The 57671-nt window shown below is 42.9% G+C and carries 46 protein-coding genes and 4 pseudogenes (2 of these 50 cut by a window edge); 29 read left to right on the forward strand and 21 right to left on the reverse strand.

All coding sequences use genetic code 11. The features are described 5' to 3' along the window. The 5 genes from JMW39_RS00230 to JMW39_RS00250 all read right to left on the reverse strand — a co-directional run. On the reverse strand, positions 1-43 hold the 5' end (the start) of the coding sequence (locus JMW39_RS00230) for a PIG-L deacetylase family protein (RefSeq protein ID WP_201542938.1). 818 nt of this gene lie to the left of the window's left edge; the window shows 43 of its 861 coding nt (coding positions 1-43); it begins with the start codon at positions 41-43; its stop codon lies beyond the left edge, outside the window. Next, on the reverse strand, positions 31-1113 hold the full coding sequence (locus JMW39_RS00235; RefSeq protein ID WP_201542939.1) for an acyl-CoA dehydrogenase: 1083 nt from the start codon (positions 1111-1113) through the stop codon (positions 31-33). Before JMW39_RS00235 ends, JMW39_RS00230 begins: the two co-directional genes overlap by 13 nt. An 18-nt stretch (positions 1114-1131) precedes the next feature. Next, positions 1132-2709 (reverse strand): alpha,alpha-trehalose-phosphate synthase (UDP-forming), encoded by a 1578-nt coding sequence (locus JMW39_RS00240; RefSeq protein WP_201542940.1) that lies wholly within the window; start codon positions 2707-2709, stop codon positions 1132-1134. Beyond that, on the reverse strand, positions 2706-3593 hold the full coding sequence (otsB, locus tag JMW39_RS00245) for a trehalose-phosphatase (protein ID WP_201542941.1): 888 nt from the start codon (positions 3591-3593) through the stop codon (positions 2706-2708). Before otsB ends, JMW39_RS00240 begins: the two co-directional genes overlap by 4 nt. Positions 3594-3813: 220 nt before the next feature. Continuing rightward, the gene (locus JMW39_RS00250; protein ID WP_201542942.1) at positions 3814-4203 is read right to left on the reverse strand and encodes a hypothetical protein; all 390 of its coding nucleotides are present in this window, start codon (positions 4201-4203) and stop codon (positions 3814-3816) included. Positions 4204-4958: 755 nt separating this feature from the next. On the opposite strand from JMW39_RS00250, the pseudogene JMW39_RS13175 reads away from it, so the two are divergent. Together JMW39_RS13175 and JMW39_RS00265 are read left to right on the forward strand one after the other, a co-directional pair. Next, positions 4959-5573 (forward strand): annotated as a pseudogene (locus JMW39_RS13175) (M48 family metallopeptidase). A 202-nt stretch (positions 5574-5775) separates the two neighbouring features. After that, entirely contained in the window at positions 5776-6069 is a 294-nt protein-coding gene (locus JMW39_RS00265) for a helix-turn-helix domain-containing protein (protein ID WP_227679086.1), read from the forward strand. Between the two features lie 14 nt (positions 6070-6083). Here the strand turns inward: JMW39_RS00265 and JMW39_RS13180 are convergent. From JMW39_RS13180 to JMW39_RS00275, 3 genes and pseudogenes are all read right to left on the reverse strand, one after another. Beyond that, positions 6084-6359 (reverse strand): annotated as a pseudogene (locus JMW39_RS13180) (transposase); the annotation flags it as partial. Between the two features lie 75 nt (positions 6360-6434). Continuing rightward, a pseudogene (locus JMW39_RS13185) lies at positions 6435-6617 on the reverse strand (integrase core domain-containing protein); the annotation flags it as partial. 109 nt (positions 6618-6726) lie between these two features. Further along, positions 6727-7320 (reverse strand): DDE-type integrase/transposase/recombinase, encoded by a 594-nt coding sequence (locus JMW39_RS00275; RefSeq protein WP_201542946.1) that lies wholly within the window; start codon positions 7318-7320, stop codon positions 6727-6729. Positions 7321-7493: 173 nt separating this feature from the next. Between JMW39_RS00275 and JMW39_RS00280 the strand changes: the two genes are divergently transcribed. Beyond that, positions 7494-8195, forward strand: coding sequence for a DUF1003 domain-containing protein (locus JMW39_RS00280; protein WP_201542947.1), 702 nt, complete (start codon positions 7494-7496; stop codon positions 8193-8195). A gap of 92 nt (positions 8196-8287) precedes the next feature. Here JMW39_RS00280 and JMW39_RS00285 read toward each other — a convergent pair whose 3' ends face one another. Next, positions 8288-9040 carry a UTRA domain-containing protein gene (locus JMW39_RS00285; protein WP_227679087.1) on the reverse strand — a complete coding sequence of 251 codons (753 nt, stop codon included), beginning with the start codon at positions 9038-9040 and terminating at the stop codon, positions 8288-8290. A gap of 315 nt (positions 9041-9355) precedes the next feature. Here JMW39_RS00285 and hutU point away from each other — a divergent pair, with 315 nt between their 5' ends. The 5 genes from hutU (at position 9356) to hutI (ending at position 16686) form a co-directional block, all read left to right on the forward strand. Further along, a complete protein-coding gene (gene hutU, locus JMW39_RS00290) occupies positions 9356-11074 on the forward strand; it encodes a urocanate hydratase (RefSeq protein WP_227679089.1) in 1719 nt (572 codons plus the stop codon). Between the two features lie 69 nt (positions 11075-11143). Then, positions 11144-12535: a YjiH family protein gene (locus tag JMW39_RS00295; RefSeq protein ID WP_265088422.1), complete on the forward strand. Its 1392-nt coding sequence runs from the start codon at positions 11144-11146 to the stop codon at positions 12533-12535. Positions 12536-12619: 84 nt separating this feature from the next. Continuing rightward, complete coding sequence (gene hutH, locus JMW39_RS00300) at positions 12620-14182, forward strand: histidine ammonia-lyase (protein ID WP_201542949.1); 1563 nt, start codon at positions 12620-12622, stop codon at positions 14180-14182. A gap of 56 nt (positions 14183-14238) precedes the next feature. Further along, the gene (gene hutG / locus JMW39_RS00305; protein WP_201542950.1) at positions 14239-15315 is read left to right on the forward strand and encodes a formimidoylglutamase; all 1077 of its coding nucleotides are present in this window, start codon (positions 14239-14241) and stop codon (positions 15313-15315) included. A gap of 24 nt (positions 15316-15339) precedes the next feature. Then, positions 15340-16686, forward strand: coding sequence for an imidazolonepropionase (gene hutI, locus JMW39_RS00310; RefSeq protein WP_201542951.1), 1347 nt, complete (start codon positions 15340-15342; stop codon positions 16684-16686). A 104-nt stretch (positions 16687-16790) separates the two neighbouring features. On the opposite strand, the gene JMW39_RS00315 is transcribed toward hutI, so the two are convergent. From JMW39_RS00315 to JMW39_RS00335, 5 genes are all read right to left on the reverse strand, one after another. Next, complete coding sequence (locus JMW39_RS00315) at positions 16791-19016, reverse strand: PhoX family protein (protein WP_201542952.1); 2226 nt, start codon at positions 19014-19016, stop codon at positions 16791-16793. Between the two features lie 201 nt (positions 19017-19217). After that, positions 19218-20084: a hypothetical protein gene (locus JMW39_RS00320; RefSeq protein WP_201542953.1), complete on the reverse strand. Its 867-nt coding sequence runs from the start codon at positions 20082-20084 to the stop codon at positions 19218-19220. A gap of 54 nt (positions 20085-20138) precedes the next feature. Continuing rightward, positions 20139-20681, reverse strand: coding sequence for a DUF3124 domain-containing protein (locus JMW39_RS00325; RefSeq protein ID WP_201542954.1), 543 nt, complete (start codon positions 20679-20681; stop codon positions 20139-20141). 17 nt (positions 20682-20698) lie between these two features. After that, positions 20699-21400: a potassium channel family protein gene (locus tag JMW39_RS00330; protein WP_201542955.1), complete on the reverse strand. Its 702-nt coding sequence runs from the start codon at positions 21398-21400 to the stop codon at positions 20699-20701. Positions 21401-21498: 98 nt separating this feature from the next. After that, complete coding sequence (locus JMW39_RS00335; protein WP_201542956.1) at positions 21499-23259, reverse strand: TrkH family potassium uptake protein; 1761 nt, start codon at positions 23257-23259, stop codon at positions 21499-21501. 539 nt (positions 23260-23798) lie between these two features. Between JMW39_RS00335 and JMW39_RS00340 the strand changes: the two genes are divergently transcribed. From JMW39_RS00340 to JMW39_RS00370, 7 genes are all read left to right on the forward strand, one after another. Beyond that, positions 23799-25352, forward strand: a complete 1554-nt coding sequence (locus JMW39_RS00340) for a TerC family protein (protein ID WP_320157906.1) — start codon at positions 23799-23801, stop codon at positions 25350-25352. 423 nt (positions 25353-25775) lie between these two features. Beyond that, a complete protein-coding gene (gene kdpF / locus JMW39_RS13375) occupies positions 25776-25856 on the forward strand; it encodes a K(+)-transporting ATPase subunit F (RefSeq protein WP_227500959.1) in 81 nt (26 codons plus the stop codon). Next, positions 25856-27568 (forward strand): potassium-transporting ATPase subunit KdpA, encoded by a 1713-nt coding sequence (gene kdpA, locus JMW39_RS00350; protein ID WP_201542957.1) that lies wholly within the window; start codon positions 25856-25858, stop codon positions 27566-27568. The genes kdpF and kdpA overlap by 1 nt, the downstream gene beginning before the upstream one ends. Before the next feature lie 122 nt (positions 27569-27690). Further along, positions 27691-29829 (forward strand): potassium-transporting ATPase subunit KdpB, encoded by a 2139-nt coding sequence (gene kdpB, locus JMW39_RS00355; RefSeq protein WP_227679091.1) that lies wholly within the window; start codon positions 27691-27693, stop codon positions 29827-29829. 21 nt (positions 29830-29850) lie between these two features. Further along, positions 29851-30579, forward strand: coding sequence for a potassium-transporting ATPase subunit KdpC (gene kdpC / locus JMW39_RS00360; RefSeq protein WP_201542958.1), 729 nt, complete (start codon positions 29851-29853; stop codon positions 30577-30579). 31 nt (positions 30580-30610) lie between these two features. After that, positions 30611-33475: a DUF4118 domain-containing protein gene (locus JMW39_RS00365; RefSeq protein ID WP_201542959.1), complete on the forward strand. Its 2865-nt coding sequence runs from the start codon at positions 30611-30613 to the stop codon at positions 33473-33475. 99 nt (positions 33476-33574) lie between these two features. Then, a complete protein-coding gene (locus JMW39_RS00370) occupies positions 33575-34261 on the forward strand; it encodes a response regulator (protein ID WP_201542960.1) in 687 nt (228 codons plus the stop codon). 155 nt (positions 34262-34416) lie between these two features. Here JMW39_RS00370 and JMW39_RS00375 read toward each other — a convergent pair whose 3' ends face one another. Further along, the gene (locus JMW39_RS00375; protein ID WP_201542961.1) at positions 34417-34863 is read right to left on the reverse strand and encodes a PACE efflux transporter; all 447 of its coding nucleotides are present in this window, start codon (positions 34861-34863) and stop codon (positions 34417-34419) included. A gap of 100 nt (positions 34864-34963) precedes the next feature. Here JMW39_RS00375 and JMW39_RS00380 point away from each other — a divergent pair, with 100 nt between their 5' ends. Further along, positions 34964-35848 carry a LysR family transcriptional regulator gene (locus JMW39_RS00380; protein WP_201542962.1) on the forward strand — a complete coding sequence of 295 codons (885 nt, stop codon included), beginning with the start codon at positions 34964-34966 and terminating at the stop codon, positions 35846-35848. A gap of 261 nt (positions 35849-36109) precedes the next feature. Here the strand turns inward: JMW39_RS00380 and JMW39_RS00385 are convergent, their stop codons facing one another. Both JMW39_RS00385 and JMW39_RS00390 read right to left on the reverse strand, forming a co-directional pair. After that, positions 36110-37792: an NAD-dependent malic enzyme gene (locus JMW39_RS00385; protein WP_201542963.1), complete on the reverse strand. Its 1683-nt coding sequence runs from the start codon at positions 37790-37792 to the stop codon at positions 36110-36112. Between the two features lie 478 nt (positions 37793-38270). Next, entirely contained in the window at positions 38271-39203 is a 933-nt protein-coding gene (locus JMW39_RS00390; RefSeq protein WP_201542964.1) for a pirin family protein, read from the reverse strand. Between the two features lie 271 nt (positions 39204-39474). Between JMW39_RS00390 and JMW39_RS00395 the strand changes: the two genes are divergently transcribed. Continuing rightward, on the forward strand, positions 39475-40509 hold the full coding sequence (locus JMW39_RS00395; RefSeq protein WP_201542965.1) for an alpha-hydroxy-acid oxidizing protein: 1035 nt from the start codon (positions 39475-39477) through the stop codon (positions 40507-40509). 406 nt (positions 40510-40915) lie between these two features. Beyond that, a complete protein-coding gene (locus JMW39_RS00400) occupies positions 40916-41848 on the forward strand; it encodes a hypothetical protein (RefSeq protein ID WP_201542966.1) in 933 nt (310 codons plus the stop codon). A gap of 184 nt (positions 41849-42032) precedes the next feature. Here JMW39_RS00400 and JMW39_RS00405 read toward each other — a convergent pair whose 3' ends face one another. Further along, positions 42033-43172: a M14-type cytosolic carboxypeptidase gene (locus JMW39_RS00405; RefSeq protein WP_201542967.1), complete on the reverse strand. Its 1140-nt coding sequence runs from the start codon at positions 43170-43172 to the stop codon at positions 42033-42035. 407 nt (positions 43173-43579) lie between these two features. Between JMW39_RS00405 and JMW39_RS00410 the strand changes: the two are divergent. Further along, positions 43580-43672: pseudogene (locus tag JMW39_RS00410) on the forward strand (IS5/IS1182 family transposase); the annotation flags it as partial. Between the two features lie 64 nt (positions 43673-43736). Here JMW39_RS00410 and phoR read toward each other — a convergent pair. Both phoR and phoB read right to left on the reverse strand, forming a co-directional pair. After that, on the reverse strand, positions 43737-44807 hold the full coding sequence (phoR, locus tag JMW39_RS00415; protein WP_201542968.1) for a phosphate regulon sensor histidine kinase PhoR: 1071 nt from the start codon (positions 44805-44807) through the stop codon (positions 43737-43739). Positions 44808-44974: 167 nt separating this feature from the next. Then, positions 44975-45673, reverse strand: a complete 699-nt coding sequence (phoB, locus tag JMW39_RS00420; RefSeq protein ID WP_201542969.1) for a phosphate regulon transcriptional regulator PhoB — start codon at positions 45671-45673, stop codon at positions 44975-44977. Positions 45674-46214: 541 nt separating this feature from the next. On the opposite strand from phoB, the gene pstS reads away from it, so the two are divergent. The 10 genes from pstS to JMW39_RS00470 all read left to right on the forward strand — a co-directional run bounded on the left by pstS (position 46215) and on the right by JMW39_RS00470 (position 57172). After that, on the forward strand, positions 46215-47375 hold the full coding sequence (pstS, locus tag JMW39_RS00425) for a phosphate ABC transporter substrate-binding protein PstS (protein ID WP_201542970.1): 1161 nt from the start codon (positions 46215-46217) through the stop codon (positions 47373-47375). 280 nt (positions 47376-47655) lie between these two features. Then, the gene (gene pstC / locus JMW39_RS00430; protein ID WP_201542971.1) at positions 47656-48606 is read left to right on the forward strand and encodes a phosphate ABC transporter permease subunit PstC; all 951 of its coding nucleotides are present in this window, start codon (positions 47656-47658) and stop codon (positions 48604-48606) included. 96 nt (positions 48607-48702) lie between these two features. After that, complete coding sequence (pstA, locus tag JMW39_RS00435) at positions 48703-49617, forward strand: phosphate ABC transporter permease PstA (RefSeq protein WP_201542972.1); 915 nt, start codon at positions 48703-48705, stop codon at positions 49615-49617. Between the two features lie 213 nt (positions 49618-49830). Then, complete coding sequence (gene pstB / locus JMW39_RS00440) at positions 49831-50610, forward strand: phosphate ABC transporter ATP-binding protein PstB (protein ID WP_201543480.1); 780 nt, start codon at positions 49831-49833, stop codon at positions 50608-50610. Between the two features lie 128 nt (positions 50611-50738). Then, positions 50739-51479: a phosphate signaling complex protein PhoU gene (gene phoU, locus JMW39_RS00445; RefSeq protein WP_201543481.1), complete on the forward strand. Its 741-nt coding sequence runs from the start codon at positions 50739-50741 to the stop codon at positions 51477-51479. 209 nt (positions 51480-51688) lie between these two features. Next, positions 51689-52390, forward strand: coding sequence for a hypothetical protein (locus tag JMW39_RS00450; RefSeq protein ID WP_201542973.1), 702 nt, complete (start codon positions 51689-51691; stop codon positions 52388-52390). Positions 52391-52907: 517 nt separating this feature from the next. Then, complete coding sequence (locus JMW39_RS00455; protein ID WP_201543482.1) at positions 52908-53624, forward strand: YoaK family protein; 717 nt, start codon at positions 52908-52910, stop codon at positions 53622-53624. 344 nt (positions 53625-53968) lie between these two features. Continuing rightward, on the forward strand, positions 53969-54670 hold the full coding sequence (locus tag JMW39_RS00460; RefSeq protein ID WP_201542974.1) for a hydrolase: 702 nt from the start codon (positions 53969-53971) through the stop codon (positions 54668-54670). Positions 54671-54846: 176 nt separating this feature from the next. Continuing rightward, positions 54847-55125, forward strand: coding sequence for a DUF1427 family protein (locus tag JMW39_RS00465; protein WP_201542975.1), 279 nt, complete (start codon positions 54847-54849; stop codon positions 55123-55125). Positions 55126-55285: 160 nt separating this feature from the next. Beyond that, positions 55286-57172 carry an amidohydrolase gene (locus JMW39_RS00470; RefSeq protein ID WP_201542976.1) on the forward strand — a complete coding sequence of 629 codons (1887 nt, stop codon included), beginning with the start codon at positions 55286-55288 and terminating at the stop codon, positions 57170-57172. Between the two features lie 197 nt (positions 57173-57369). On the opposite strand, the gene JMW39_RS00475 is transcribed toward JMW39_RS00470, so the two are convergent. Then, a protein-coding gene (locus JMW39_RS00475) for a hypothetical protein (RefSeq protein WP_201542977.1) crosses the window boundary here: on the reverse strand, positions 57370-57671 show its 3' portion. 31 nt of this gene lie beyond the right edge of the window; the window shows 302 of its 333 coding nt (coding positions 32-333); its start codon lies off the right edge, out of view; the stop codon is at positions 57370-57372.

Genomic DNA, 57671 nt, shown 5'->3' on the forward strand with positions numbered 1-57671 from the left:
TTTTTATACGTTTTATAGCCTCTTTAGATATTATAGGTGCCATATATTGTTCTGCCCATTGGATAAGTCATTGGATAAAGCGCCAGCTAACTCGCCGATTTTTTGCATATCAAAAGCGCCATGGCTTTGGCGGATAAACACGGGCAGATCCGCTGACAATCTTGCAAAATGGGCATGGCGGCAAAATGGCGCTGCTCCCAATGCCTGTCCGATAACCTCCATTACTTGGCGAGCGACTTTTTCAACCTGTAATCTTAACTGACGAATAGCAAGCTCATGGCTGAGCTGTGGCTGACTATCTATTAAATCAGCCACATAATGAAAATACTGCTGAGTGACTGCCAATGCCGTACTAATTTGACCCAAATACATGGCTTTATAATCGTTTGGTTTCTGCTGATAGGCGCTGATTAAATAGTCTGCTAGATAAGCGGTTGCCCCATACCAACAAGCAGCAACCCCTGCTGCCCCATGCCAAAATCCTACCCGTTCTAGATAGGCATTGGCTGTCCCAACTTGAGCGGCTGCTACTTCATGAAACTGTAATATCGCTGTATCAGTGGCTTGCATCCCTACCGCTTGCCATTGTTCGTTATCAATCTCAATACCTGATTGGCTCATATCTACGACAAGCAATTGCGCGTGGCCATTAGCATTACGATACGTTATGAGTCCATGATCTACCATATTGGCCCCTGAGCACCACGCTTTGATACCGCTGACTTTTCCTTGCTCATAACGTATAGGATTACCTTCTGCTCCCCAAACAGCCCATAACCCTTGATTCGCTTTAGTATAGCCTATCTCATGTAAAATGCTTAGAGCGTCTAAATGCGACTCAAACCATTTTGCAATCGTTAAATCAATCCCTGCTACATAAGCCAAAATTTGCCAACGGCTCAACGTACCTGAGACTTCTCCATTTACAGGGCTAGCACCACTTGCAGGATGCGGGATTTTATCGCTATAGGTGATTAAGGTTTTTAAAATATCATGACGTAAGGTATCAGTTAAGCTAAGCGTACTAGTAGCTTGATTATCAACCCGTAAGATATTTTCTATACTGGCTTTCATCTCTGATAATAAAGAATTTTTTGCATTTAGCAGTAACATGAGGCCTCCTAATTATTCTTATGAGTCAGACATTTGGGCTGTAACAGATTGCGAAATATCTGTTTGATGCCCTTTTACATCATACAAATCATTTAAAAAATTCTGCTGCCAAACCTGTAAGTCATTTTGTTGTAGTCCTTGCAGTAATGACTGATAGCGCGACTGCCGCTCATCTAACGGCATTCTCAAAGCAATCCCTAAACCCTCTGTCATACTTTTTGGCTGGTATGGATCTATAATGACCGCGGCTTGCATTTGCTCAGCTGCCCCAGCATAACGTGAGAGCAATAACACGCCAGGATCGTCAGGATTTTGAGCCGCAATATACTCTTTGGCAACTAAGTTCATACCATCTTTAAGCGAATTAACCCAACCGATATCACTCTGCCAAAACATTGTCATTAGTGTCTCGTGGCTTATGACGCTTTCGCAGTAGTTGATAGCTTGCCAACTACTCATAATATTCTCATTTTCAGAAATATCATTTCTACACTTACTGAATAAGAACTGCTGATTAACATCATTAATAGCAGTTTTCACATCATTATAGAGGTGTTGATAAGCAGTCAAATCTAAGCGACTAGGACAGGCAATTTGTAATAACGTCAGCTGATTCTGGTATAGAGGATTTTGCTGTAAAAAATCGCGGTATGCTGAAAAACGCTTTAACAACCCCTTTGAGTAATCGATTCTGTCCACCGCAATAATTTTTTGGGCAGCAGGTTTTATGGTCTTTTTATTCTGATTGGCTTTGTCATATTGCGAGGATAAGTGGCTAATTTTCTGCTGTATTCTTGTCACATTTATGCCGATTGGATAAGCATCAATCCGCAAATAGTGAGGATGATTTAGACCTAAGTTAAGCATAATTTGCGTATTTTTTGACTGAGTAAAGGTGCTAAAACCTTGCGTGGTATATAAGACGTTTACTAGCGAATCTTTTAAATAATAATGACATACAGCAAAGCAATTGGCTCTACCTTGCTGAGTTTGTGTACCAAGCACGTCGTAATGAGCAAGATGCCTAATGAGCTCACCGCTTTTATCAAGTGATTGCCAGAAAGGTAATGAGACAAAGGGGATGTGGAAAAAAAAGCCGATACGATTGCAAATACCCAGCTGCCTACAATGATATGCCACACTTAAAAAATGATAATCATGCACCCAAATCACATCATCAGGCTCAATAACCTTCTTTAATTGCTTAGCAAAGAGGTGGTTTACCGTTTGATAGCCTGCGTAATCCTCTGGCGCTTGACTAATTAAATCAACTCGCTCGTGCAATAATGGCCACAGTACATTGTTGGCAAAGCCGCAGTAAAACTGCTGATACTGCTCAGTGGTAAGTGCAGTGGTCATATAAGTGATGAATGTATTGGCACACGGCGCGTCAGCGTCTGCTAAAGCAGTTTGTTTGATACTACTAAATTCATTAGTATAATCATCGTTATAGCGCTCGATAATTCTACCATTCCAGCCCATCCAAACGACTGATTTTCCGTTTAATACGTCTTGCAGTGCTATTGCAAGTCCACCTGCCATTGGGTTGTTATCAGGCATTTTAACCCGATTAGACAAGACGATTAAGCGGCTCATACCACGTGTCTCACTTTCACCGTTTCTTTTACTAACGCATTATGTTGTTGGCAGAAGCTTAAAAAGCTATCTAGTAAAACAGTCACCTCATGAGTGTCATGGACGTAGTAATTGGCATGAGTAGGCTCACAACCGACCTTAATTCCCATCCCTTTTATTAACTGTGGTTCGTCTTCTAGCGATTTACTTTCACCTTGTACAGCCATAAATCCTGCTTCATCCGTAATATCATCACCGATGAAAATAGGAAAAACACTCTTATTACTCTGCACTTTTTTTAGTAAAGCTAGAATGGCGCTACCTTTATTTGCTCCTTTTGGCACCACCTCCCAAACATATTTACCGGATTTTAATGTCCAGTTATCATGACTTTTTAAGGTTTGTACCATGATGGTATAAGCCGCATCAGCTAAAGCAGGGTTTTTCCGGAAATGGAGGGCGACAGAATAGGGTTTGTTTTCTACGATGAAGTCATCAAAGGGAATGCAAGATTGGATAATAGATTCTGTTATTACAGCAAGTTCTATAATATTAACAGATACAACGTTTGTCTCATTATGGTCACTGCTGTCATCAAACGCTATTTCTAGTCCATGCGTTGCTGCGATCGGTAATGTTAAAGGAGACAGCATTTGTCTTGCTTCAGCCAAACTGCGTCCTGTCACAGCAGCAATTTTTACACCATAGGTTTGTATTTTTTGTAGAAGAGTTAAGGTTGACGTTGGGATAACGCTATCCTTAGGATTCAATGTGAAATCGGCTAATGTGCCATCTATATCTAGAAACAAACAATAGCCTTGCTGATGGGATAAATAGTCAGCAAAGTTTTTTGGTGGAATATAGATAGGTCGCCTATTTATGCTGGGGCTTTTTGCTGAAGTCACGTTTCTTCCTTGTTAGTAAGAGACCATCTTGCGCTGAGACCACCTAAATATGAAACATTCTACCTGTTAAGAGTTGCTGTATTTCTAATATATGCCTATAGGGATGATATTCTTAAATAGTTGAATCTAATAAGAAGTTTGCCATAGCCCAAGTGGAAATTTAGTCATTAGAGTGTGCTGTTTGATATAAGTTCTGTAACTTACTAAATATGGATGGTATTTATAGCAGGCCGCTATACATGGTATGTGATTCAATGGCACTTAGCTTTTTGCGTAGTGCGCTCATTTGTAATTCGAAGTTCTTGTAATACTCTACTTTGTCTTTCTCTTTTTCCTCTAAGCTTTTTTGATAAGTAAAATCATCCAATAGCATTAAACAATTTGTAATTAACTTGAGATTATTTAATGATAGATCCTCATATCTACCCAAATCATGTGATTTGATTTTTGAGCGTAATTCAAATAATCCTAAGTTACTGTCTTGATGATATTTTTTAATGAGCTCGTCCCTGGACTCTACACTACTCTTATCATTTTCTTTCATGGCAATCCTCAAGCTATTGTCAATCAAACTCCGTTCTTGCACTGTCAAATCAAGATGATCATTCATTCACTATCCTCGCTTTTGGACTTAAGGTTTTTTTATTACGAAACGAGAAAACTGGACATACTGAAAAATGGGTAACTATTAGCACAACTTTTGTAAATTCAGTCTTAGTTAGAGTAAGCCACATCAAATATATTAGATGCCGATTCACTTAAGTCAGGCAGTGATCTATGCAGTCAATGCTATATATATTAACGTAGGTTATTGTAATTACACAGACTGAAAATAGTCATCAAATTATATCTGTCTTAGCAATCTAAAACTCAAACGCTTTTTAGTCATAGCCTAACTACATACCTCAACAGAATCAATCTAAACCAAATTTTGAGGAACTTGAATTCGTCATATAAGCCCCTTGTTAATAACTTAATTTTTTCGATATTTTCGTTCATCAGAGTATGTTTTTTAATGCACATGCTGTCATTGCTGATATTTGCTTTACTAAACTATTATTTGGTATTTTGATTGATTGAGCTAATAGTAAAGGTGAGACTATTGTAGATTTAGCGACCCTCTTGGATGATGCTGAATATCTGATATAGCTACTGAAACAGAATAAGGTTGATCCTTACTTAGCTCAAGCATGCCAGCAAGTGTTAAAGTCAGTAGAAATACACTGATGCTATGAGTTTTATAGTTAGATTACATATATTTGCTGAATAGCTAGATGAACATTGGCATTTGAATAACTGCTGATAGTTCTGCTTTGCAAAGCTTATTACTATGGTTTATTGAGCATAGGTCATCTTCATATCATCGTGATACCAACTGATGATCGAATTAGAGTGGCCGCACCTGAATCAATGACGGAAACTGCTATTCGAATAGCGGTTATTCATCGCATACCTTGGACTCATCAGCAGCAGGCAAACTTTGCCAACCAAATCCGTCGATCTACTCGAGAAATTATCAGTGAAGAGACACATTACTTATGGGGCAGACTTTACCGGCCTAAGGTTATTGAGGTAGATACAACTCAAAGCCTATTACGTAACTTTAAACTAAAAGGCAGCAAATTTATCTTAACAGTCAGTACCGGAACATCAACTGCTGATAGATTAAAAACATCCAATGAGTACTATTGCGCGCGCTTAAAGGCTCGTGCTCACGATCTAATTAATAAATGTTTCAAGAAGATTGATGTGACTGCTTAAAGCTGACAAGTACAAAAAATGAAGACTAAGTGGGGTAGCTATAATATTGACCAAGGTCGCTTTTTACTTAATTTAGAGTTAGTAAAAAAGCTCCTACCCTGCTTAAAGTATATTATTGTTCATGAGCTACTGCATTTTAAAGAGCGTCAGCATAACGATAGATTCAAGGCTCTGCTAGATACTCAGATAGTATACTATATAGCGGTTATTTCGATTTAATTTATACTTATAACATGAGCGTTATTAGGTGCCATTACCTCTAATATTGCGGGTTCATGAAAGTCATTTATAAACATACTGGTATCAACCAAAACATGAGAAGAATGTGTTTATAAACGCTTTAAGCTAGTATTCTTAGTACGTACACAGTAAAGCATTAAAAAATATTTGTCAGGTGGCTTTATGAATATCGGGGTTTGATGTGAGCGACCTGCTACTACCTAGTATTAAAAAAGATAATAGCCAAAGTGAACAAAAACTTAAGATATCTGCAACCAGTGGTAGCTTACAACTCGTTGATGACAAAATTATTAATTGTGCGCTTGAAAATTTATTTTATGAAGGTTTTGATCTAGAACACTTCAATGACAAAATTATTCAGGCAGCTTTAAGTAAATGTGATGGTAACGTCTCTAAAGCCGCTCGTCTTCTAAATATAAGTCGAGCTAAGCTTGACTATCGACTGAGTAAAGCTAATAGAGAAATTGCGGATTAGGACGTGTTGAACATTCATAATTTCAACCAGAAATAAGCACAAGCAAGAGCCACCGTATTCTCATAACTTTGCTTGAGCTTATCAAATCTTGTGGCAACTGCTCTATAGTTTTTTAGTTTAGCGAAAGCATTTTCTACTAAGTGGCGGACTTTGTACAAGTCCCAATCCATATGGTCGTTAGAGGACTTTGTGTTTCGTTTTCGAGAGATGTTATCACGCGTCCCTGCTTGTTTAATATGCGCTCGTAGTGCATCAGAAACATATCCCTTATCGGCACATACTCTAGTGGTAAAATAATTTAGGACAACTGATAAGAGGTTTTTATTAAAGTAGCGTTTCTCTTTTTCTAGCGATGTTAAATAATTGTTAAAAGTATGAGGTCTCACGGTTTGATAATAGCCCCAGATATAGTCAGTGATGGCGCTTTTAGCCTCAAAGATATCCTCGTAGCCGACCTTTGGCATCCATTCTGCTTTCAAGCTTCTGAAGAAGCGCTCAGTTGGCGCGTTGTCCCAACAGTTACCTTTTCGGCTCATACTTTGCGTCATGCCCTCACAACTTGCCACGGATTCAGCGAATGTCTTACTGGTGTAATGGCTTCCCTGATCAGAATGAAACAGTACGCCACTGGCGTTTAAGTCTGTTGTGATATGCCATCTACAACTCTTTAGCAGTCAGCACGCTGTCAGGGGAATCTGATATGGCAAAGCCAATAATACGACGGGCATATAAATCTAAAACAACAGCTAGGTAGCACCAGCCGCCTTTGATACGAATATATGTGACATCACCCGTCCAGACTTGATTGGGCGCTGATGGGCTAAAATTACGGTTCAGTATGTTGTCATGAGCTTTGTGTTCTTCATTAGCATGCTTATATTTATGCGTCTTTAATTGACAGCTTTTAAACCCCATGCTGCTCATAAGTTTACCTACCATATAACGGGTCAGCTTGATGTTATGCTCATTCATTAATATGGCGGCAATGCTGCGAGCGCCTGCTGAGCGCTTTGAGTCGTTAAATATTTGGCGTATTAAGGCTTTGGTTTTGACGGTTTCAAGGCTGATGAGCTTGGGCTGCATGCCATAGTAGTAACTGCTTTTCATTACGCTAAATAGCTTGCACAGAAGACTTTTACTGACATGCTTGTCTTGCTCTGCAAGCTGGCTGATCAGCGCTATCCGTTCAGGCTGTCCCATGCTAGCAGAGCAGAAGCCTTTTTTAAGATGTCGCGCTCCATCCTTAAACACTTATTCTCTTTACACAACTCTTGGAGCTCGCACTGTTCATACGTTAAGGCATTGCCAACCTTAGCTGCTTGGCCAGTCATTTCTTGACGGTATTGGCTCAGCCATTTTTGCAGGGTGGATTTGCCTATCCCTGTAGTGGTCGTTAATTTGAATGACTATAAAGGAATATAGCGATGAATAAGAAAAATGAATTTTATAAATGTATTGTCTGTGGTCAAAACTATCCAGTAAAAAGCCTCACACCCATAGGAACAGTAAGGAAAACCATTACCGAAGAAATTTTACATGATTTTCCCGAATGCTTGCCTAAAGATTATATTTGCCAAACCGATTTAAGCAAATATCGAACGAAGTATGTCAAATCATCGCTAAGTTCTGAAAAAGGCGAGGTGACAGATCTTGAATCTGAATTGATTAAAAGTATGCAACAGCATGAACTTATCACCAAAAATATTGATACGACCCTAGAGCAAGAATGGACATTTGGTGAACGATTGGCAGATAAAATTGCCACGTTTGGGGGTAGTTGGACATTTCTCATTTGTTTTGCCATTTTTCTAGCCATTTGGATTATCGTCAATACCGTGGTGATGGTTGCTCGTCCTGCTGATCCCTACCCGTTTATTCTATTAAATTTAATACTGTCCTGTATCGCTGCTATTCAAGCACCTGTGATTATGATGAGCCAAAATAGACAGGAAACCAAAGACCGATTGCGCTCAGAAAATGATTATCAAATTAATTTAAAAGCCGAGCTTGAGATTCAACACTTGCATGAAAAACTGGACCACCTTTTAATGCATCAATGGGATAGGTTAGCTGAAATACAAGAAATCCAACTCGATTTATTATCTGAGATGAGCAAAAAGCAATAGGATAGACGCTATCTTGTCCGTAAATATAGTCGTCAAATATAAACTTAATGTTACACTCAAGAGATTGGCAGCTATAGCAATGAAAATTAAGGCTATAACTCCCCTGTAAACTGATAACGATCCCCTGCATGCCACATCTTCACAAAGGTCAGTACCCGTCCTGCTGAATACGTCTGACGGCGCAGTACTAGCGTTGGTGACTGCGGTGCAACCTGCAACGCATTTGCAATTTCATCAGGTGCTGCCACTGCTCGAATGGTATAGCTACCGCGCTCTAGTGGGCTTTTAGCAATGAGGTAATCGCTAGTATTGACCACGCTAAAATCTTGCTCGAGAAATTGTGGTACTTTTTTCGCATCTACCCAGCGCTCTTCAAACTGTATCGGCTGACCATCAGCAAAATGAACGATTTTTACTTCGTATAACACAGCTATTTCACTGCTACAAGTATCCTCTGAATCAGAGGATACTACTGCTGTATCAAGATCAAACTTACCACGCATTTCATCATCTAACATGCTCGCAGTAATAGCACGTTTGCTCACAACGTGTGCCTGATAATCACGATTGGCCGATTTTAAATCTTGAGCGATATTACGCACTTCCACAAAAGTATGATTAAACTGCTGCTGGGCAACAAACGTCCCCGACCCTTGCCGGCGTTCTAATACCCGCTCTTCACTCAATTCCTTTAAAGCCCGGTTGACCGTCATACGAGAGACGCCAAACTCTTCTGCCAACGCCATTTCTGTAGAAATCGCATTACCCGCCTGCCATTTACCCGAATGAATATTGTCCAGTATTGCGTTTTTAATCCGCTGATATGCTGGAATTGCTTTTGTCATGTCACACTTCACCTTTGTCATGCTTGTCTTCAACTGTCTATTTCAACTATGCAACTATGCAACTATGCAACTATGCAACTATGCAACTATGCAACTATAAAAGTGCTGACATAATATCACGACCATTATCACATTCACCATGAGATAGCCTTTTCAACCCATCAACCGCATAAATAATTTGACGACTTATAAAAAAATGCTTGCATGAAAAAATAATCTTTGATAATTTGTATATACAACTTATTGTTTACACCAAATAATACTACCAACAACATAACATTAGCAAGCTGTACAGATAATCAAAAGGATATGAGCATGACTACTGATAATGGATTGAACAAAACCCCTGCATATACTCGCCGTGATGAGAGTCGTAATATCGCTGCGCCGACTGGCAGCACACTACATTGTAAAAGCTGGCTGACCGAAGCCCCTTATCGCATGCTGCAGAACAACTTGCATCCTGATGTGGCTGAAAACCCAAAAAGCTTGGTCGTCTATGGCGGTATCGGACGCGCAGCCCGTAATTGGGAAAGCTATGATCAAATCTTAGCGTCGCTGAAAGAGCTAGAAGACGATGAGACCTTATTAGTACAATCTGGCAAACCAGTCGGTGTCTTTCAAACCCATGAGAATGCGCCGCGCGTATTGATTGCTAACTCTAACCTTGTACCGCGCTGGGCAACGTGGGAGCATTTCAATGAGCTAGATCGTAAAGACTTATTTATGTACGGTCAGATGACTGCGGGTAGTTGGATCTATATCGGTACCCAGGGCATCGTTCAAGGGACTTATGAAACCTTCGTTGAAGCCGGTCGTCAGCATTATGATGGCAGCTGGGCTGGACGTTGGATTTTGACTGCTGGTCTTGGTGGTATGGGTGGCGCGCAGCCACTAGCGGCTACCTTTGCCGGCGCGACCTCTTTAAATATAGAATGTCAGCAATCTAGTATTGATTTCCGCTTGCGTACCGGCTACGTCGATAAACAAGCTGATGATTTAGACCATGCTTATGAACTCATCAAGCAACATACCGCAGCTGGTGAAGCGGTTTCTATCGCCCTACTTGGCAATGCCGCAGACATCTTGCCTGATATGGTCAAGCGCGCCAATGCAGGTGAAATCAAACCCGATTTGGTCACTGACCAAACCTCAGCACATGATTTGATTAACGGTTACCTACCAAGTGGCTGGACGGTTGAAGAATGGAAAGCCGCTCAAGAAGACCCACAGCAACATGCTGCCTTAACCAAAGCCGCGGCTCAATCTTGTGCCGTACACGTACAGGCGATGCTCGATCTACAAGCCATGGGTATCCCAACAACCGATTATGGCAATAACATCCGTCAAGTTGCCTTCGATGAAGGCGTAAAAAATGCCTTTAATTTCCCAGGTTTTGTCCCTGCATATATTCGTCCGCTGTTTTGCCAAGGTAAAGGGCCATTTCGCTGGGTCGCATTATCAGGGGATCCAGAAGATATCTACAAAACCGATCAAAAGATTAAAGAGCTTTTCCCTGAAAACCAGCACATTCATCGCTGGCTTGATATGGCAAAAGAGCGCATTCAGTTCCAAGGTCTACCGGCACGTATCTGCTGGTTAGGTCTTGGTGAGCGTGATAAAGCAGGTCTTGCTTTTAATGAGATGGTCAAAAATGGCGAGCTTAAAGGTCCTATTGTCATCGGTCGTGACCACTTGGATACCGGTTCTGTTGCCAGCCCAAACCGCGAAACAGAAAGCATGAAAGATGGCTCAGATGCGGTGTCAGATTGGGCATTATTGAACGGTATGCTAAATGTCGCAGGCGGTGCCACTTGGGTATCATTGCATCATGGCGGTGGCGTAGGTATGGGGTACTCACAGCACTCAGGCATGGTCATCGTCGCTGATGGTACTGATGCGGCAGCCAAACGCTTGGCCCGAGTATTAGTCAATGATTGTGGTTCTGGCGTTATGCGTCATGCAGATGCAGGCTACGAGCTGGCGATTAAAACTGCCAAAGATTATGGCTTAAAGCTACCGATGATTAAATAACTTGCCCTTGTCCTTATACGATATCAGTCGACATAAGGACATCATCAATACTTTATCAAGGATGATAATATGTCTAAACAAGATCTTATGCCACCAGCTAGTCCAGTACCTGACATACTACTAGGCATTCCAACACCTAACATGACACCGCCTGAAAATTTGCTATCAAAGCCTATAGCGCTGATACAGCTTATAGTATTTAGTGCCATTGGTCTGGTGATGTTTTTTGTTCCTTTCACCATTGGTGAAAAAAGCACGATTTTGTTCGATCACGGCGCAACTTATCTAGTCAATCAGCAACATACTTTATCTGTTATTTTACTGTTTATGCTGATGATATTTGGCGTAAGTAAGCCATTTATCGATGGCTCATGGCGTAAAAATATCACCCACAAAATCCTAACCGTTTTTAAAGTGCTGGGACTGGTATTGGCAGTGATGTATATCAGTGGTAACGCGCCCGCCTTTATGATGGAAAAGGATATGCTGCCGTTTCTATTTGAAAAACTGGCGCTACCGGTTGGCATGATTGTCCCGCTTGGGGCGTTGATTCTGGCATTTTTAGTCGGTTTTGGCTTGCTTGAGATGGTTGGTGTGCTGATGCAACCGATTATGAAGCCTATCTGGAGAACACCTGGCGCATCAGCCATTGATGCGGTTGCTTCTTTCGTTGGTAGTTATTCGATTGGACTGCTAATTACCAATCGCGTTTATCTACAAAAGCAGTATTCTGCGCGTGAAGCTATCATTATCGCTACTGGCTTCTCTACAGTATCGGCAGCATTTATGGTGATTGTTGCTAAAACACTGGGGCTGATGGAATTTTGGAATCTGTTTTTTTGGTCAACGTTGGTGATTACTTTTATTGTCACCGCTATTACTGCCCGTATTCCACCGATTAGCCGGTTTGATAATGAGCTGGACCGTCCAAATTTAGACTACAAAAGAGGCACGCGTATAAAAGCGGCGTATGAGCTGGGTTTATCCACCTCACGCCGTGCATCGGATTTTAAACAAATTCTATGGTCTAATTTTCGTGATGGTTTGACCATGGCAGCGGCTATTGTGCCTTCTATCATAGCCGTTGGACTCACTGGACTATTATTAGCCAAGTACACGCCGGTATTTGACGCTCTAGGGTTGCTACTATACCCATTTACATGGTTAGGCGGTTTGCCAGAGCCACTCGTCGCTGCCAAAGGTATGTCAGCAGGACTGGCTGAGATGTTCTTGCCCGCCTTATTGCTCAGTGAAGCGGATATGTTAACCCGTTATGTCGCCGGCGTCATCTCTATTAGTAGCGTGCTGTTCTTTTCTGCCATGATTCCTTGTGTACTGGCGACCGAAATTCCCATCTCTGTTGGCAAAATGGTCATCGTTTGGTTCCAGCGTGTGGCACTTAGTATCTTGTTAGCAGCAGCTTTTGGACATTTGGCGATGTCTCTTGGCTGGATAAGTTAAGAAAACTCAAATAACATCACTATATATAGTGTATAGACAACCAATAATATAATTAATATAGCACCTAAAGTTAGGATTACCCTTATGACTGTTATCAAAAAAATAATACTACAGCCACGTCAATTAAGCTTTGAAATGCTGCGCGATATTTACGAGCGACCTGTTGTATTGACGCTACCTGACAGCGCTTATGAAGCGATAGATGCCTCACACGAAGATGTACGCACCATCATTGCGCGTGATAAGAGCGCTTATGGTATCAATACCGGTTTTGGTCTATTGGCAAAAACTCGTATCAGCGATGATCAATTAGAATTACTACAGCGTAACCTTATCGTCTCTCATTCGGTTGGTACTGGTGAAGCATTACCCGCCAACGTGGTTCGATTGATTATGGTCATGAAAGTTGCCAGTTTGGCTCAAGGCTTCTCTGGCGTACGTCGCGAGGTCGTTGATAGCTTGCTTGGGCTAATTAATAATCAAATTACCCCAAATATTCCTGCCAAAGGCTCAGTAGGTGCCTCTGGTGACCTCGCACCTTTATCGCATATGACACTGGCTATGATGGGCGAAGGTCATGTTTATGTTGAGGGTAAAAAAGTACTGGCCGCTGATGCGCTAGCGCAGCATGGTCTTGAGCCTATTACTCTAGCGGCAAAAGAAGGTCTTGCTCTTATTAATGGTACCCAAGTATCAACCGCGCTAGCATTGCGTGGTTATTTCTTAGCACGTGATTTGCTTGAAACGGCAACCATCGTCGGTTCACTGTCTATCGATGCTGCGAAAGGCTCAGATGCGCCATTTGATGCGCGTATTCACGAAGTACGTGGTCATCATGGTCAAATCGAAATCGCCAAAGCACATCGTCAACTAATCAAAGGCAGTGCCATTCGCGCCTCCCATGATGGCGAGCAAGATGATAGAGTACAAGATCCTTACTGCCTGCGTTGTCAGCCACAAGTGATGGGTGCTTGCCTTGATATTATTAATCAAGCAGGAAAGACGTTATTGATTGAATCTAATGCCGTCACGGACAACCCTCTTATCTTTAACAATGAAGACGGTCCTGTTGCTATCTCAGGCGGTAACTTTCATGCTGAGCCAGTTGCCTTTGCTGCCGATATTTTAGCCTTGGCCATTGCTGAGATTGGTTCCATGTCTGAGCGCCGTATCGCTTTGTTAATCGATGCTACGTTATCAGGTGGCTTACCACCATTTTTAGTTGACAATGCAGGGTTAAATTCAGGCTTTATGATTGCTCATGTCACAGCAGCAGCGCTTGCCTCAGAGAATAAATCTATCGCCCATCCCGGTAGTGTCGATAGTATCCCAACTTCTGCCAACCAAGAAGACCATGTATCGATGGCAACGTATTGCGCACGACGCCTATACGAGATGGCACAAAATACCGCCACCATTATTGGTATTGAGCTCTTGGCTGCCGGTCAAGGTATCGACTTCCATCGCGGATTAGAGACCTCAGAGCCGTTGACTGTTGCGCATCAGAAATTGCGTGAACAAGTAACTTTTTATGATAAAGACCGTTACCTAGCCCCTGATATTGAAGCAGCAAAGCAGTTAGTATTAGCTGGCACGCTTGCTGAGCATTGGCAGTCATTGCGTAGTAATTGGTATGATTCTAAATAACAGCCTTTACAATAAAATCTAATAATATAAAGGCGAATGAAACAAGGAAGCTGACGATGGCATCATCAACCAACACAGCAACGAGTACGATAACCGATACAGCAACCGTTAGCCAAACAGGTGCTGATATGAGTCGATGGACAGGACGTGCAGAGCCGTTTGAGACAGCACGCGCCTGCTACTGGTATCAGTTGGCTCAGCCTTATATGCAGCAGCGTATTGGGCTGGTCGGTTTCGCTTGTGACCAAGGTGTCAGGCGCAATCAAGGACGCGTGGGTGCAAGAGCTGCTCCGCCATTGATTCGTCAGGCGTTTGCTACGCTGCCCGTCATCGCGGAGCTACAGCAGCGCTTTGATAATCAACTGCCAACCTTACTAGGTGACGCTGGCGATATTCATTGCCACGATCATGATGATTTTGCTGCCAACATGCTAGAACAAGCACAGATAACATACGCCAATACAGTGAGTCAGATTATCAAACAAGGCGGTTTGCCCATCGGTCTTGGCGGTGGTCATGCCATCGCTTATGGTAGCTTTTTAGGATTGTGGCAAGCTCTACCGCAAACAGACCTCACAACCCATAAAGACGCGACGCCGCGTATCGGCATTATCAACTTTGATGCACATCTTGATATTCGTCAGTCTGATGTCGCAACGTCTGGCACACCATTCCGACAAATTGCCGAGCATCTTGATGAACATGGTCAGCCCTTTCACTATTGCTGTATCGGCGTCAGTCGTTTTTCCAACACTGCCGCTCTCTTTGATCGTGCTGAACAGTTAGATGTGCATATCATCAGTGATGAAGACTGTACCAATAAGAAATGGAAAAAAATTGCAGCTCAAATAACAGGTTTTATCGAAAGCGTTGATATTATTTATTTAACGATTGATATGGATTGCTTGCCATCAAGTATCGTACCCGGTGTCAGCGCGCCAGCGGCCTATGGTATTGAGCTCAGTTTCGTTGAGCGCGCGGTCAAACTTATTATGGCGTCAAACAAAGTAAAAATAGCCGATATCGCTGAGATTAATCCTACCTTTGATATTGATCAACGCAGCTGTAAAGTCGCCGCTCGTCTCTTGGCGACTATTATAGAGCAGCATTTACTTATCACCGAAACGCACTAGCTTCAAAATAAGCAGGAGCACATTATGAATAACTCTAGCGAACAGATATTTGATGACTCTATCAATACTACAGACGTTATGGATAGCATGACATCGTTTGACCAAATCATTATTAATGCCAATCTCGCTACCTTTTCAGCGCAATACGGGTTTGATATTTATAGCGCCAATCAAAAAAATGGTCAAAATAAAAGCACACCTTATGGTCAGTTAGAAAACGCCGCTATCGGTTTCAAAGACGGTAAAATTGCATGGGTTGGCACGCATACACAAATAACGCCGCATCTGACCCATTATAAAAAAAATCAAATCAAAGACGTTGATGGCAACTGGATAACGCCTGGGCTCATCGACTGCCACACCCATATCGTTTATGCTGGCAACCGTAGCAATGAGTTCGAAGCACGACTACATGGCGCCAGTTACCAAGATATCGCTGCACAGGGTGGTGGCATTATCTCAACGGTTAGCTCTACCCGCGCAGCTAATGAAGAAGAACTACTTTCCCAAAGTGAAAAACGTCTGCTCGCGCTCATTAAAGAAGGCGTTACCAGTGTCGAAATAAAATCTGGTTATGGACTAGACTTGGAAACTGAACGTAAAATGCTAACAGTCGCGCGTAAGCTTGGTAAAAAGCATAACATCCATGTTAGTACCACTTATTTAGCCGCCCATGCCCTACCACCTGAATACAAGTCTCACATGCAGGACCGCTCGGATGATTATATAGAGCAAGTTTGCCAGTGGTTACCAATTTTGTATGCTGAAGGTTTGGTCGATGCGGTCGATGGCTTTTGTGAGAATATCGCCTTTACTGCTGAGCAGATTAAGCGCGTCTTTGAAGTGGCTCGCTCGTTAGACTTGCCAGTTAAGTTGCATTCTGAGCAGCTGTCAAATATAGGCGCTAGTGCTTTGGTAGCAGAATATAAAGGATTATCAAGCGACCATCTTGAGCATTTAGTAGAAGACGACATTAAAAAAATGGCAGCGAGCAATACGGTTGCCGTGCTATTACCGGGCGCGTTTTATACATTACGTGATACCAAACTACCACCGATTGAAGAGTTACGTAAACATCAAGTTTCCATTGCTATTTCAACCGATTGCAATCCTGGTACTTCACCGCTCACGTCGCTATTATTAGCAATGAATATGGGCTGTACACTATTTTATTTAACCCCTGAAGAAGTATTGGCTGGGGCAACCGTTCATGCGGCACAAGCATTAGGTCTAGCCAAAAAAGGCAAAATAGAAGTGGGTTACGATGCTGATTTAGCATTATGGGATATCAGCCGCCCTGCTGATCTTGCTTATCAAATGGGATTAAATCCTATCGCAGGTATTATGGTTCAAGGGCAATGGAATACCTAAGCAAAGTAATAACTGAACGCATAACCTCTTCTTAAAAGTGTCGTTTAAAAACACAATTTGGTTTTTTCGTTAACGATTAGGAAGGTTATTAAGTGCTAGTGGTTTTAAGTGCTACTAATAGTATCATCAAAGGACTCAGCCAATATCACATCGCCATCTTCTCGCGTAATCATCACCGTCGCTGAGCGTGGGGTACTGCCGCCGGCGACGGCGCCCCAGCTATTGCCTGGATGCTGAATGTTGATAAACAACGTTTTGAAATCTGGCGTCATCGTAATACCAGTCACCTCACAGCCCTCAGGACCGACGAAAAAGCGTTTGATATTGTCATTACTGGCAGGCATGCCGACTCGGGTTTGTTGCCCTGCCGAAGTGATTTTAAGGGTGCCATCGCTGACTTTGCCCGGTAGTGCTGCTAATAGCATACAACTACTGGTATCCGTATAAGCACCATCATCTGTCTGAATCCACAACACCCCACGTGGATCAAAATACAGTCCGTCTGGCGATGATAAATCGTTGTTGTCATTTAGCTGCGATAAGTTCTCTGCTGACAAATCACTTGGCGAGGCAAACAAATAAATATCCCATTCAAAACTTGTTGCCGCATGATCGCCGCCTGTTTCTGCCCAGCGAATGATATGACCATTATCATTACCAGCCGCCTTGCCGCCGACTTGATAGCTGCGTGGGTTGGACGCTGAAAGCGGCTGATCATCACGTACGCCGCGATACTTATTATTGGTCAAGGTCACATATACCTCACCAGTTATGGGGCTGACCGACACCCATTCGGGTCGATCCATCTTGGTTGCACCGACTACATCGGCAGCGGCACGGGCGAAAACCAACACCTCATCTTGTCCATGAAACGGCAATATACTATTAGAGGTATCCAGTCCATTTTGACCATGGATCAGTGCTTTCCATTCACCGCGACCATTTTCATGGAATATCGCGACATATAGTGTGCCCTCATTCATATATTTATCACCCGCTTTTAAGCCACCACCGATATCCGCATTTGACCACGTGGCTTTGGAAACGAACTTATAAATATATTCGCCGCGGGCATCATCGCCCATATAAAAGACCACAGGTTTGCCTTGCTCAACAGGTGCATAGGCACAATTTTCATGGGCGAAACGCCCTAGTGCGGTACGTTTTTGAGGCACAGAGTGTTGGTTAAAAGGGTCGATTTCGGTGATATAACCAAAGGTATTAAAGGCATGACGGTAGTCATCGGCAGCACTGGCACCGACGGCTGTTATATCCCAACGTGAAAACTCGTCGGGGATGGCAGCATCTTTGGCGTCAGGTGTATGCCACAGATATTCAAAGCCAGGGAAATTCTCCGTTGCCCCGTAGCGCTCGCGACCGTAGTTATGTGCAGCACTCAATTGAGGGGCATCTTGCCCACGGGCAAATACGCCTAAAAAATTCTCTTCGGTAGTCAGATAGGTGCCCCAAGGTGATAATCCAGCACCGCAGTTATTATTAATACCGCGAGTCTGAAATCCTGTCGGATCAAACTTGGTCTTAACCAAATCAGAGCCAGCAACAGGGCCTGCTAATTGGGCAGTCGTACTGCTGGTGATACGGCGATTGTATTTCGAATTGGGCACCATCTCATAACCCATACCGTCAGCGCGTCGGCTCATCTCAACCACAGCAACTCCATGACAGTTGACCTCGCGGCGCACGTCGCTCGCGAGGCGACGGTTTTGGAAAATTGGCGCGGCACTATTATCTTGGATGACATGGTAACCAAATGGGCTAAGCTCACTACTGTTTACATATTCGTGGTTCATCACCAACAGACCGTTTTCTGAGGCTTTGGCGTCGTACGTATTGCCCTTTTTGCCAAAGAACCACATACCATCATGGTTGTCACCCATACGCCATTCAAACGACTCAGCGGATTGCTCACGATTGTCCTTCCAATCCTCGATGCCAGATATCAGCGGCGTGCCTAGTGGTAATATCATCTCGGCTTTATAGCCTGCTGCTACCCTCATCGTCTCAGCCGTTGAATGCGGCACTGCTGTAAACTTTAAGGTTTCGGGGCGTTTTAAATCGCCTTGCGCAGGAATAGCGGCGCTGTTATCGTTACTAGGATTAACAGGCAAGCTGCTATCATCATCGTCACTACAACCGACTAAAGGTAGCGCACCAAAAAACGCTGCCGCCGTCAATCCTGTGCCGCCTTTTAGGATACTGCGGCGGTTCATACGGCGATTGATAATGGTTTGAAAGTTGATATTATTAGTTGGGTTAGAGTCTTCAACAAATTCGTGCGTTAGCGTTTGCTTGTTATTCAATGAGGTCATGTTCAGTCACCTTTTAGGCTGGATTTGCATAAAAAATATCGCGGCTTTATCGTTACAACCACTAAAATACGATTTACGATTTACGCTTGAGTCTACTGAAACTCCATGACAACTTGATGACAAATTTTTAGATAATGATCGATGAAAGATTATCCTATTTCTAATATGAACTTGAAGCTACACACTGTTTGCGTTTACTCCTTAAGAGCAACCTTCGACCAGATAGATAGCATCTGGTATACCGATATCAATACTTTCGACCTCTCCCTTTAACAATCTTTGCTTGTCTGCCGTCCACTCTGTTGATTTAATCCTATAACCATTCAACTTTTGACCGCCCTTGATATGATATTTAATTTGTATGGGCAACTTACCTTCTTTATTATTCATTTTAATATTTTCGGTTTTTAACGACTCTCCGAGTTGGGGTTCTTTTATCATCTCAAAGTTAACGTTAGCAATCAAGCTATAGTAGTCACCATCAAGCGCATATTTATCGACCTCATAAGTTAGCGCGTTATTATGCGCTTTCATCACCTCTGTCACTGCATCGCCAACATGGATGTCTGTATAAAAGGGTATGTTTGGAGCTTGAATAGTAATAAGAGCAACTTTGTTGTTTATGATTTGATATAGCACAGAGGCACGTTTACCGTACTCTTTATCCATATAGCTCAGTGCTGGATTACTGACGTAATAGCACTGCTCGTTGTCCGTTTCTTCCTTGATTAATCCTAAATTATTTAGTAATTCAGGGGTAATGCTTTGTCCAAAACTTAGCTTTTGGTAGCCTGCTGGCGTTACGGTTTTCTCATTAAATAGATTTGATACTTCGATAGCTGGCGCTTTATCTGCAGTAGAGGATTTTATAGGTGCAGGATTTATAGGGGTTTTATTATCTTCAGGCTTGCTTTTATGTACATCATCCGCTTGCGCCGTGACGTTACTATCTGAAAGTGAAGACTGCGAGTCACAGCCTGTTATTAGTTGCGCCGTAGCGAGCAAGACAGTGGTAAGTAGTACCGTTTTAATAGTTGCTAAAGATAAATCTTGGGTAAAATTTAACATGGCAACACTCCTAAATTTGGCTTATCGATATCAATGAAGCGTAGAAAACCATCACTACAAAACCGGCGTACCCTGCGTACTAAAAGCAAAGCCTTTATTGCTAAAATTACCAATCATCACCGCCTCAATGACGGGCTTAACGGTTTCATCTATGCCTTCAACTTCAATGATAAACTTTGCCCCAGAACCCCCTTTATCTTCTTCTTTTTCGACGATATAATTTAACGTCGCCATGGCGGGCAGCTCAATAGTCTCTGTTAAATATGACTTTACAAGATCGCCATCGGTACTGTAATAATCTATCTTATTAATATAGAGCGATTTTTTTAAAGTGGTATTGCGCACGCTTAAGGTCGCTGACAGTAAAACCTTACGATTATCTCTATCGGTATAGATATCTGAATAAATCGGTACATAAAAGGTTTGTTTATAACCAAACTGGCTGTGATCGACTTTTTTAGATCGCTTCTCAAGTTCTTGAATCGGGTCTTGGTGCTTCTCTGAAAACATGACATTTGGGTTTTGTTTCGACTCATCACAGCCGCTGAACAGCATGAGACTGGCAAGACATAGCACGGATATGCAGCACTTATTCATAACGTTATCCCTAGCGATTAGTGTACTTTAACCCCTACACTACGTAAAAAATTATTGATATGTTTGTTAGCGCCATAAACCACCAATACATCATTTTCTTGCAGTACTTGCTCTGGTGTGGCCAATCCCTGAATGCTAGGTTTGCTCTGCTGACGGCCAAAGCTGTCTTGGTAATGCTCATAGTGCATGGTGCTCAACAGCTTAATATTAAACCTATTTTCTAGCTGTAATGTCGCTATTTGTTTGCCAATTAAAGGAGTAGGAATAGCAATCTCGACAATACTAAAGTTGTCAGTCAATTCAAAAGAGTCAACGAAATAACGCAATGACAGCCGTTTTGCCCAGCGCATGGCCGATTCTTTTTCAGGATGAAAAATATCGTCGACCCCAATCGCTTGTAGTACTTTTTCATGTAAGGGGTTGATACTACGGCTGATTAGGCGCTTGGCTTTTAGGGTTTTAAACAGCGCCGTTGCCATAATATTGGCTCCTTCGTTTTCCCCAATTGCTACTACCACTATATCGGTATCCATAATAGGCAAGCCATTGACGGTATATTCGTCGGTGGCATCCATGCAGATAGTATGAGTGATGGCTTCTTTATACGCTTCAACTTTTTGCATGCTGCTATCAATGGCGATGACTTCATGACCTTGGCTCGTCAGCGCCATGCCTAACGAAGACCCAAAACTACCCAAACCTGCAATGATATATTTCATAATATTCCTTGTCACTCATGCCATTCAAAAAGTAGCAATTGCGACGTATTTAGTTAATACCTAATGAGTTATAAGTTATTTTTTTAATTAACCTTAAGTTAATTAATAGTAATCTCTTCAGTCGGATAACGATAGTTACGCTGGTATCTGTTTTTAAGTAAGGCGACAAATATCGTCAACATCCCCACCCGCCCAACAAACATAATCACTGAGACAACCAGCTTATTAAAGGTCGATAGCTCAGCGGTTAAATTTAAACTCAAACCAACCGTACTATAGGCAGAAAAGCATTCAAAAATCACTTTAATCAAATCAAGCTCGGGCTGATCGTAGCTGATAAGAGTGACACCCATGCCAATGACAAATAACGACAGCCACATAATGGAAAACGCCCGACGAATAGAGATATCAGCAATCTCGCGCTGAAACACTTCAACCTTGGTCTGACCACGGGCTAAGCTCAAGGTATTTAACACCGCAATGGCAAAGGTGCTGGTTTTTATACCACCGCCGGTAGAGTTTGGTGAGGCACCAATCCACATCAAAAAAATCGTCAGCATAATGGTTGGAAATGCGAGCGCATCCATATCGGCAATATTAAAACCCGCGGTACGCGGTGTAGCTGCCGTAAACAGCCCTGTGATTAGCTTCGCGGAAAAACTCTGATGCTCAGCAAGTATGCCGTTGTATTCAAACAGCATTACCCCAATCACACCAATTAACAATAAAGCGCCAGAGGTAATTAACGTAATACGGCTATTGATACTCAGCAGCCACGGCTGATAGCCGTAACGTGGATCATTCTGAAAAATCGCCCTTTGGGCACGGTGGCGCAGATAGCGCAATAGATTGACGACAATAATAAAACCCATACCGCCAAATAAGAAAGTGGTGCTAATAATGAGCTGTAAAGGATAATTAAAGCGCAGTGACTCATCGTATAAGCCAGCACTAAAGGTAGAAAACCCTGCATTACAAAAAGCGGAGATGGCATGGAATATCGCAAAAAACAGCCTTTGTGTAAAGCTCATCCCCGGTAAATCATAGATACTTATATAAATTAAAATAGCAGCAAGCGCCTCAACCCCAAAAGTCACATATAAAATGGACTTAAGGGTAGTAACCATATCGCCCATCCGTCGTGAGATGTTCATTTCACTGATACTGAGCTGCGTCTCATAACTGACGCCGCCCTTAAAAAAGTAACTAAAGTAGGTCACAAAGGTCAGAATGCCCAAACCACCAATTTGAATCAGCCCGATGATAATCAGCTGCCCAAACGTAGTAAAACGGGTCGCCGTATCCACCACAATCAGCCCTGTCACACAAACCGCACTGGTGGCCGTAAATAGCGCATCGACAAAGGATATCGGCTCAGTGGTGGCATTGGGCATCATCAGCAGCAAGGCTCCGACCAATACTACAGATAAAAAACTTAAGATAAAAAACTGACCCGGATTCAAAAAAGTCCGATTAAGACTGAAATTATTGTCCGATATCTCACGGATAAAGGTGACAAAAACGGCAATCTTAATCGCAATAAAACCGTCTACCGGCATCGATAATCCGGAGCGCGCCAGCTCAAAGAAATGCACCGCCAATAATATAAAAATAGCGATACTGGCTAGCAAATCGAAAACGGCGACTTTGTTAACAGACAATCGCGACTTTGAGCGAATATAGCGCCCTACCGTGGCCACAAAACCCAATAGAATAATCGCCAAATAAAAAATATGAAAAATATGCTGTAGCCACGTCGTGAGCGTAAAACCACTATCGACTAAGGCAATCCCAACGCCAATGGCGCCGATAACAATCGTGAACTTATTCAACAGCCGATACGGTAGGGCTGGATGCATAGCCTAATTCCATGAGAGGAGTAACGATAATACTTATACGCCTTTTTTTTACCATCCCCTAAAAATTTTTTAAAAGAATCGTAACCAGTTATGATGATTTTAATGTTAAGAAACTTTAAGTATAGAACGAGCTAACGCAGTGCTTTATGCCTGCTATCTAAAACTAGCTGAACTATGCTATCGACTCAGCAGCTATTAGCTTTAAAGCGCTTAATCAAAAATCCTTATGAAACGTCGTTACAGCAGTAAGTAAGCTGTCAACGAATAAAGGCGGTAACACTAAACAATCCTTCATTTACAGCGCACTAATCGCTCAAAATTAATATGGTGTCATTCCAGTCTTATCTCTATACAATCGCTTTATCTTCGTTTACCACACCTATTGTAAGAAACTTTGAGATATATCAGTGAGGTTATCTATTAACATTAGAGACGTTAAATGTAAGATAGGCACTTAAACCCTGATAATTATTATTCTAATTTAATAGTAAAGATATTACCTTCCCCCTAAACCTTTTTAACAGAGAGTATTCAATTCAATGATAGAGCTTCTAAGCGATCCTTCGATATGGCTTGGTTTCTTCACACTGGTTAGTCTTGAGATTATTTTAGGTATTGATAATCTCGTTTTCATTGCCATTCTCGCTAATAAGCTGCCCCCGCACCAACGCAGTAACGCGCGCAATCTTGGCCTTGGGCTCGCGCTCATTATGCGCTTAGGACTATTATTCGTTATGTCATGGCTCATAACTTTGACTGAACCTGTGATCAGCTATGGTCAGTTTGATTTATCGGTCAGAGATTTGATCTTAATTGTCGGCGGATTCTTTTTATTACTCAAAGCGACGCTTGAGCTACATGAACGCTTAGAGGGCAAGCTTGAGACCAATAACAATAGCAAAGTCTATGCCGGCTTTGCCGCGGTCGTTGCGCAAATTGTTATCCTAGATGCCGTATTCTCGTTTGATGCGGTCATCACCGCAGTCGGCATGGTCAAGCATTTAGAAGTGATGATGGCGGCGGTTATTGTGGCGATGGCGGTGATGGTTTTGGCAGCCAAAACCTTAACGGAATTTGTCGGTAAGCACCCGACTGTCGTTATCTTATGCTTAAGCTTCTTACTTATGATTGGCTTTAGCTTAATCGTTGAAGGCTTAGGCTTTCACATTCCAAAAGGCTACTTATATGCCGCCATTGGTTTCTCTATTATTATTGAAGCCTTTAATCAATTCATGCAGCGTAACCGTACGAAATATGAAAGCGCCATTCCGCTCCGCGACCGAACCGCAGATAATATCTTAAGACTGATGGGCGGCAAAACCGCTAATCATGAGGAAGAGTCGCTCACAGAAGATGATATTTCAGTACAGACTATCCCTTTTGCAGAAGAAGAGCGCTACATGATCAGTGGGGTGCTGGCGCTTGGCGAACGTGATGTTGAAACCATTATGACGCCGCGCTCAGAGATATCTTGGGTCAATATCGAAGGCAGTCTAGACGAGGTTCGTGAGCAAGTATTATCCACGCCGCACAGCTTATTGCCTATCTGCCAAGGGCAGTTAAACAAGGTACTCGGCGTCGTACGGGCCAAAGATATCTTAGCGGCACTCGACAAACAATCTAACGATATTCATCTGGCTCTAGCGCCTTTATTTACCAAGCAGCAGCCTGTTTTTGTCTCTGATACCATTGATAATTTACGTCTTATCAATTTACTCAAGAATGCCAAAGGCAACTTGGCAATCGTAGTCGATGAATATGGTCAAGTGGCAGGACTGGTGACGCCTTTAGATTTATTTGAAGCGATTGCCGGTGAATTCCCTGATGAAGATGAGACGTTAGTGATTTTTAAACAAGAAGACCACTGGATATCTGAAGGTACTATTAGTTTGGATCAGTTGCGCCTTGAGCTAAATGAGCCAAACCTCTTAGCAGATGCCGAGCAGCTGACCATCGGTGGTTATATCAATTTTAAACTCGATGGTATCGCGCAAGTGAATGAACACATCAGCAGCGAAGGTTATACTTTTACTGTGTTAGAGACGCTGTCCGCAAGAATTCTGTTGGTAAAAATCACAAAAGCGTTCAGTTAATAACATTGTCCAAAACATTGTCAATAACAGTCATGATTTATATAGCTAGTACTAAGCGTGCTAGCTATAACCTTTATCACAGAGGCTACGGAAAATTCATCCCAGTCGCAATGCATCTGTTTTAAAGTGAAGCCACTATATCAACTTCCGCCAAATATATTGCTAGCCTATAGCAATATCCGCACTCTAAAAAACATCTAAACGATGCCTTAAAAACTAAGGCTTTCTGCTCTTCTTACGTTTTAACACTGCCCATCTTTATACTTTCTTTATACCCCACCGCGTTATCTTGACAACACTTTTATACCCCTCTCGGCATACTGTTGCTATTAATAAGTAAGCAATAAAGAAGTAATAAAAGATCAGTCTAACCATCACTGATCTTCATTATTCATGGTTCATTGTGCGTTTTTGGAGAGTGTCATGGAAGTTTTTGCAGGGTTTCTAGCCTTCGGTTTATTCATCTATTTGTTATATGTACTGATTAAACCGGAGGCATTTTAATGACAATATATGCGCTATCACAGCTGGTTATTTATCTAATCGTTCTATTTACTTTAGGATATTTTTTATCAGGTTACCTGCTGCAAAGGATGCAAGCCCCTGTTTCTCGGCTTGAATCCCGTATTTTTACGACGCTGGGTATGATCGGTCAAGATGCCAAAGGCAAGCCTGCTTTTGGTATGAATTGGAAGCAGTACGCTGGCGCCATTGTGCTATTTAACCTCATTGGACTATTGGGGTTATTTGTTTTGCAGTCGGTGCAAGGACACTTGCCGCTAAACCCTGCCAATATGTCAGGCGTCACGTGGGACTTGGCGATGAATACCGCCATCAGTTTTATCACCAATACCAATTGGCAGGCTTACGGCGGCGAAAGTAGCATGAGCTACCTGACCCAAATGATGGGCATGTCGTTGCAAAACTTCTTATCAGCGGCAACCGGTATCGTGGTGGCTTTTGCTCTAATGCGTGGTCTGGTATTTAAAAAGAGCGCGCATCTGGGTAATGCTTGGATAGATTTATGGCGCTGTAATCTTTATATTTTGCTGCCGATAGCGGCAATTATAGCGGTGCTATTGATGAGCCAAGGGGTGATACAAACGCTATCCATGTATACCGATGTGCAGACCCTACAAGGTGAGTCGCAAACGATTGCTTTGGGCCCTGTTGCCTCGCAAGAAGCGATTAAGATGCTCGGTACCAACGGCGGTGGATTTTTTAATGCCAACTCCGCCCACCCGTTTGAGAATCCCACGCCCTTTTCTAACTTTATCCAAATGCTAGCTATCTTTCTTATCCCAACGTCGCTTTGTTTTTGTCTTGGCAAAATAAGCGGCAACCTCAAACAAGGTATCGCTATCTTAAGTGCTATGACGGTCTTGTTTATAGCGATGTATTCTTTGACCGTCAGCAGCGAGCTTGCCGGCAACCCTTGGTTGGCGTCACAAGTTCAAGGCCTTGCCGATGCCAGTGTGAGCGGCAACATGGAGGGCAAAGAAGTGCGTTTTGGCATTGTTGCCACGTCACTGTTTGCCACGATTACCACTGCCGCTTCGTGCGGTGCCGTCAACGCCATGCATGATTCATTTACCCCCCTCGGTGGACTGAGCACCATGTTGCAAATGCAATTGGGCGAAGTGGTCTTCGGCGGTGTGGGCGCAGGTCTCTACGGTATGCTGCTATTTGCCATCTTGGCGGTATTTATATCGGGGCTGATGATTGGCCGTACTCCCGAATATCTTGGCAAAAAAATCGAACCGTTTGAGATGAAAATGGTGGTCTTGGGCTTATTGGCCGCGCCAACGATGGTGCTAGTAGGCACAGCTATCAGTGTGATGACGACCAGTGGCCAAGCCGGTATCTTCAATCCTGGTGCTCATGGTTTTAGTGAAGTGCTCTATGCCTTTAGCTCGGCGGCCAACAATAATGGCTCTGCCTTTGCAGGCTTGGGTGCCAACTCTGTGTTTTATAACTCTATGCTTGGGCTGGCGATGTTGGTTGGTCGCTTTGGAGTCATCATCCCGGTACTGGCTTTAGCAGGATCATTGGCCAAGAAACCAAGATTAGAAGTTAATAGCGGCACCTTGCCAACCACCACGCCATTATTTGTCGGGCTTTTGGTCGGCACAGTGCTGATGATTGGCGCCCTGACCTTTGTCCCTGCTTTAGCGCTCGGACCCATCATAGAGCAGATTTGGATGTTGGGAGGCTAGCCGATTGAGTACAGGCAAGCATTAGACGAGTCGTTATTTAGTTAGTTAATTTATTACTAATAACGTGACTCGCTACCCAATAGTGAATCGACCCATTTTATGATTATGTGAGGAATACAAACATGAGCGTTTTATCAGATACTAATACACAGGCTGCAAATTTGCAGTCGCAGCAAGACCCCAATCATTCAAACTTACCCGAAAAACCAGCACAAGGCCTCCTTGATCCTGCTTTGATCAAGCCCGCCCTAAAAGACGCTTTACTTAAGCTTGATCCCAGAGTGCAATGGCGCAATCCGGTGATGTTTGTGGTTTATATCGGCTCGCTACTGACCAGTATCTTAGCGATTACGATGCTGATTCAAGAGCAAGCTGGCATTGTTTTCACCCTATCCATTACTTTTTGGCTATGGTTTACCCTGTTGTTTGCAAACTTTGCAGAAGCGTTAGCCGAAGGACGTAGCAAAGCCCAAGCGGCCAGTCTAAAACAGGCACGTCAAGACGTGCAAGCTCGCAGGCTTGCCGGCACTGACAGGCATTCTGTGCCGACTATGATTCAGGCAACAGAGCTTAAGCAAGATGATATCGTTCTGGTCAATGCGGGCGAGATTATTCCTGCTGACGGCGAAGTCATAGAAGGTTTAGCCTCCGTTGACGAATCTGCAATCACCGGCGAGTCTGCACCGGTGATTCGTGAAAGTGGTGGCGATTTCAATGCGGTGACAGGTGGCACTAAGGTGTTATCTGACTGGTTAATGATACGTATCACCCAAGCTCCCGGACAAGGGTTTTTGGATCGTATGATTGCCTTGGTAGAAGGCGCCAAACGCACTAAAACGCCAAATGAGATAGCGTTGACCATTTTGTTGGTGGCATTAACGCTGATATTTTTGCTGGTATGTGTGACCTTATTGCCTTTTTCACAGTTTGCCGTGCTGTCTTCGGGCAATGGCGAGCCGATATCGATTGTGGTCTTAGTGGCGCTGTTGGTCTGCTTGATACCAACGACCATTGGTGGTTTGCTATCAGCGATTGGCGTGGCAGGCATGAGCCGGATGATGCAGGCCAATGTCATCGCGACCTCTGGACGCGCGGTAGAAGCGGCAGGCGACGTTGATGTTTTGCTACTTGATAAGACTGGCACGATTACCTATGGCAATCGACAAGCGTCGCAATTTATACCCGCACACGGGGTGACAGAAAGTCAGCTTGCGGAAGTGGCGCTGATCAGCTCATTGACCGATGAGACGCCAGAAGGTCGCAGTATCGTCAAGCTTGCCCAAAGCCGTTTTGATATTGATGAAAATACATGGAAAGCAAAGCCGTTTGACACCATCGAATTTACCGCGCAAACGCGCATGAGTGGCACCGATATTGATCAGCGCCATATCCGTAAGGGGGCGTTTGATGCCATCGTAAAATGGGTAGAAGCACAAGGCGGTATCTTACCTACTAACCTACAGCAACAAGTAGAAGAAGTCGCGCGCCGTGGTAGTACACCGCTACTGGTCGCCGACAGTCAGCAATTGCTTGGCGTCATCGAGCTTAAAGACGTGGTCAAATCCGGCATAAAAGAGCGCTTTGCCGAGCTGCGCAAGATGGGCATTACCACCGTGATGATTACTGGCGACAATCCTTTGACGGCGGCAGCCATTGCTGCCGAAGCAGGCGTCGATGACTTTATGGCGGAGGCAACCCCTGAGCAAAAGCTTGAAAGAATACGCAGCTATCAGCGTCAAGGTAAGCTAGTCGCCATGACCGGCGATGGCACCAATGATGCACCGGCACTGGCGCAAGCAGATGTGGCTGTCGCTATGAATAGTGGTACTCAAGCGGCTAAAGAAGCCGCCAACATGGTCGATTTGGACTCAAATCCGACCAAGCTGATTGAAGTGGTGCAAACCGGCAAGCAGATGCTCATGACTCGCGGCGCACTGACGACATTTAGCTTAGCAAACGATATCGCCAAGTACTTTGCCATTATTCCAGCCGCCTTTGCCAGCACCTACCCTGCGCTTGGGGTATTGGACATTATGCGACTAGGCAGCCCTCAAAGCGCGATTTTATCGGCTATTATTTTTAATGCGTTGATTATTGTGTTTCTCATTCCACTGGCGCTGCGCGGCGTGACTTATAGACCTGATTCTGCCATCAATTTATTGCGCCGCAACTTGCTGATATACGGCTTGGGTGGACTCATTCTTCCCTTTGTCGGTATCAAAGTAATCGACATGCTCATTAATGCCTTGCACTTGGTATAACCAACGATACGGATAACGACTATGCAACCTAATAAATCTACGCCACTTAATAACTCTGTGCAATCTAACAGCGCTATACAATCTGTTTCTCCTGTTGACTCTAAATACCACCAGGCGGATGAAAAAAAGGCGGATGAAAACAACCTTTCTGTATTGGACAATAGTACTGCCCGTATGCCCATGCTCAAGCCCGCGCTATCATTATTTATAGCCTTGGCACTCATTTTAGGTTTATGCTACCCCTTATTAATGACCGGCATTGCCCAAGTGACCATGGCGGATAAAGCCAATGGCAGCTTGGTAGAACACAATGGCAGCTTGGTAGGCTCTGCGCTTATCGGTCAGCGCTTTGATCAGCCAGAATACCTATGGACGCGTCCATCAGCAGCGGGAGACGGTTATGATGCCACGCAATCTTCGGGGAGTAATTTGGGACCTTTAAATCCTGAATTAGTGACTGCTGTCGAGGCACAAGTACAACGACTAAAAGCCGCTGATCCAAAAAACACAGCCCCTATCCCTCTTGATTTGGTCACGATGTCGGGCAGTGGTTTAGACCCGCACATCTCACAAGCGGCAGCTGAATGGCAAGTCAGCAGAGTGGCACGTATACGTGGCATCAGTACGGAACAAGTCCAAACAGCCATCGATGAGCATACAGAAGCGCGACAATTCAATCTGTTTGGCGAACCGCGCGTGAATGTATTGGCGGTCAACTTAGCCTTAGATGAGATGGCAGTCGTTAAATGAGTCAACCCATTAATCAGCAGTGAGCATCAGCATGAGTGAGCAGCGCCCCAATCCAGAAGATTTACTGCAGCAGATAAAGCAGCAAGAAAATACGCGCAGCAGAGGTAAACTAAAAATCTTCTTTGGGTCATCAGCAGGCGTTGGCAAGACCTATGACATGCTCTCTGCCGCCCATCGAGACCAAGCACATGGACTGGATGTCTTAGTCGGCATCGTAGAAACTCATGGCCGTAGCGAGACAGCAGCATTATTAGATGGATTGACAATACTGCCGTTACGTCAGGTTGAGTATCGAGAGCAAACCTTGGCGGAGTTTGATATTGATGGGGCTTTGGCGCGGCATCCAGATATTTTATTGGTTGATGAGCTGGCGCATAGCAATATTCCAGTTTCCAGGCACCCAAAACGCTGGCATGACGTTGAGGAGCTATTAAAGGCAGGTATCAGCGTCTATACCACAGTGAATGTTCAGCATTTAGAAAGCCTGAATGATGTGGTGAATCAAATCACCGGGGTCGTGGTACAAGAAACCATTCCCGATTGGTTCTTTGATCAAGCCAATGAGGTGGTATTGGTCGACCTGCCAGCCGATGAGCTATTGGCTCGACTGCATGATGGTAAGGTCTATATCCCCAGTCAAGCCAAGCATGCGATAGAGAACTTCTTTCGAAAAGGTAATCTGATTGCCCTACGTGAGCTGGCATTGCGTCGAACTGCTGACCTAGTCGATGCCGATATGCGAGATTACCGCAATCAATCGCGTATTTCATCCATCTGGAATACCACCGATCAGCTATTGGTGGGTATCAGTACGCGCGCGCATAGCGAACGCCTTATTCGTCATGCCGCACGACTCGCCAGCAGCTTACACTCGCAGTGGTATGTTATCTATGTAGAGACGCCGCGAAATGCCTATGAGCTGTCCAAAAATAAGCAAAGTATCTTAGAAGCACTACGCTTAGCAGATGAGTTGGGTGCCAAGACAGAAATCATCAGTGCCATTAGCGTTGCTGAAGGATTAGTCAGTTATGCCCATCAATTTAATATTGGGCGTATTATCATCGGGCAGAATCACTCTAGGTTTTATTATGATCAATCATTGGTCAAGCAAATCTCACAGCAGGATATCAATTTAGACTTGATACTCGTCAATCAAGCCAAACAGACAAAAAGCATACGTAGCAAACGACAACTGCCTACTTTGGATATGGCTGCCCTAGCCTCTAAAGACAATCGCATCGGTTATCTGATGGCCGTTCTAGGTTGTACGCTCGTCACTGTCAGCCTAGTCGCCCTAACTCGCTGGTTTGATTTAGCCAATGTGGTGATGCTGTATTTGTTGGTCATTGTGTTCATATCGGTTCGTTTTGGGCGCGCCCCTGGTATCTTTGCAGCGCTCTTAAGTGTCATCAGCTTTGACTTGTTTTTTGTGGACCCTAAGCTTTCTTTTAGTGTTAGCGATGTCCAGTACTTAGTCACCTTTGCGGTGATGATTGTCGTCTCATTGATTATCAATAACTTAGCGGTTGGGCTGCGCTTTCAGGCGCAAAATGCCCGTAGACGTGAGCAACAAGCGATCTCTATGAGTCATCTGGCACAAAGCCTCAGTGCGGCACGCAAAAACGAAGAAATCATCAACCAAGCCATTATTTGGCTGACCAAACATATCGCTAGTAAAGCGCTTATAGCAATGCCTAATGCTGACGGTAAATTGACTGTCGTCTCAGAATCGAGCATCCCATCAGAGTTCAATTGGAATGTGACGCAATGGGTGTTTGATCATAAAGAAAGTGCGGGTCTAGCGACACATACTCTGGCCGCCAATCCTATGCAATATCGGGCGCTTGCGACCTCAAGTCAGGTACTGGCGGTATTGGCACTGATGCCAACCGACATCGATAACTTTAATCAACCAGAACAACAACGTACCCTCGATGTCGCGATTGCTCAGATTACTTTAGCATTAGAGCGCGTTTATTACGCCAAAGTCGCACAGAATGCCCTTATCAAGGTTGAATCAGAACGTCTGCGCGGCTCGCTCTTATCCGCGTTGTCTCACGATATTCGCACACCCATTACCGTGCTATCAGGATTGGCCGCTTATCTTGCCAGCCAAAATCTAGCACCTGCTGAACAAAAGCAGCTGGCTATCGATATCGAACAGCAAGCCAATGTCATTCAGCGCTTGGTCATCAATATTTTAGATTATGTGGCGCTGCAATCTGGCGGTATGAAACTCAATAAACAATGGGTAAGCTTGGAGGAGATTATCGGTAGTAATATACGCCAACTTGAACCATATCTACAAAACCGACAAGTTAAGATAGACGTGGCCAGTGCTGTCGATTTTATTTATACCGATGAGTTAATTTTGGCGCGGATTTTAAATAATCTGCTGACCAATGCCATTAATTACACTCCAGACAACGCAGCTATCACCATTCAAGCGACACTCACTAATCAGCACACTGCTCAAAACCTGCCAAATTATGAAGCTGTACAAAATAATAAAACCGTGCAAAACAACAAAACAAGGCAAAGCTACCAAATAACAGTAACCGACAACGGTCAAGGGCTGCCAGTAGGGATGGAAGCGCAAATATTTGAACGTTTTACCCGTGGTGATAGTGAAAGCAATACAACAGGACTCGGATTGGGGCTGGCGCTCAGTAGAGACTTGGTCCAGCACTTGGGCGGCACGCTTAGCGCGAGCAATATACAACCGCACGGCGCGCAATTTGTTATAGTGCTACCGTGGCAGCCTTTAGAAAATCTAGATATATTTGATGATAAATTTACATCAAATACGACTCAGATAGATGAAAGCATAGATACAAATATAAATATAGTTGCAAACATAACCACAAACACAACTACTAGCTCCGAAAGCTTATAAAATCAGTCTCTCCAACATTGTTAGAACCTTGGGCACAATCATTATTTTATTACCTCATTACTGCCTCAAGCTTCCCCTATAAGTAGCAAATACCCTACTATGAAAACCATCTTAATCATTGAAGACGAAGCCCATATCGCAAGATTTATCAAATCAGCGATGGAGCAAGAAGGCTACCAAGTCTACGCTGCCGATAGCTCGCAACGCGGGTTGATTGAAGCCGCCTCTCGCCGCCCAGACCTATTGATATTAGACCTAGGTCTCCCAGATGCGGATGGTTGTGATGTCATCTCAGATATTAGGGCTTGGTCATCATTGCCAATTTTAGTACTGTCGGCTCGCAGTGATGAGCAGGATAAAATCAAAGCCTTAAATTTGGGTGCCGATGATTATTTGGTAAAACCCTTTAGCATGGGCGAGCTAATCGCTAGGGTCAACGCCCAGATGCGCCGCTGGCAAGCCGGTTATGAGGCACCGGTTGTCTTAGCATTAGGCAACGTCAGTATTGATTTGGCACAACGGCAAGTCAAGAAAAATGGCGAAGACATTCATTTGACACCGATTGAATATCGCCTACTGACCGTACTCATTAAAAACGCTGAAAAGGTCATGACGCATCAGCAATTGCTGAACGAAGTCTGGGGTAAAGGTCACAACCACCAAGAGCACTACGTGCGCATATTTATGTCAAATTTACGCCAAAAACTAGAAGACAATCCTTCTAGACCCAATTATTTTTTCACTGAAATCGGCGTTGGTTATAAGCTGCACATTCCTAAAAGCTAATCTAAAATGCAAATTTTAAAAAACACAAGGTTAAAAAACACCAGACTAAAAAAAATATCAGCGTTAACTTTATTTATTCTTATAAATATCAATAACGTTGCTAATTTGTAGTAGCTATCAAGATCAGATATCACTTAACGAATGATTAGCTCGACTTATAAATAAACTGCTTTGTTTTCTACATATTTGAAATATTGTATCGGGAAAATCTTGTCGTAAGCCCAGTTGTAAGAGAGGTTATAAAATAGGTAAAACCCTACTAATGACGCATCCATGATGAAAGCTTGCCATAGACTAATGCCGAGATACCAAGCCACCATTGGTAGATACAGCATTAGCAGACCACTCTCAAATAGCAGTACATGCAGCACCCTTATTGCTGGCGTCTTAAATGTACTGCGTTTAAACCTCACCATCCCTTTATCAAAGACAATATTGAAACCGTAGTTCCATATAGTCGCCATGATAGAGCCTACGATGGCAATAACACCGATATCTTTAATATCAAAACTAAAAAAGAAGCTCATAATGGGAATGGATAATATTAATGCAATGATTTCAAATCCAACAGCGTGACGTATACGATCTCTATGAGTTCGCATCATTAATCCTTATAGAATATACATTCATAGTACTTAGTTGACTCTATTGTATCTGTTAAACTAATAGATCAAAGTTACTATCTATAGGAAAAACCGATACATGAATTTTTCTTTAGAGCAGCTGCAAGCATTTGTGGCAACGGTAGAAACGGGCTCGTTTTCAGCAGCAGGACGGCGGCTTGGCAAAGCACAATCATCGGTTAGTGCGGCGGTGGCAAATTTAGAAATCGACTTGGACAACGTCTTGTTTACTCGAAATAGTCGCTATCCTGAATTGACGGAAGAAGGTAAACGTCTGCTAGCAGAGGCGTACTTAATATTGGAGCGCTGCGAGCATTTCTTTGGGGTGGCTAAAAGCTTAAGTGAAGGGGTCGAAAGCCGATTGGTGCTAGCAGTCGATGACCTTTATCCATCAGAATGGCTGGCGCGATTGCTTGATGAGTTTGATAACTTGTTTCCTACTGTGGAGTTAGAACTGCTGCTACCCATCATGGAAGATGTCAGTCGTTTGATTTTAGAAAAGCGCGCGGATTTGGGCATTATGTGGAGCCAAGAAGATTTACCGTCAGCTATTAGCTTTCACACCTTAGGCTGGATTCCGCTTAAAATGGTGTGTGCGCCTGAACATGAAATAGCAAACAAAGTGGTCAGCTGGGAGGACTTAAAAAGATACCGTCAGCTCATTGTCGCGACGCGCAATGAAAGTAAAGAAAAATCACGCCTACGGGTGGCCGCTGATGTCTGGTGGGTTGAGAGTCAGTGGGTGATTATTGAGCTTGTCCAACGTAACCTTGGTTGGGCGTTGGTGCCTGAGCATATTATCGTTGATGCGTTAAAGGATGGCTCTTTGGTATCACCAAAGCTGGATTTTGATAAGCACAGCTGGCCGGTTGCGGTTGAGCTGATTTGGCATAAAGAAAAGCCGTTAGGTAAGGCAGGTACTTGGTTAAAACAGGCGGTTATTACTTTAGACCAGCAAGTATAATGGGGTTTATTTATCGTTATCAATTATTCGTTCGTTACAATCGTAAAACCCCCTACTCGCCATTTTTATATAACGTGGAAGCCTTTAAGTAGGTAGATCAGTAGTTAGAAGGCTTTAAACAGAGCGTTACTTTATAAGTTTGCCTTTGCCACAAGTAAATTAAGACAAATGATAAATACAAAAAAAACCTCTTAAAATCCGCTTTAGCAGGGATTTAAGAGGTTTTTATTTTTAACGCTTTTTTATCGGTACTTTTGAAAACTAAAAGGACGTACGACGATAATTACGGTATTTAGGTAACCAGAAGTTGGCTTTTAAACGACGTTCTAAATTTTCTATCGTTATAGGTAAGGCCAATTTATCTTCAACCGCTTGTAATGCAACGGCATAAGCTATCTCTTCACTGATCTCTCTAATCACTCTAATTGGCGGTAATATTGCGCCCGGAGCTTTTACATATTTCACTGATATATCCGCCAGTGCTTGGCTTGCCGCCATTAACATATTATCGCTGATACCCGTCGCACGTGCTGCTAATACACCTAGGCCAATGCCTGGGAATATATAGCTGTTATTACATTGAGACACTTCAAAAGTCTGTCCTTCAAAAGTAGTATCAGGAAAAGGACTGCCTGTTGCAATAATGGCTTTTCCCTTGCTCCAATTTGTCACTTCCTGAGGCGTTGCTTCAACGCGAGAGGTTGGGTTTGAAAGCGGCAATACAATGGGATGTTCCGTATTAACACATAAGGTTTCAATCACCTCTTGGGTAAACAGACCTTTTTGCCCACTGACACCAAACAATACGGTGACTTTCCCTTGTTTAACCACTTGCGCTAAACCGAGCTTTTGACTCTTATCCCATGCTGCAAGCGCGGATTCTTTTTGGACCAATGGTACTTGGAATTTTTGCAACTCTGTCATGCTATCGGTAAGCAAACCATAACGGTCTACCATAAATACTTGGCTACGCGCCTGCGCCTCACTCAAGCCTTCACGCTGCATTTGGCGAATGATATGTTCAGCGATACCGCAGCCCGCTGACCCTGCACCCAAAAAGGCGATTCTTTGTTGACTGAGTTTTTCACCTTTGTTTAAACAGGCCGCAATCAATGTGCCGACTGAAACCGCCGCGGTACCTTGAATGTCATCATTGAAGCAGCACAATTCGTCACGATATCTATTTAATAATGGGGTCGCATTTTCCTGTGCAAAATCTTCAAATTGCAATAGCACCTCTGGCCAACGACGTTTAACCCCTTGAATAAATAAATCTAAAAACTCATCGTATTCAGCACCAGAGATACGCGGATTTCTCCAGCCCATGTACATAGGATCATCAAGTAGCTGTTTATTATTGGTGCCCACATCTAATAGAATCGGTAAACAATAAGCCGGGCTGATGCCGCCACAAGCCGTATATAAAGACAATTTACCAATCGGGATGCCCATGCCGCCAATACCTTGGTCACCTAAGCCCAATATGCGTTCACCATCGGTTACTACGATTACTCTTACCTTTTGTTTGGTAGCATTTTGCAAGATGTCATCGATTTTATGACGCTCAGGATAAGAGATAAACAAACCACGTTTACGGCGATAAATTTTGGAGAATTGTTCGCAAGCTTGCCCGACCGTTGGGGTATAGATGAGCGGCATCACTTCCTCGATATGCTGCTCAATCAAATGATGAAACAAGGTCTCATTGGTATCTTGGATATTACGCAAATAAATATGCTTATCCATATCACTGCTAAAGGAGCTAAGCTGATGATAAGCGCGTAATGACTGCTCCTCGATGGTCTCGATGTTGTACGGTAATAAACCGGTTAAATTAAAGCTATCACGCTCATCCGAGGTAAAAGCACTACCCTTATTCAATAAAGGCATCTCTAACAATATTGGTCCAGCAAAGGGGATATATAAAGGACGTTCGTTTGGCATAATTAAATCTTCTTAATGAGACGTGTGGTGGTATAAAAAGTAGTCGTTTGAATACTTAGTATTTTTCGTGTTTTTAAGAAAACACAGATAATAATTAGCTATTAACTATTAGTTAGTTAGTTAGTCATGGCAATTTGAGCACGTTTTAAATGATGAAAACCATCTGTCAATTTTGATAAGCTGTTTTTGATACCATCCTTCTTTATAAGCAAGCCTAGAAGTACTAGCTTAGAAGCGCAAGCATAAAAGTAAAGGCTGACCATGAGCTATCTGACATGGATTCTCTATTATACTATAAAACTCAAGCACGCATTTGCCCTACCACCTTAGAGCTAGCGGGTTTCTTAGTAATACTGTTAAATTCAGGTATTTGGTCTATTAATTTGAATGCCAAAATCACTAATATCCATCAAAAAAAGCCCGCTGATACGATATCAACGGGCTTGTATTATTTATAAAGGACTTTTACAAAGGTCTGTTACGCAGGTTGTCCAAACTTACCACTATGGAAATCTTCAACCGCTTGACGTATTTCTGTCTGAGTATTCATCACGAAAGGCCCCATACGCGCCACTGGCTCATTAAGCGGTTTTCCAGCGATTAATAAAAACCGTGCGCCATTAATATTGCTGCTCACTGTAATATTATCGCCTTTGCTTAGGACCGCTAAGTTTTTCGCTTTGACAGTATTATTGGCTTTACCTTGTGCGCTACTTGTAGAGTCCTGAACAGAAACCTCACCTTCTATCACGTAGATAAAAGCATTATGCTCATTCACTAACGTCTGATCGAAAGTAGTATTGGCAGGTAAGCTGACATCCATATAAGTGGGATAAGTATGAGCATTAATGACTGGACCGACCGTACCTTGGTTGGTTTCACCGGCAATCACTCGAATTTTAATACCATTATCACGCTGTTCAAGCGGCGTTGATTCAGGCAAAAACTCTTGATATCCAGGCTCACTCATTTTGGATTTGGCAGGCAAGTTAACCCACAACTGAAAACCCTTTAACAAACCCTCTTGTTGCTCTGGCATCTCTGAATGCAAAATGCCTTTGCCAGCCGTCATCCACTGTACACCGCCCGGCTCGATTACCCCTTCGTTACCAGCATTATCTTTATGACGCATACGACCATTGAGCAAATAAGTCACCGTCTCAAAACCACGGTGTGGATGTGTCGGGAAGCCGGCCACATAATCATCAGCATCGTCACTCTCAAAACAATCAAGCATCAGAAAAGGATCTAGCATATCTAATTGCGGCGTACCAATAATACGAGTTAATTTCACCCCAGCGCCGTCAGAAGTTGGCATGCCAGGTAGTTGCTGCATGACCGTACGATTTTGTAATGTGCTGAGCTTATCATTGATGTGTTGAGTGTCATTGGTGTTATTTATAGTACTCATCGTCCTACTCCTATCTTTTAGTTGAACTTATAGTATTACTATATGCGGTGATAAATAATCTTATAAACAGAGATAACGGCAAAACACAGTTCTTAATTTTAGAACAATTGAGTATACTTCAATCAGCTTTTGATTTAATAAAAAACGACATAATCAGTCCGCAAACGGCTAGGACAAAGCCCAAAATAAAGGCTGTTTGTACCCCAACAGTCAATGACGTACTCACTAAAAAGCGATTAGCCTAGACCGCCCAGAAGTCGAAGCACGCGGCGTGATTCCAAAAGCGAGCTATGAGTTTGTATCGGGCGGCGCTGGTGACGAGTGGACGCTACGCGAAAACCGCCGCGCTTTTAACGATTATCATATTGCTGCCAAACGTTTGATCGGCTTGACCAAAGACAACATCGATATCTCTACGCAACTGCTAGGCTTAAAGATGCAGTCGCCTATCATGGTCGCTCCTATGGGCGCGCATGCCATAGTTCATGACCAAGGTGAAAAAGATACCGCACGCGGTGCAGGCCTTGCCAACACATTATATTGCTCATCGGGTGCATCTAATGCAACGCTCGAAGAAATTGCCAAAGCAACGACGGGGCCAAAATGGTTTCAGCTCTATTGGAATAATGATTTACAAGTCACGCGCTCACTCCTTACTCGTGCTAAAGATGCAAGCTACAGCGCTATTATTTTGACAGCTGATGCGCTAGGTCCAGGACAGCCGGATGCCTTTAAAGCCATGGGCAGCGCTTTCCGTCCTAACCGCAACTTTGGTAATCATGATCCTAAAAAAGATGGCTTTGGTAACTTCTTTGATCAAAAGACATCTTTGACTACGGCTGACATTCAATTTATTAAGAAGCTGACAGGATTACCTGTGATCGTGAAAGGTGTTTTGCGTCCTGATGATGCCGATAGATTTATTCGTGCTGGCGCTAATGCTATTCAGGTTTCTAACCACGGTGGTCGTCAAATCGATGGCGTGCCTGCCAGTATCACAGCACTACCGCCTATCGTTAAAGCGGTCAATAAACGTGTTCCAGTTATTTTAGATGGTGGTATTCGCCGAGGTATTGATATTATTCGTGCTATCGCGATGGGTGCAGATGCCGTAGCAGTCGGTCGTCCGATGCTTTATGGCTTAGGATTGGGCGGCGCGCAGGGCGTTGAGTCAGTCATTAACTTCTTAAATAATGAGCTCAAGTCGACCATGCTTTTGACAGGTGCAGAAAAGTTGTCTGATTTAAATCCTAACTATATTGAAATCGTTGGTCAAAATGAGGAATACAGTACTTCTCAAGGCTGATACGCTTAAAGTGAGCACCCTATAAACTTAGTAGCCTACTCGTTTAAATATTTGACAATTAGCCATCAAAAACTGGTCTCATAGGCTAGTTTTTTCATTTAACAAAATACCTTTTGTTCTGATATTGTTATCATTAACAATAGCTTGGGTATTTTCAATTGCATCTTTTAAATAACCTACCATTCATTAAAATCCGTATGAAGATAAGCTCTTAAATATCACTTAATTTAATGATTAAATTTTGGCTGTGTTAATATTTTTTAGGCATGACAATATAGATACTGTCTATTATTAAGAATAGCGCATTACTGTAGCAACAGTGTTAATACTGAATTTTTGTTTTGCAATTTAAAAAAGTTTTCCCTATTATTACGTTTCTTACTAGGAATCAACAATAGGTAAAGATATGAAAGTCAGTAAGCTATACACAGGCATTTTATTAGCAAGCACCTTAATAGTAACAGGCTGCGGAAGTGATGATTCAGACTCAACCATCATTACTGATAATAATACTGGCCCCATAGTTAATAACGAGCTGAACTACACAGCATTTGATTCGTTTACTGATGTTTCAAATGGTTTATACAAAAAGGGTTGGGGTAAAACCACATTTAAGATTAATAACAACGGTTTGACTCGTACCACCTCTACTGTAGTTGGCAGCTCTGATAATGCTTATCAAATTAGCATAGGCGATGAAGAAAATAATCATGACTACTACGTTGCTGATAAGACATTCGCAAAAGTCAAAGATGGATTTGACAACTCCTTCTATAAAGTTAATTTTATTGATAGCGATAGCTTTAATTTAAAAATCCAGACCGATAACCGTTCCATAGACGCTGTTTATGATATCAAGACGTTAGATCTCAGCGGCGTTAAAAAGTTAGCTGTCAACGCAAAAACTGGTATTAATACTGATTTAAGTTACGATGGCTTCCAAAGCAATGCTGCTTTCCCTACAGGTTCGCAGTGTTATATCTTACAAGAAACACCTTCTCAGTCATACTATACTTTTTATGATTTAGCCTCTAGAGAAGATATTACTATTAACGAATGGCTTGATGAACAAAGAAAATATAATACTGTAACTAATATAATCAACGAAAAAGTCGGTCGTAATAATGAGCTGACAGCGGTCAGATATACCGATGAAAATGGTGAAATCGAGGCAGCAGTTCAATATAATGGTTTAGTTTATAATGCTTATTATTATCAAAAAGATGTACAAGAAGACTCTGATACTGACTTCACTAAAGGTGTAGTAGATTGCGACCTTTATAATAGCGTTGCAACTAAGTTTTTAGAAACACAGATCAAAACCAACTATAAATGGTAACCATATATAGTTAAGACCTAATCTTAATGAGAGATGATGTCTACCAGTCATTGATTATTGTCTTTATTACGAGAAACAAAAATAGCGCCTAGAATGGGCGCTATTTTTAAATGGTTAATATTTTATCAAAAACGATATCTATGATTATTTTCACTTGAATCTTGACACTGCTTTAAATCATTAACTAACGCAACTCATCCACGACCGCCAACATCGCAACTAACGAGGCCTCGCCGAGCTTAATTGAACGCTCTGGTGACCAGCCTGCATCCTCAAACGGAAGATTGGCATTGTCTTTAAATGGCATCTCTAAAGTATTGGCCAAGCAATCAAAACGTTCAGCCACCCAGTGGGTGGCGATGGTCATGTTCGCGGTGCCCGGCGCATCAACGTCATAACCAAATTCAGACTGAAAATCGGCACTAGCTAATTTTAAGACGTCTGAAAATTTATCACGTAGACCTGCAAGACGGTCATTATAACTTGGCGTTCCTTGTGAGCCCGCTAAGAACACATAAGGCAGCGCTTCATCACCGTGCACATCATAAAATAGATCAACGCCTGTTTCTTCCATTTTATTGATGACATGCAATACCTCAGGGCTTTTCTCTAAGCTTGGATTCAACCATTCGCGGTTTAAATTCGTTCCGACGGCGTTAGTACGTAGATGTCCGCGCACACTGCCATCAGGGTTCATATTTGGCACAATATAGAAGTTCGCCTTTTCTAATAATAATTTAGCAGTGGCGTTATCACTATCTAGTAGGCTATATAACAATCCCTCAACCAACCATTCAGCCATCGTCTCGCCCGGATGCTGACGCGCGGTGATCCAAATATTGCGCTTATTCCCATCACTATTGCTATCGCCATCACCAACTTTCACTAAGGTTAAATCGCGCTTATCAAGCGTTTCGCCTAAATGCTCTAATGTCACCAATGGGTGCGTTTGTACAGTTGCCAATAAATCTTGATGACGCTCATAACTGTAAGGGGCAAAATACGCAATTTGAATGGTGTCGCACTCAAGCTCTGCTACTATGGTTAACGTGCCGTCTTTATAAGAGGTTGGCAGGCGGAACCAATACTCCCGATCATACGAAGCAACCGCTTGATAATCCTCCCAACCTTCAAGGTATGACGCCTGCCCTGCATTGACAATATTAAGCACATATTGTTCGCCAACCTGACCTGTCAGGCGAAAGTTAAACCACTGAAAAAACTCGTCACCAACGTCCGGGCGAATTGCTAGTTGAATATTTTTTCTATCTTCTAAACTAATAACGTCAATATTACCTGCGTCAAAATTTGCCGTGATATGCATAATCTTTCCTTAATGGTATTTTGTAAATTTAAAGACTTATGTGAAAAAAACTTATACTAAACTCAATAGGTTATCCATCACTGTGTAAAGGAGTTTATGCCACACTCGTTATCAAGTTTGGTTGCTTATTATAGCGCTTGTTCCTTTACTCTTGGCTTGATTCTTGATTTGCGTATAACTAGAAACTAAGAGAGTACTGCAAACCCTTACATTCTCGAACATCAAAAATCGCATTGGTTTTTAGGACGTGCCCCCAATTCGAAAAACTGTATATATTTTCTAAAACAAAGTATGCATTTCAGACGATATAAGGGATATAGAAAAATGGCTATACAAGCATTAACCGATAGATTATGGGCGCGGCTACAAGCAACAGCTATCAGAGATAAGGCCCGCATGCATGGCTTCGCAGCATAGCGAATCGCTATAAGAAGTTGGCTCGTAATTTTAAGTCTATGCTTTACCTGGCCTGCACTATCATTCATTGCAAAATGCATTGAGGACACGCCCTAATAATTGACAGTAGTTTTTAAAAAAACTCTGCTCACGGCTACGAGTTTAATATTAGCCCATAGGAGCAGATCGAATATGAGGGGCTGGGAAAACGGCACTAAATGTCGAGCCTTTGCCTTCTGACGATTCAATTTGTAAGGTCGTATCATATTGATAGAGAACATGTTTTACAATCGCCAGCCCTAACCCTGTACCACCTGTTGCACGACTGCGTCCGCTGTCCACTCGATAAAAACGTTCGGTTAACCGTGCGACATGTTGTGGCGCAATACCAATACCATCATCGGTGACGGCAAACCGACAGCCTTCTACAGTTTTTGCCCAACTAATGACAATATTACCTGCTTTTGGCGTATATTTGATGGCATTGATGACCAGATTGGATAAAGCACTGTTTAGATACATCTCCGAGCCATATAGACCATCATAGGTGTCTATCTGTAAATGCAGCGTATGGCCATATTCTTGGTTATAAGCCTGCGCGTCATCATAGACATGAGTGAGCAGCTTAGTCATATCAATATAATGCAGCTCATGTGTTTCTTCGATTTCAATTCGAGACAATAGCAATAAGTCATTGACCACTCTATTCATACGCGCAGTCTGCTGCGTCATTAGCTCAAACCCGCGTCGCCATTGCCGCGGCACATCTTCCTGATCTGAAAAATTCTCCAAATAGCCCATTAGGACGGTCAGTGGCGTTCGTAGCTCATGAGAGACATTGGCAACAAAGTCGCGGCGCATTTGCTCTAGATGTTGTAAGCGGGTCACATCATAAATAATCAGCAGTTTTTCATCGCCAAAAGGCGTAAGCTCGCACTTGAGATAACGGTTAGGGTCACGCCATGATTTCATATGCACACCATCATTGGGTGCCACCATGGTCTGATAGTATTGCTGGAACTCGGGGACGTTAATAAAATCAAAAATACTTTTGCCATGATCCGCTGACTGCAGCAATAATAAATCTTCGGCGGCCTGATTCCACCACTCCAAACCATCATCGTCATTTAGCAAGATAACCGCATCTCGCAGTGCGCGTAAGGCACTTCTGATTTTTTTAAGCTGATCGGTGGAGTATTGCTCTATGTCCTCTTGCTCTATGTCCCTAGGCGTTATCATGTCTTTCTCTCTTCTCTATTAACAGTATGATGCTTAGCACTTATTATTAGTATTTATGGTTTTTAGTTCTTATAATTTTAAATATTTATGCCTCTTAGCACTGAATCTTCTTACCGCTGTTTCGCTGCCTTATAAATAATGGGCTATTTTTCTAAATATCGATAGCGTCATTCAACCAGACTAGAAAACCGATAACCGGTACCGCGAACCGTTTGAATCAAAGCACTGCAATCATAAGGCTGTAGTAATTTGCGCAAGCGTCTGATATGCACATCAATCGTGCGGTCTTCGATATAGACATTGCCGCCCCATACCTGATCTAGCAGCTGGGTGCGCGTATAAGCACGCTCCGGATGACTCATAAAAAATGCCAACAATCGATATTCTGTCGGACCGATATCAATGACTTTATTATCAGCGGTGATGCGTTGGCTTTTAGGATCGAGACTAAGCTTGCCTATTTCAATTAGCTTATCGCTACTAAGTGCACGACTACGACGTAATACAGCTTTGATTCTGGAGATTAATTCACGCGTTGAAAAAGGTTTGGTCATATAGTCATCAGCGCCCGCATCAAGCCCATGAACCTTGCTATCTTCCTCACTTTTTGCAGTCAGCATAATCACCGGTATCTCAGCCAGCATCTCATCGCTTTTGAGCATGCGGCAAAAATCAATACCGCTTTTATCGCCTGGTAACATCCAATCTAGCAAAATCAAAGCAGGTCTGTGGTCAACCACTTGCTGATGCGCCTCTGCGACGTCAGCCGCTTGTAAACTCTCAAAGCCCGCCATCTCTAGCGTCATTACTACCATCTCACGAATTGCAGGTTCATCTTCGACAATCAAAATCTGCTCATTGCGCATACTATCGCCTCATTATTGAAAGACAAAAAATTAGAAAATAAGAATACTAAGCACTTATCAACCCCTGCCCATTAAACGGCTTAATTATGACAGTTTGATGACACAGTAGCTCGATACTTTAAATGCTATGCCCTAACACTGCGCCTCAAGCACTTTACTTTAAATATTCCACTTCAAACAGGGCTTTTTAATCATTGCACTTTAAAAATGTCACTTTAAAGACTTAGCCTTAAACCCTTACTCCCCCAAAAAACCAACGGCTCATCATAACGAATTTTGCTCTAGGTATCAGCTGCAATCCGCTTAAATGACCGCTCTATTGGGCTATCTCTTTAATTGACCGACTTTTTTCATAAAAATGTCTTATTTCATCAAACTGTCATATTTGCTCGGCACAATATGCTCATTGACCACCGAGCGTCTTTGCAGCAAAACATTGCTAACCAAACATCGTTAGCAATACATTACTAAAAAACTGGGCATCGACATTGTTATTCATAAACGCCCCATACTTAAATCTGATTACTTTTTAGGAGAAATAATGCGTTATTCATTAATGGCTTTAGCAGTCGCGAGTACCTTTACCTTAGCTGCTTGTAATCAAACCCCCAATAGTAATGAAAGCAATGAGCCAGCTACTTCGGCGCAATCAACCACCGCGTCTACCGACACCGCAAACGTCCAATCAACAGACGTCCAATCGACAGACAATATATCGATGAATATCACCGGTGCTGGCGCCTCTTTCCCGCAGCCTATCTATGCTAAATGGTCAGATGCCTATAATAAAGCAACAGGCGGTCAAGTGAATTATCAGTCGATTGGTTCATCGGGTGGTATCAAACAAATCGTCGCAAAAACCGTTGATTTTGGGGCGTCTGATGCGCCAATGACGCCAGCTGAATTAAACGAAGCCGGTCTGATTCAATTCCCAACCGTTATCGGTGGCGTAGTACCTATCGTCAACATCGATGGCGTTGCGCCTGGTCAATTAAAGCTAGATGGAAAAATGCTAGCTGACATCTATCTTGGCAAAATCAGCAAATGGAATGACCCTGTCATCGCAGCCATGAACCCTGATTTAACCCTTCCTGAAGCGGCTATTACCACGGTGTTCCGTTCAGACGGTTCGGGGACAACGTTTAACTTTACTGATTACTTAGCCAAAGTCTCAAACGACTGGAAAGACAATGTTGGCGTCGACAAAACCGTCAAATGGCCAACCTCGGCAACCGGTGCTGGCGGTAAAGGTAACGAAGGCGTTTCAAGCTATGTGAATCGTATGAAAAACTCTATCGGCTATGTCGAGTACGCCTATGCTAAGCAAAATGGTATGTCACACGTTGCCCTGAAAAATGCTGCCGGCAATGTCGTTCAACCATCTGCGCAAACATTCGCCGCCGCTGGTGACATCGATTGGTCAAAGCAAGAAGGCTTTTATAAAGTCATCACCAACTCTGAAACGGCTCAAGCATGGCCTATCGCCGCCGCTACCTTTATCTTAGTCCATAAACAACCAAAAGACGCCAAGCAAGTGGCGGGCGTCCTTAACTTCTTTGACTGGGCTTATACCCAAGGCGATGATGATGCGATGAGCCTCGATTACGTGCCTTTTTCTGATACGGCCGTGGCTTTATTTAAAGCGAAATGGAACGAGGTGGTAGATAGCGAAGGTAAGCCTGTTTATACCTCAGCACAGTAATTCGCAACTTCATAATTGGCAACTTAGTAATTCAAAAAGAAGCAAATTGAGAACAAGCTAACCAATGTTACCAAGCAAATACTAAAAGCGTGTTTGCTTGGTGACGTCTTAGCCGTAGTGAACTTAACAGATAGTTGTTAGATAACACAGTTTATTACGGTAAGACGCTAAAGCTAAAACCCCTAAGCTTTCACATAACTAAGCTTTCACACAATCAAGCGTTAATACGATTAATCATTAACACAATTAAAAGTTAGAGCGATAAACAACAGAGGCTTTTATGGCAGACCTAAAATCCCAACTGGCAAAACAAAAACGCTACGATGCGGTTTTTGTCAACGCCACCAAAGCATTTGCAATATTGGTGCTCTTGTCGCTTGGCGGCATCATGCTGTCATTGATTGTCGGCGCATGGCCAAGTATCACTAAGTTTGGTTTGGGATTTTATACCAGCAATAACTGGGATACGATAAACGATCAATACGGTGCGCTTGCACCCATTTATGGGACGGTGGTCACTTCTCTTATCGCTATCTGTATTGCCGTGCCAGTCAGCTTTGGGATTGCTATCTTTCTAACGGAACTTTGCCCCAATTTTTTGAAAAAGCCACTGGGAATTGCTATCGAGCTGCTGGCAGGTATCCCTTCTATCATCTATGGCATGTGGGGCTTGTTTGTCTTTGCGCCGTTTTTTGGTGATCATATTCAGCCTTGGTTTATTGAAAATATTGGTCCTCTACCTATTATTGGCAAGGTTTTTACCGGTGCGCCGATGGGATTAGGGATGTTTACCGCTTCGTTAATACTGGCGATTATGATTATTCCCTTTATTGCCGCCACCATGCGCGATGTTTTCTCTGTGGTGCCAGACCTGCTAAAAGAATCGGCATATGGCATGGGCGCCACTACGTGGGAAGTTATGTTCAAAATCATCTTGCCTTATACCAAAGCGGGCGTAGTTGGTGGCGTGATTTTAGGGCTTGGACGCGCATTAGGGGAAACGATGGCAGTGACCTTTCTAATTGGTAATGCCTTTAATATCAGCCCAAGCCTATTTACATCTGGAGTGACCATTACTTCAGCGCTGGCCAATGAATTTGCCGAAGCGTCAAGTGAGCTGCATTTAGCCTCATTACTACATTTAGGGTTAATACTGTTTATCATTACCTTTATCGTTCTATCAATATCTAAGCTGATGCTCATGCGTATTGACCAAAAAGCAGGTAATTAAACACCTTATTTTAAAAGCTAACAAAACCAATCAAATCAAAACAAATTAAACACGTTATTTGCAGCCATTATTTGACCTAAGAAGGACAAACACTTCATGACTTTAGCACCAGTCACTACTCAAACTACGCAGCCAAGCCAGCCTTCTGTAAGCTTTGAAGATCGCTACAACAAGCGTCTTTATAACAAGCGCCGTTTTATTAATAGACTGGGGCTTGGTTTTGCCTTATCAGCGATTGTATTTGGTTTGTTTTGGCTGATTTGGATTTTGATTACGCTATTTATTGAAGGCTTTCAAGGTTTAATCGAGATGCCTGTCTTTATGGCAGATACCCCGCCACCGATGGGCGAAGGTGGTCTACGCAACGCTATTGTTGGCTCAGTGATGTTGGCTTTTTCGGGCTTGGCGATTGGTGCGCCAATCGGCATGATGGCAGGCATTTATTTAGCAGAGTTTTCACATGGCAGTATGCTGGGTAAAGTCACCCGATTTTTAAACGATATTTTATTGTCTGCCCCATCTATCGTGATTGGTCTGTTCATTTATGCTCTGATGGTCAAGGGGCAGAGCTTTTCGGGTTGGGCCGGTGCATTGGCATTGGCGCTAATTGTGATTCCTATTGTCGTGCGTACGACAGAAAACATGCTAAACCTTGTGCCTAACACACTGCGCGAAGCCGCTTATGCACTGGGTACGCCAAAATGGAAGCTGGTCAGTACAGTGACACTGAAAGCTGCCAAAGCTGGTCTAACCACAGGTGTGCTGCTCGCTTTTGCTCGTATTACCGGTGAGACCGCGCCCTTGCTATTCACTGCGCTAAACAACCAATACTTTAGTACCGATATGAGCCAACCGATGGCCAACTTACCCAATACGATTTATCAGTTTGCCATGAGTCCTTATGACAACTGGCATGCACTGGCTTGGGCAGCAGCGCTACTCATTACCGCGACAGTATTATTCTTAAATATTGCGGCGCGCTTTATCGGTGGCAAAGACCATAGCAGATAATTAAAGGCTAACAGAAGCACAGCTAATAGCAAAAAAACACCCCCATTTAATAAAACTTTAAAACAGATGGATACCATTATGACTGATTTATTAGAGAGAAAAGCGACTAAGCCGATGACAGATACCAGCAGCAAACGCCGTTTACTGGATGACGCTATGTTTAACAATGGTCAGCATAAACAGCCAGATATCGCCCATCTTATCAAGCAAACCATGGCGGACATGCCAGACAACATGCCGCCTGCCAAGATTACCATTCGCGATTTGGACTTTTATTATGGTGATTTTCAAGCATTAAAAAATATCAATATCGACATTCCAGAGAAAAGAGTAACGGCTTTTATTGGTCCTTCAGGCTGTGGAAAATCAACACTACTACGTACTTTTAACCGTATGTATGACTTATATCCGAGTATGCATGCTGAAGGTCAAATCACCCTTGATGGCCAAAATATCCTAGCAAAAGACATGGATGTTAATTTGCTGCGTGCACGCGTCGGTATGGTTTTTCAAAAGCCCACACCCTTCCCGATGTCCATTTATGACAACGTGGCATTTGGCGTGCGTCTCTATGAAAAACTCAGCAAAGCGGAGTTAGATGAGCGTGTCGAATGGGCATTGAAAAAGGCGGCGTTATGGCTAGAAGTCAAAGACAAACTAAAAGCCTCAGGATTGTCACTATCTGGCGGTCAACAGCAGCGACTTTGTATCGCCCGCGGGGTAGCAACGAAACCTGAAGTATTGCTATTAGATGAGCCAACATCAGCGCTTGATCCCATCTCTACCGGCGCAATTGAGGATTTGATTACTGATTTAAAAAACGACTATACGATTGCTATCGTGACCCACAACATGCAGCAGGCTGCACGTGTCTCCGACTATACCGCTTATATGTATTTGGGAGATATGGTAGAAATGGGTGAAACAGATCAAATATTCACCAATCCCGCCCAAAAAGCGACGGAAGATTATATTACTGGTCGTTATGGCTAAATTGCTGTTTATTTAGAAGCGTTATTTAATGATGATATTTAAAGCAATCATTTCTAGCAGTCATTTATCACGCTACTCATTTTGACAATATTTTTATGAGCAACATCAATACGATTAAGGAAGTAAGCATGGCGATAATGGCAAAGCATTTATCAAAGAGTTTTGATAATGACTTACATGACGTGATTGAGCTGTTTATACAAATGGGTCACCTAGCAGCAGAGCAAGTCATGGTTGCAACACGCGCCTTGATAGCTGCAGATGAAGCAACTGCAAAAAAAGTGATTGCAGACGACCATCTAATCAATCAGCTAGAGATTAAAATCGATGAACAAATCATTTTATTAGTCACCAAGCGCCAACCAGCCGCCAATGATTTGCGCTTGGTCATGGCCATTAGTAAAGGTATTGTTGACTTTGAACGTGTGGGTGATGAAGCAGAAAAAATCGCCCGTATGGCCTGTAAATTGATTGAAGATGGCGCCTCTCCAAGAGGCTATTCAGAGGTTCAGCATTTATCCAATCAGGTGCGCTTGATGCTGCTCGATGCCATTGACGCCTTTTCGCATATGAATCCTCAGCAAGCGTTTTCGGTATTGCAAAGTGATACAGCGGTTAATGAAGAGTACCAATCTGCCACTCGAGCCTTGATGACCTATATTATGGAAGACAGCCGCCATGTGTCTAAAGTGATTAACATACTTTGGGTGTTACGCGCCCTAGAACGGGTGGGCGATCACGCTAAAAACATTGCTGAGCTGGTTATTTTTTGCACCAGCGGCAAAGATGTGCGGCATACAGATTTTATGCAAGTCGAACAAATCGTCCAGCAAACAACTGATGCTAGTATGAGCAATCATAGCAAATAGCTTTCTTACGCCTTTTAGATGACTTTGGCTAGCAGTTTTTATCGCTCATTTATTCAATAAATTTCTATAAAATAATCAGTTGTTATAATGATGTAAGGATGGCAGGCGCAAGGATACACAGCAGATGTCATCACTTATAAATTCGATTATAGTAGATAGGTCTATAGCTTATTAATAAACTGAATTTAAATAAATCGAGGGAATAAACCATGAAAAGATTAGGATTAATTGTCGCTGTATCGGTAGGCTTAAGCGCTTGTGCAGGCGGTATGAACGATGGCACCATGCCGGGCAATTCAAACAACATTGTCACTCAATATCCCGTTGAAGCAGCCATGCTCAATATCTATACCAAAGCTCGTAGCCAGAGCTTAGTGGCGAACGTCGGCAATCAAACAGCCTCTGCAGATATCAAAGTGACACCCAAAGGCAGCATGGTATTTAATAATAAACAAGTACAAGGCGCTGAAGTAAATACCATCAATAAAGTCAACAATCAAGTCACTGATCAATCAGTCGCCATTAACTACTTTACTCTTAATCCATTGGTATTCCATGGCTTTACTGATAGCTCAGGTAAATATTCACTATCGAATCAAACCACAACCATTCCCAAAATGGCAACGGTTGGTGCCTCTAGCAAACTGATTAAAGAGGACGTCTATGCTGATAGAAGTATGCGTCAAAAAATAGGCACTTATAATCAAGATTGGTCTTTGACCAGAGACAGTAATAATACCGCGTGGTTTTGTATAGAGACTTCAGCTAACTTACTACTCAGTAACGATCCTAATGGCAGCTCGTCAGAATGCTATAAAATCAATGCGCGCGGCGATATTTTAGACAGCAAAGTAACGATTAGTCAGCCATCTACTAATGGCTCTAAGACCATCACCTTTACCAGTCGCTAAATATCTCGCACTTAAAAGCTATCTCGAATAATTATCATTCGAATATAAGCATAAACATACATATAAACACAATCATCCTTAAAAACCGGTCTGCTAACAGATCGGTTTTTTTAATGGCGAAATCAATACTATTACACCGTAAAACCCTACCTTCTCTCGCCTAGTCTGGCTTATTTGATATCTATACAACTTTATTCTATGAAGTTTTGCCAAAAGTTCTTTAATACCTTTTTACTTACTTTCATCTAGCCTATTTTATGATTGTTATCTAAATCAGAACTTATATTTGCGATAACGGTTATTTATCTCATTAAGCTGACCCTTTACTATGTATATAACTTATGGTCCTGCTACTAAAGACCCAACCTATTAAGTAGCGACGCATTGGCTCACTTGATAGCCATATTGCTGAGCATCTGACAGATAAGTTAAGACCATCAAAGTTGATAGAAATCCGTCAGTAAATAGAGCAACTTTATAGGAGAACGGCATGGCTAATCCAGAGGCAAACGATAGCATGAAAGACAAAGACTCAGCGGCGAAGCTCACATTTTGGCAGCGCTATCAGATTCCAGTCATGTTGACCACCGTGGGCGGCGCGATTGATACCATTGGTTTTATCGGCCTACTCGGCTTCTTTACCAACCACGTCACAGGTAACTTAGTGATGGCTGGTGGTGGTTTGGTCAAAGGCGGCGATGGTTTATGGGTCAAACTCGGCGCATTGCCAGTGTTTTTGATTACCGTGATTATCACCAAACGTATGATCAATATAACCAGTGCCAATAAGCCCATTTTAAGTAACTTACTGTTCGCTGAGGTGGTATTTTTATTGGCTTTCTTAGCCTCTGCTGTTTACTTTGGACCTTTTGAGCAGGCAGGTACATTAGAGGTTGCCTTTACCGGTTTCTTAGGTTTGACCGCCTTTGCGATTCGTAATACCGCTGGCAAAAGTGTGATGGGTAAAATGAAACCAACGCTTTTGATGACGGGTAATACCACGCAGCTAGGTATTGATTTATCAGATTATGTCTTCGACCGTAACAATTGCAATATGGACAGCCTCAGACACAGCTTTACCTTGGTAGCCAGCTTTACGATAGGCGCATTTATTGGCGCCGTGCTATATATCTACATTGGTTTATGGGCGATTGCACCCTTTATCCTGCCAGTGCTATATGCAGCGATAAAAATGCGTGATAAGCAGGCATTAAAAGAAGCGACTGGTACTTAAGACATATCCTTACTGTACTCTTCACTTATTAAAGAGCACGCGGGAGCCTATGGCGTCGGAGTACAGTACTACTATAATCTACCGAAAGAAATCGTTAAAATCGTCTAAAATCTTGATAATTTTATCGCCCAAATAATATAAACGCCATGCTGGTTAGTATGGCGTTTTTTTATGGCTTCTGTTTATTTTTATTTTTATTTTTATAATGAACTGTTCTTTAAATGAGAAATTACATTTGTAAATAATGCTATTTATCCGTTTGCCATCAACAGCTAATATACCTTTATTGATAATTATCAATGATTAATTGCAGTTAACTTCAGCCCATTAAAAGGAATGTCGAGATGTCTAAGAATCTTCTAGAGTTGTTGAACCCACAAAACAGCCAAATCATCTTTATTGATCAACAGCCACAGATGGCATTTGGCGTACAGTCAATCGATCGTCAAAGCTTAAAAAATAACGTCGTTGGCTTAGCAAAAGCGGCTAAAACTTTCAATATTCCGGCGACTATCACGGCAGTTGAAACAGCCAGCTTTTCTGGTAATACCTTCCCTGAACTGTTAAGTGTTTTTCCTGAAAATGAAACCCTTGAACGTTCTTCAATGAACTCTTGGGATGATCAAAACGTCCGTGATGCCTTGGCAAAACATGCTGCTAATGGTCGTAAAAAAATCGTGGTATCTGGCCTATGGACTGAAGTCTGCAATTTATCTTTCGCATTATCATGCATGCAAGACACTGATTATGAAATCTATATGGTGGCGGATGCGTCTGGCGGTACTTCTGTTGAAGCCCACCAATATGCGATGGAGCGTATGATGCAAGCAGGCGTGATTCCAGTGACTTGGCAACAAGTGCTATTAGAGTGGCAACGTGATTGGGCCAATAAAGCCACTTATGATGCGGTGATGGACATCGTCAGAGAGCATTCTGGTGCTTATGGTATGGGTGTCGATTATGCATATACGATGGTACATAAAGCCCCTGCCCGCGCTCAGTCTATCGGTAGTATCGGTCCGAACCCTGCGCTGCTAAAAAAATAATATAGGTTTTAAAAACTAATAGCAACTCAGCTTGGTTAAGATTTAATTTTGTCCAAAGCTTTAGTAAAGCCTTCACTTAACTATGTTTGAACTTAACTAAGTCTTAACCAAGCAAAAATTAAAACCGATTAAGCCGATATCAGAGGCTATAACCCTTCATTAGAAACGTTAAGCATATGAAAATTTATATTATCTCATTGGTTGTCGGTATTCTTGCAGGCCTACTTTATGGGGTGCTACAGGTACGCTCACCTGCGCCACCTGTCGCTGCATTGATTGGATTATTAGGAATGTTAATAGGCGAACAAATGATACCGTTTGGCAAGCAGCTGGTCGCTGACAACTCTTTTAGCGCTGAGAAGATAGCAATGCCAATTGACACACCTGCCACTCAACACCCTAAAATCGTATCAATTGCAAAAGACATAGAAAACGATGAATCGCTTTTAAAATGACAAGACGCTGAGAAGTGGCTTTGTGGAAAACAAGACGTTAAGTAATAGCACGTTGAGCAATAGGACTTTAAAGATAGCGCCAATTTCTTGCTTGCTGATACTGGCAAAAAAGACCAACTGCTGTGATAAGGAATTCTCTTACCTTTACTAGGATAATATTATGACAAGCCCTGACATTATTTATTATAACGGCAAAATGACGACGTTGGATCGCGCCAAACCTTCTGCTAGTGCGGTGGCGATTAAAGATGATCGCTTTATTGCCGTTGGTAACGACAAAGACATCAGAGAACTGGCTGGTGCCAATACCAAGGTCATTAACCTCAATGGTCGTAGCGTGATACCGGGTCTATTCGACAACCATACGCACGTGATTCGTGGTGGTCTCAACTATAATATGGAGCTGCGCTGGGATGGGGTACGCTCATTAGCAGACGCCATGTCTATGCTAAAGGCACAAGTGGATAAAACACCTTCGCCGCAGTGGGTACGTATCGTTGGCGGTTTTACCGAAAATCAATTTGTCGAAAAGCGCTTACCAACGTTAGACGAAATTAACGCTATTTCACCAGATACGCCCGTTTTCATTCTACATTTATATGATCGCGCCCTACTTAATGCCGCAGCGCTGCGTACCGTTGGTTATACCAAAGACACGCCAGAACCGCCAGGTGGTCAGATTCAACGTGATGCCAATGGCAATCCGACTGGTTTGCTGCTCGCGCAGCCGAATGCTACTATCTTGTACGCCACCCTAGCCAAAGGTCCAAAGCTGCCCTTTGACTACCAAGTGAACTCTACGCGTCATTTCATGCGTGAGCTCAACCGCTTAGGGGTTACAGGCATTATTGACGCTGGCGGTGGTTCACAGAATTTCCCTGACGACTATGAAGTCGTACAAAAACTGAATGACGACAATCTGCTGACCGTACGCATGGCGTATAACTTATTCACCCAAAAGCCAAAAGAAGAAAAAGAAGACTTCTTAAATTGGACGCAAACCACTAATTACAAGCAAGGCGATGATTATTTCCGTCACAATGGCGCGGGTGAAATGTTGGTATTTTCAGCAGCAGATTTTGAAGATTTCCGCCAACCACGTCCAGAGATGCCGCCAGAAATGGAAGGCGACCTTGAAGAAGTGGTACGAATTTTGGCACAGAATAAATGGCCATGGCGCATGCATGCCACTTATGATGAAACTATTGAGCGCTCGTTAAATGTGTTCGAAAAGGTGCATCAAGATATTCCTATTGATGGTTTAAACTGGTTCTTTGACCATGCCGAAACCATCTCACAGCGCAATATCGACCGTATCGCTGAGCTTGGTGGCGGGATTGCTGTCCAGCACCGTATGGCCTATCAAGGTGAATATTTCGCCGAGCGCTATGGCACAGCGGCAGCGGCCAATACCCCACCTGTTAAGCAAATGTTAGATAGCGGTGTCAATGTCTCTGCCGGTACCGATGCCACACGCGTCGCCTCTTATAACCCTTGGGTATCGTTAGCATGGTTAATTACTGGCAAGACTGTTGGCGGTATGAAGCTTTATGAGCAAGACAATCTCGTTGATCGCGAGACGGCACTAAGGATGTGGACCGAAAAGGTCGCTTGGTTTTCTAACCAAGAAGGCGAACGTGGTCGCATCGAAGTCGGACATTTGGCGGATTTTATCGTCCCAAGTAAAGATTTCTTTAGCGTAGCAGAAAACGAGATTGCTTACTTAACCTCAAATATGACGGTTGTTGGTGGCAAGATTGTCTATGCCGATGGTGAGTTCTCAGGTTATGACACCCCACTACCACCGGCGATGCCGGATTGGTCGCCAGTCAATCAATATGGTGGTTACGGTGCATGGGGCGAGCCTGAAGGCGCTGGTAGAAACTCCCTAGCGCCACTTATGAATCAAGCAGCAATGTCTTGCGGCTGTGCCAGTGCTTGTACGCTGCATGGTCACAACCATGCCAAAGCGTGGACTTCGAAAGCACCGGTATCTAACTTTAAAGACTTTTTCGGCGCTTTTGGTTGTTCTTGCTGGGCAGTCTAAGTTCAGTCAAATGCAGTCCAGACATGAGTGTCTGCTATATAAATAAAAAGCCCACTGATTTTGTCAGTGGGCTTTTTATTTTACTTAGTTTTTTATTTTCTTTAACTGTTATCTTTAAAGCCTATGATTGAATAATATCGCTATAACATCCAATAATACCCAACATTTCGAGTTCAGATTAATAGCTATTCAATTGTTTACTGCACACCATCTGCAGGTGTTTGGTCTAAATTTGAATTATTTTCATTGACAGTGACGGTATCATCGGCTTTTTGCTCACCGTCATTATCCGACGCTGCCATGCCATCTGCAGTCATGCCCGTTTCGACAACTTCTGTGCCTTCATTAATATCATTGCCTACTTCGCTCTCCTCAACAACCGCAACTTCATCTGTCACTTCGGTCGAATCTGCCACCACATCTTCTCTTTCATTGCTACAAGCCGTGACGCCGAGAATACCGGCGAACAACGTTACCCATAATACCTGTCGCGCTTTGG

It is taken from the genome of Psychrobacter immobilis (assembly GCF_904846175.1).
In the GTDB taxonomy this organism is placed as follows: Bacteria; Pseudomonadota; Gammaproteobacteria; order Pseudomonadales; family Moraxellaceae; genus Psychrobacter; species Psychrobacter immobilis_E.

What these genes read in the sequence shown, in the direction of transcription:
- JMW39_RS00470 (WP_201542976.1), top strand. Translation starts at nt 55,286, where the DNA reads ATGACAAGCCCTGACATTATTTATTATAACGGCAAAATGACGACGTTG.
- hutG (WP_201542950.1), top strand. Translation starts at nt 14,239, where the DNA reads ATGGCATCATCAACCAACACAGCAACGAGTACGATAACCGATACAGCA.
- JMW39_RS00340 (WP_320157906.1), top strand. Translation starts at nt 23,799, where the DNA reads ATGATAGAGCTTCTAAGCGATCCTTCGATATGGCTTGGTTTCTTCACA.
- JMW39_RS00250 (WP_201542942.1), bottom strand. Translation starts at nt 4,203, where the DNA reads ATGAATGATCATCTTGATTTGACAGTGCAAGAACGGAGTTTGATTGAC.
- JMW39_RS00295 (WP_265088422.1), top strand. Translation starts at nt 11,144, where the DNA reads ATGTCTAAACAAGATCTTATGCCACCAGCTAGTCCAGTACCTGACATA.
- JMW39_RS00455 (WP_201543482.1), top strand. Translation starts at nt 52,908, where the DNA reads ATGAAAGACAAAGACTCAGCGGCGAAGCTCACATTTTGGCAGCGCTAT.
- JMW39_RS00385 (WP_201542963.1), bottom strand. Translation starts at nt 37,792, where the DNA reads ATGCCAAACGAACGTCCTTTATATATCCCCTTTGCTGGACCAATATTG.
- JMW39_RS00235 (WP_201542939.1), bottom strand. Translation starts at nt 1,113, where the DNA reads ATGTTACTGCTAAATGCAAAAAATTCTTTATTATCAGAGATGAAAGCC.
- JMW39_RS00370 (WP_201542960.1), top strand. Translation starts at nt 33,575, where the DNA reads ATGAAAACCATCTTAATCATTGAAGACGAAGCCCATATCGCAAGATTT.
- kdpC (WP_201542958.1), top strand. Translation starts at nt 29,851, where the DNA reads ATGCAACCTAATAAATCTACGCCACTTAATAACTCTGTGCAATCTAAC.
- JMW39_RS00325 (WP_201542954.1), bottom strand. Translation starts at nt 20,681, where the DNA reads ATGAATAAGTGCTGCATATCCGTGCTATGTCTTGCCAGTCTCATGCTG.
- JMW39_RS00465 (WP_201542975.1), top strand. Translation starts at nt 54,847, where the DNA reads ATGAAAATTTATATTATCTCATTGGTTGTCGGTATTCTTGCAGGCCTA.
- pstC (WP_201542971.1), top strand. Translation starts at nt 47,656, where the DNA reads ATGGCAGACCTAAAATCCCAACTGGCAAAACAAAAACGCTACGATGCG.
- pstA (WP_201542972.1), top strand. Translation starts at nt 48,703, where the DNA reads ATGACTTTAGCACCAGTCACTACTCAAACTACGCAGCCAAGCCAGCCT.
- JMW39_RS00380 (WP_201542962.1), top strand. Translation starts at nt 34,964, where the DNA reads ATGAATTTTTCTTTAGAGCAGCTGCAAGCATTTGTGGCAACGGTAGAA.
- JMW39_RS00390 (WP_201542964.1), bottom strand. Translation starts at nt 39,203, where the DNA reads ATGAGTACTATAAATAACACCAATGACACTCAACACATCAATGATAAG.
- hutI (WP_201542951.1), top strand. Translation starts at nt 15,340, where the DNA reads ATGAATAACTCTAGCGAACAGATATTTGATGACTCTATCAATACTACA.
- JMW39_RS00400 (WP_201542966.1), top strand. Translation starts at nt 40,916, where the DNA reads ATGAAAGTCAGTAAGCTATACACAGGCATTTTATTAGCAAGCACCTTA.
- hutH (WP_201542949.1), top strand. Translation starts at nt 12,620, where the DNA reads ATGACTGTTATCAAAAAAATAATACTACAGCCACGTCAATTAAGCTTT.
- kdpB (WP_227679091.1), top strand. Translation starts at nt 27,691, where the DNA reads ATGAGCGTTTTATCAGATACTAATACACAGGCTGCAAATTTGCAGTCG.
- kdpA (WP_201542957.1), top strand. Translation starts at nt 25,856, where the DNA reads ATGACAATATATGCGCTATCACAGCTGGTTATTTATCTAATCGTTCTA.
- JMW39_RS00405 (WP_201542967.1), bottom strand. Translation starts at nt 43,172, where the DNA reads ATGCATATCACGGCAAATTTTGACGCAGGTAATATTGACGTTATTAGT.
- JMW39_RS00375 (WP_201542961.1), bottom strand. Translation starts at nt 34,863, where the DNA reads ATGCGAACTCATAGAGATCGTATACGTCACGCTGTTGGATTTGAAATC.
- phoR (WP_201542968.1), bottom strand. Translation starts at nt 44,807, where the DNA reads ATGATAACGCCTAGGGACATAGAGCAAGAGGACATAGAGCAATACTCC.
- JMW39_RS00335 (WP_201542956.1), bottom strand. Translation starts at nt 23,259, where the DNA reads ATGCATCCAGCCCTACCGTATCGGCTGTTGAATAAGTTCACGATTGTT.
- JMW39_RS00330 (WP_201542955.1), bottom strand. Translation starts at nt 21,400, where the DNA reads ATGAAATATATCATTGCAGGTTTGGGTAGTTTTGGGTCTTCGTTAGGC.
- JMW39_RS00450 (WP_201542973.1), top strand. Translation starts at nt 51,689, where the DNA reads ATGAAAAGATTAGGATTAATTGTCGCTGTATCGGTAGGCTTAAGCGCT.
- JMW39_RS00280 (WP_201542947.1), top strand. Translation starts at nt 7,494, where the DNA reads ATGAATAAGAAAAATGAATTTTATAAATGTATTGTCTGTGGTCAAAAC.
- phoB (WP_201542969.1), bottom strand. Translation starts at nt 45,673, where the DNA reads ATGCGCAATGAGCAGATTTTGATTGTCGAAGATGAACCTGCAATTCGT.
- pstB (WP_201543480.1), top strand. Translation starts at nt 49,831, where the DNA reads ATGGCGGACATGCCAGACAACATGCCGCCTGCCAAGATTACCATTCGC.
- pstS (WP_201542970.1), top strand. Translation starts at nt 46,215, where the DNA reads ATGCGTTATTCATTAATGGCTTTAGCAGTCGCGAGTACCTTTACCTTA.
- JMW39_RS00285 (WP_227679087.1), bottom strand. Translation starts at nt 9,040, where the DNA reads ATGACAAAAGCAATTCCAGCATATCAGCGGATTAAAAACGCAATACTG.
- hutU (WP_227679089.1), top strand. Translation starts at nt 9,356, where the DNA reads ATGACTACTGATAATGGATTGAACAAAACCCCTGCATATACTCGCCGT.
- JMW39_RS00240 (WP_201542940.1), bottom strand. Translation starts at nt 2,709, where the DNA reads ATGAGCCGCTTAATCGTCTTGTCTAATCGGGTTAAAATGCCTGATAAC.
- JMW39_RS00460 (WP_201542974.1), top strand. Translation starts at nt 53,969, where the DNA reads ATGTCTAAGAATCTTCTAGAGTTGTTGAACCCACAAAACAGCCAAATC.
- JMW39_RS00365 (WP_201542959.1), top strand. Translation starts at nt 30,611, where the DNA reads ATGAGTGAGCAGCGCCCCAATCCAGAAGATTTACTGCAGCAGATAAAG.
- JMW39_RS00315 (WP_201542952.1), bottom strand. Translation starts at nt 19,016, where the DNA reads ATGACCTCATTGAATAACAAGCAAACGCTAACGCACGAATTTGTTGAA.
- kdpF (WP_227500959.1), top strand. Translation starts at nt 25,776, where the DNA reads ATGGAAGTTTTTGCAGGGTTTCTAGCCTTCGGTTTATTCATCTATTTG.
- JMW39_RS00320 (WP_201542953.1), bottom strand. Translation starts at nt 20,084, where the DNA reads ATGTTAAATTTTACCCAAGATTTATCTTTAGCAACTATTAAAACGGTA.
- phoU (WP_201543481.1), top strand. Translation starts at nt 50,739, where the DNA reads ATGGCGATAATGGCAAAGCATTTATCAAAGAGTTTTGATAATGACTTA.